The sequence below is a fragment of the Okeania sp. SIO2C2 genome, assembly GCF_010692625.1.
In the GTDB taxonomy this organism is placed as follows: Bacteria; Cyanobacteriota; Cyanobacteriia; order Cyanobacteriales; family Microcoleaceae; genus Okeania; species Okeania hirsuta.
In genome coordinates this window covers 1-55880 of record NZ_JAAHGM010000045.1, presented here as the reverse complement: position 1 = coordinate 55880, position 55880 = coordinate 1, and the positions used below count along the sequence as shown (strand labels likewise).

General features: G+C 33.8%; 47 protein-coding genes and 1 pseudogene. 31 read left to right on the top strand and 17 right to left on the bottom strand.

Features of this window, described 5'->3' with window-relative positions; all coding sequences use genetic code 11:
- Positions 1–875 precede the first annotated feature (875 nt).
- The 5 genes from F6K18_RS26490 (at position 876) to F6K18_RS26470 (ending at position 5502) form a co-directional block, all read left to right on the top strand.
- Positions 876–1001, top strand: a complete 126-nt coding sequence (locus F6K18_RS26490) for a hypothetical protein (protein WP_287525262.1) — start codon at positions 876–878, stop codon at positions 999–1001.
- Between the two features lie 627 nt (positions 1002–1628).
- Entirely contained in the window at positions 1629–1886 is a 258-nt protein-coding gene (locus tag F6K18_RS26485; RefSeq protein ID WP_124145454.1) for a 2TM domain-containing protein, read from the top strand.
- Positions 1887–1935: 49 nt separating this feature from the next.
- Positions 1936–2244, top strand: coding sequence for a DUF3181 family protein (locus tag F6K18_RS26480; RefSeq protein ID WP_124145455.1), 309 nt, complete (start codon positions 1936–1938; stop codon positions 2242–2244).
- A gap of 354 nt (positions 2245–2598) precedes the next feature.
- A complete protein-coding gene (locus F6K18_RS26475; protein WP_287525261.1) occupies positions 2599–2736 on the top strand; it encodes a hypothetical protein in 138 nt (45 codons plus the stop codon).
- A gap of 501 nt (positions 2737–3237) precedes the next feature.
- The gene (locus F6K18_RS26470) at positions 3238–5502 is read left to right on the top strand and encodes a glycosyltransferase (RefSeq protein WP_287525260.1); all 2265 of its coding nucleotides are present in this window, start codon (positions 3238–3240) and stop codon (positions 5500–5502) included.
- Positions 5503–5535: 33 nt separating this feature from the next.
- On the opposite strand, the gene F6K18_RS26465 is transcribed toward F6K18_RS26470, so the two are convergent.
- Positions 5536–6030, bottom strand: coding sequence for a type II secretion system protein (locus F6K18_RS26465; RefSeq protein ID WP_287525259.1), 495 nt, complete (start codon positions 6028–6030; stop codon positions 5536–5538).
- Between the two features lie 693 nt (positions 6031–6723).
- On the opposite strand from F6K18_RS26465, the gene F6K18_RS26460 reads away from it, so the two are divergent.
- Positions 6724–8379: a glycosyltransferase family 39 protein gene (locus F6K18_RS26460; protein ID WP_287525258.1), complete on the top strand. Its 1656-nt coding sequence runs from the start codon at positions 6724–6726 to the stop codon at positions 8377–8379.
- Between the two features lie 499 nt (positions 8380–8878).
- Here the strand turns inward: F6K18_RS26460 and F6K18_RS26455 are convergent, their stop codons facing one another.
- The gene (locus tag F6K18_RS26455) at positions 8879–10042 is read right to left on the bottom strand and encodes a pyridoxal phosphate-dependent aminotransferase (protein ID WP_287525257.1); all 1164 of its coding nucleotides are present in this window, start codon (positions 10040–10042) and stop codon (positions 8879–8881) included.
- 674 nt (positions 10043–10716) lie between these two features.
- Here F6K18_RS26455 and F6K18_RS36885 point away from each other — a divergent pair.
- Positions 10717–11007, top strand: coding sequence for a Uma2 family endonuclease (locus tag F6K18_RS36885; protein ID WP_353735179.1), 291 nt, complete (start codon positions 10717–10719; stop codon positions 11005–11007).
- 928 nt (positions 11008–11935) lie between these two features.
- On the opposite strand, the gene F6K18_RS26440 is transcribed toward F6K18_RS36885, so the two are convergent.
- Positions 11936–12841 (bottom strand): sulfotransferase domain-containing protein, encoded by a 906-nt coding sequence (locus tag F6K18_RS26440; protein ID WP_287525256.1) that lies wholly within the window; start codon positions 12839–12841, stop codon positions 11936–11938.
- 64 nt (positions 12842–12905) lie between these two features.
- Here F6K18_RS26440 and F6K18_RS26435 point away from each other — a divergent pair, with 64 nt between their 5' ends.
- The 3 genes from F6K18_RS26435 (at position 12906) to F6K18_RS26425 (ending at position 15671) form a co-directional block, all read left to right on the top strand.
- Positions 12906–14063, top strand: coding sequence for an MFS transporter (locus F6K18_RS26435; RefSeq protein WP_287525255.1), 1158 nt, complete (start codon positions 12906–12908; stop codon positions 14061–14063).
- A gap of 308 nt (positions 14064–14371) precedes the next feature.
- Positions 14372–15025: a transposase gene (locus tag F6K18_RS26430; protein WP_287525254.1), complete on the top strand. Its 654-nt coding sequence runs from the start codon at positions 14372–14374 to the stop codon at positions 15023–15025.
- Positions 15026–15038: 13 nt separating this feature from the next.
- Complete coding sequence (locus F6K18_RS26425) at positions 15039–15671, top strand: transposase (RefSeq protein ID WP_287525253.1); 633 nt, start codon at positions 15039–15041, stop codon at positions 15669–15671.
- A gap of 76 nt (positions 15672–15747) precedes the next feature.
- Here F6K18_RS26425 and F6K18_RS26420 read toward each other — a convergent pair whose 3' ends face one another.
- On the bottom strand, positions 15748–17343 hold the full coding sequence (locus tag F6K18_RS26420) for a DUF6492 family protein (protein WP_287525252.1): 1596 nt from the start codon (positions 17341–17343) through the stop codon (positions 15748–15750).
- Between the two features lie 1001 nt (positions 17344–18344).
- Here F6K18_RS26420 and F6K18_RS26415 point away from each other — a divergent pair.
- A complete protein-coding gene (locus F6K18_RS26415; protein ID WP_287525251.1) occupies positions 18345–19820 on the top strand; it encodes a DUF4403 family protein in 1476 nt (491 codons plus the stop codon).
- 1381 nt (positions 19821–21201) lie between these two features.
- Here F6K18_RS26415 and murJ read toward each other — a convergent pair.
- Positions 21202–22821 carry a murein biosynthesis integral membrane protein MurJ gene (gene murJ, locus F6K18_RS26410; RefSeq protein WP_287525250.1) on the bottom strand — a complete coding sequence of 540 codons (1620 nt, stop codon included), beginning with the start codon at positions 22819–22821 and terminating at the stop codon, positions 21202–21204.
- A 470-nt stretch (positions 22822–23291) separates the two neighbouring features.
- Between murJ and F6K18_RS26405 the strand changes: the two genes are divergently transcribed.
- Positions 23292–24575 (top strand): polysaccharide pyruvyl transferase family protein, encoded by a 1284-nt coding sequence (locus tag F6K18_RS26405; RefSeq protein WP_287525249.1) that lies wholly within the window; start codon positions 23292–23294, stop codon positions 24573–24575.
- A 278-nt stretch (positions 24576–24853) separates the two neighbouring features.
- Positions 24854–25936, top strand: coding sequence for a glycosyltransferase family 1 protein (locus F6K18_RS26400; protein ID WP_287525248.1), 1083 nt, complete (start codon positions 24854–24856; stop codon positions 25934–25936).
- A 508-nt stretch (positions 25937–26444) separates the two neighbouring features.
- Here F6K18_RS26400 and F6K18_RS26395 read toward each other — a convergent pair.
- A complete protein-coding gene (locus F6K18_RS26395) occupies positions 26445–27287 on the bottom strand; it encodes a sulfotransferase (protein WP_287525247.1) in 843 nt (280 codons plus the stop codon).
- Positions 27288–27454: 167 nt separating this feature from the next.
- Between F6K18_RS26395 and sfsA the strand changes: the two genes are divergently transcribed.
- Positions 27455–28186: a DNA/RNA nuclease SfsA gene (sfsA, locus tag F6K18_RS26390; protein ID WP_287525246.1), complete on the top strand. Its 732-nt coding sequence runs from the start codon at positions 27455–27457 to the stop codon at positions 28184–28186.
- A 15-nt stretch (positions 28187–28201) separates the two neighbouring features.
- Here sfsA and F6K18_RS26385 read toward each other — a convergent pair whose 3' ends face one another.
- Entirely contained in the window at positions 28202–28345 is a 144-nt protein-coding gene (locus F6K18_RS26385) for a hypothetical protein (RefSeq protein WP_287525245.1), read from the bottom strand.
- 20 nt (positions 28346–28365) lie between these two features.
- Between F6K18_RS26385 and F6K18_RS26380 the strand changes: the two genes are divergently transcribed.
- The 3 genes from F6K18_RS26380 to F6K18_RS26370 all read left to right on the top strand — a co-directional run bounded on the left by F6K18_RS26380 (position 28366) and on the right by F6K18_RS26370 (position 31069).
- Positions 28366–28584 (top strand): hypothetical protein, encoded by a 219-nt coding sequence (locus F6K18_RS26380; RefSeq protein ID WP_287525244.1) that lies wholly within the window; start codon positions 28366–28368, stop codon positions 28582–28584.
- A 56-nt stretch (positions 28585–28640) separates the two neighbouring features.
- Positions 28641–29195, top strand: a complete 555-nt coding sequence (locus tag F6K18_RS26375) for a YheC/YheD family protein (protein ID WP_353735180.1) — start codon at positions 28641–28643, stop codon at positions 29193–29195.
- A 1064-nt stretch (positions 29196–30259) separates the two neighbouring features.
- On the top strand, positions 30260–31069 hold the full coding sequence (locus tag F6K18_RS26370; RefSeq protein WP_287525243.1) for a DNA/RNA non-specific endonuclease: 810 nt from the start codon (positions 30260–30262) through the stop codon (positions 31067–31069).
- Positions 31070–31325: 256 nt separating this feature from the next.
- Here the strand turns inward: F6K18_RS26370 and F6K18_RS26365 are convergent, their stop codons facing one another.
- Positions 31326–31742, bottom strand: a complete 417-nt coding sequence (locus F6K18_RS26365) for a nuclease A inhibitor family protein (protein WP_287525242.1) — start codon at positions 31740–31742, stop codon at positions 31326–31328.
- 1125 nt (positions 31743–32867) lie between these two features.
- On the opposite strand from F6K18_RS26365, the gene F6K18_RS26360 reads away from it, so the two are divergent.
- On the top strand, positions 32868–34187 hold the full coding sequence (locus F6K18_RS26360) for a 3-isopropylmalate dehydratase large subunit (protein ID WP_287525241.1): 1320 nt from the start codon (positions 32868–32870) through the stop codon (positions 34185–34187).
- A gap of 743 nt (positions 34188–34930) precedes the next feature.
- A complete protein-coding gene (locus tag F6K18_RS26355; protein WP_287525240.1) occupies positions 34931–35098 on the top strand; it encodes a hypothetical protein in 168 nt (55 codons plus the stop codon).
- A 725-nt stretch (positions 35099–35823) separates the two neighbouring features.
- Here F6K18_RS26355 and F6K18_RS26350 read toward each other — a convergent pair.
- Positions 35824–36306, bottom strand: coding sequence for a CYTH domain-containing protein (locus tag F6K18_RS26350; protein WP_287525239.1), 483 nt, complete (start codon positions 36304–36306; stop codon positions 35824–35826).
- Positions 36307–36339: 33 nt separating this feature from the next.
- Between F6K18_RS26350 and F6K18_RS26345 the strand changes: the two genes are divergently transcribed.
- Positions 36340–36825, top strand: coding sequence for a gluconokinase (locus tag F6K18_RS26345; RefSeq protein WP_287525238.1), 486 nt, complete (start codon positions 36340–36342; stop codon positions 36823–36825).
- 509 nt (positions 36826–37334) lie between these two features.
- Here F6K18_RS26345 and F6K18_RS26340 read toward each other — a convergent pair.
- Both F6K18_RS26340 and F6K18_RS26335 read right to left on the bottom strand, forming a co-directional pair.
- Positions 37335–37856: a DUF937 domain-containing protein gene (locus F6K18_RS26340; RefSeq protein WP_287525237.1), complete on the bottom strand. Its 522-nt coding sequence runs from the start codon at positions 37854–37856 to the stop codon at positions 37335–37337.
- Between the two features lie 130 nt (positions 37857–37986).
- Positions 37987–38976: a carbohydrate kinase gene (locus F6K18_RS26335; RefSeq protein WP_287525236.1), complete on the bottom strand. Its 990-nt coding sequence runs from the start codon at positions 38974–38976 to the stop codon at positions 37987–37989.
- 237 nt (positions 38977–39213) lie between these two features.
- Here F6K18_RS26335 and F6K18_RS26330 point away from each other — a divergent pair, with 237 nt between their 5' ends.
- The 4 genes from F6K18_RS26330 to F6K18_RS26315 all read left to right on the top strand — a co-directional run bounded on the left by F6K18_RS26330 (position 39214) and on the right by F6K18_RS26315 (position 42782).
- Positions 39214–39519, top strand: a complete 306-nt coding sequence (locus tag F6K18_RS26330) for a response regulator transcription factor (protein WP_287525235.1) — start codon at positions 39214–39216, stop codon at positions 39517–39519.
- 8 nt (positions 39520–39527) lie between these two features.
- Positions 39528–39833, top strand: coding sequence for a hypothetical protein (locus F6K18_RS26325; protein WP_124154799.1), 306 nt, complete (start codon positions 39528–39530; stop codon positions 39831–39833).
- Positions 39834–40476: 643 nt separating this feature from the next.
- Positions 40477–40797: a hypothetical protein gene (locus F6K18_RS26320; protein ID WP_287525234.1), complete on the top strand. Its 321-nt coding sequence runs from the start codon at positions 40477–40479 to the stop codon at positions 40795–40797.
- Between the two features lie 524 nt (positions 40798–41321).
- The gene (locus F6K18_RS26315) at positions 41322–42782 is read left to right on the top strand and encodes a hypothetical protein (RefSeq protein WP_287525233.1); all 1461 of its coding nucleotides are present in this window, start codon (positions 41322–41324) and stop codon (positions 42780–42782) included.
- Between the two features lie 331 nt (positions 42783–43113).
- On the opposite strand, the gene F6K18_RS26310 is transcribed toward F6K18_RS26315, so the two are convergent.
- Positions 43114–43326, bottom strand: coding sequence for a hypothetical protein (locus F6K18_RS26310; protein WP_287525232.1), 213 nt, complete (start codon positions 43324–43326; stop codon positions 43114–43116).
- Positions 43327–43395: 69 nt separating this feature from the next.
- Between F6K18_RS26310 and F6K18_RS26305 the strand changes: the two genes are divergently transcribed.
- The 4 genes and pseudogenes from F6K18_RS26305 to uvrB all read left to right on the top strand — a co-directional run bounded on the left by F6K18_RS26305 (position 43396) and on the right by uvrB (position 48784).
- Positions 43396–43518, top strand: coding sequence for a hypothetical protein (locus F6K18_RS26305; protein WP_287525231.1), 123 nt, complete (start codon positions 43396–43398; stop codon positions 43516–43518).
- A gap of 412 nt (positions 43519–43930) precedes the next feature.
- Complete coding sequence (locus F6K18_RS26300; protein ID WP_287525230.1) at positions 43931–44776, top strand: hypothetical protein; 846 nt, start codon at positions 43931–43933, stop codon at positions 44774–44776.
- Between the two features lie 437 nt (positions 44777–45213).
- Positions 45214–45522, top strand: a pseudogene (locus tag F6K18_RS26295) (DEAD/DEAH box helicase family protein); the annotation flags it as partial.
- 1261 nt (positions 45523–46783) lie between these two features.
- Positions 46784–48784: an excinuclease ABC subunit UvrB gene (gene uvrB, locus F6K18_RS26290; RefSeq protein ID WP_287525264.1), complete on the top strand. Its 2001-nt coding sequence runs from the start codon at positions 46784–46786 to the stop codon at positions 48782–48784.
- Positions 48785–49175: 391 nt separating this feature from the next.
- Here uvrB and F6K18_RS36880 read toward each other — a convergent pair whose 3' ends face one another.
- Positions 49176–49457 carry a DUF1036 domain-containing protein gene (locus tag F6K18_RS36880; protein ID WP_353735178.1) on the bottom strand — a complete coding sequence of 94 codons (282 nt, stop codon included), beginning with the start codon at positions 49455–49457 and terminating at the stop codon, positions 49176–49178.
- A 390-nt stretch (positions 49458–49847) separates the two neighbouring features.
- Here F6K18_RS36880 and F6K18_RS26280 point away from each other — a divergent pair, with 390 nt between their 5' ends.
- The 3 genes from F6K18_RS26280 (at position 49848) to F6K18_RS26270 (ending at position 51781) form a co-directional block, all read left to right on the top strand.
- Entirely contained in the window at positions 49848–50963 is a 1116-nt protein-coding gene (locus tag F6K18_RS26280) for a CU044_2847 family protein (protein WP_353735177.1), read from the top strand.
- Positions 50964–51157: 194 nt separating this feature from the next.
- Positions 51158–51310 (top strand): hypothetical protein, encoded by a 153-nt coding sequence (locus F6K18_RS26275; RefSeq protein WP_192901087.1) that lies wholly within the window; start codon positions 51158–51160, stop codon positions 51308–51310.
- Between the two features lie 12 nt (positions 51311–51322).
- Positions 51323–51781, top strand: a complete 459-nt coding sequence (locus F6K18_RS26270; protein WP_287525229.1) for a hypothetical protein — start codon at positions 51323–51325, stop codon at positions 51779–51781.
- Positions 51782–52437: 656 nt separating this feature from the next.
- On the opposite strand, the gene hypB is transcribed toward F6K18_RS26270, so the two are convergent.
- The 4 genes from hypB to F6K18_RS26250 all read right to left on the bottom strand — a co-directional run bounded on the left by hypB (position 52438) and on the right by F6K18_RS26250 (position 55631).
- Positions 52438–53289: a hydrogenase nickel incorporation protein HypB gene (gene hypB / locus F6K18_RS26265; RefSeq protein ID WP_287279655.1), complete on the bottom strand. Its 852-nt coding sequence runs from the start codon at positions 53287–53289 to the stop codon at positions 52438–52440.
- Positions 53290–53701: 412 nt separating this feature from the next.
- Positions 53702–54517 (bottom strand): Rpn family recombination-promoting nuclease/putative transposase, encoded by an 816-nt coding sequence (locus F6K18_RS26260; RefSeq protein WP_287525263.1) that lies wholly within the window; start codon positions 54515–54517, stop codon positions 53702–53704.
- 154 nt (positions 54518–54671) lie between these two features.
- Positions 54672–54824, bottom strand: a complete 153-nt coding sequence (locus F6K18_RS26255) for a hypothetical protein (protein ID WP_287525228.1) — start codon at positions 54822–54824, stop codon at positions 54672–54674.
- Positions 54825–55007: 183 nt separating this feature from the next.
- The gene (locus F6K18_RS26250) at positions 55008–55631 is read right to left on the bottom strand and encodes a hypothetical protein (protein WP_287525227.1); all 624 of its coding nucleotides are present in this window, start codon (positions 55629–55631) and stop codon (positions 55008–55010) included.
- Between the last annotated feature and the right edge of the window lie 249 nt (positions 55632–55880).

The window sequence follows — 55880 nt, the reverse complement described above, 5'->3', positions numbered from 1 at the left end:
TGTTGATATTAAGGTAGGGATGTACCCATGACAAGGGACGTTTAAGAGAGGAGCCGTGTGAGGTGAAAGTCTCACGCACGGTTCTGAAGACGAGTCGGTTTGGTAACAAACTGGCTTAGTTTAACGAAAAGTCTATTTCTATTGAGTTGATTCGTCTGTTGAGTAAGAGTGGGGGTAAGTCTGGGGATTATCAATTGAGTTAGAAGTCATGCATCGAGTGCGTAATTATCAGATATCCGTTTTCTCCGGAAAGGCTACGCCAATAGTTGGGTCAATTCAGTTAGCCTTATAAGGTCGGAACTGCGGACTTCAGTTATCGGTACCTCCTGCAATAAGGAGGCAAAAAAATTCTGCATTTTCTTTTCTCTTGGTCAATTGGGTATGGCTAGGAAACCCGGAGAAGGTAGAGTCACTCCGTTTTTTCCTATGGGAATGTTAGGCTTTCCATATAAAGTCTGTTGGTGGGGGTAGGAGACAGGAGACAGGAGACAGGATACAGGAGACAGGAGAAATGGGGATGAGCGAGGAGGTAGTAGTAAAAATTGTCCCTTTATTTTTCTGCCATAATCATCCCAAAATACTAGCATGCATGAGCTTTTTAGACCGAAAAGCTTGCACTTTTTCAAGACAAAAAAAGGCAGCAAACCAATATCAGTCAATGCTTTGATATTTAATCAGCAAGCCCTAATTAGACATCTACTCCACCCATAGGGAGTAGGGAGTAGGCAGCTTTGCTGTAGGGGTAAAGAATTGATCATTTCTTTGGGATATAGATATTGATTTTTGATTCTTGGAGATGTCTATGAGCTGAAGGTAAAATTGAAAAACTGATGTTTTGCGCCCAAAGTTAATCTCAAAATCATTACCACTCAGCAGTGAATCGTTGGTATAACAAACAAGTATCAACTATCAAAGAAAATCAACCTTTGGAATTTTGGTCAAATAAACTAGCTACCATTACAGAAAAGCGTAACCGCCAAATTCGATTTGGGTATAAATAAAGCAGCCAGAATAGTAATTAATCATTGTTTAAAAAATCATATTGGTACTATTGTTTTTGGTTGGAATAAAGGTCAAAAAAATGAAATAGAATTAGGAAAAAAAATAATTCAGAATTTGTACCAATTCCTACTGCTAGACTGAAAGAAAGAATAGCTCAGTGTGTGATGAATATGGAATAATATTTATAGAAACACCAAGAGAGTTATACAAATATTGCTTCATTTTTAGATGGTGACTATCTACCTAATTATGGTGAGAAACCCGATGATTGGAAACCATCAGGAAAAAGAACAAAGCGTGGTTTGTATAGAACAGGTAATAATTGGTGTGTTAATGCAGACTATAATGAAGCTGCAAATATCATCAGAAAAGTAAGCAGAAAGCTAAGTTTAGACTTAAGCCGACTGTGTAGGGGCACCGCGGAAATTGTCCCCAGAGAGTGTATTTCAGCTAAGAAGAAACGCAGCAACAAGGATTTATCCTGTTGCGTGGTATCTGCTTAGAATCCCCTCGGCAAGAGCCAGGGGAGTAGTCAATATTCTTTAGCAAATAATCTCCAAATTGCTAGCTTACCTTTAGAATAATTAAAGAAACTGAACTGTAATTAAATAAATTTATAAAGTATTATGCCTCCTCGTTGGCCTCGTAAACCTGACCGTAATGACCCAGAATTCCGAAAGTTAGACGACCGAATGAATTTTGCTATTCATGTAGCTATTTTTGCTGCTAGTAATTCTGGTATGTGGTTTTTCCGTAATCTCACAGCAGCGACTTGGCCTTGGGCTATCTGGGTAACAGGTGTTTGGGTATCATTATTGTTAGTTCACGGGATTTATATTTTCGCACTGGCAGATTATTCATCTACTACTGAGGATTCTGTATAAAAGAATTTTAGTGATTCTGTAGGTAAAAAAATTAGGTTTTATTGTTGTTATGAGTAATGGTAGTACAACACAAATAATTGAAAGTTTAGCAGCAGAAATAGGGGATAAAGTTTATATTGATATTGCTGGTTGGCATCTCTATTTATCTGATGCAAAACTACATTTAACTTTGGCAGAAAAGTTTTATCCTATTCTGATTGAGGAAGTACCTTCTGAAGGTAAAGTTGTGGAAATACTGCAAAATATTCCTGTTAAGTTAGGTGCGGGTAGACAAGAAGTTTCTCTGATTAACTTGTTGCCAATGCCCTGTCAAAGTGAGCTGATAGAAGTTTTGGCAGAGTTTAGAGCTGATTTATAAATTCAATCAGGACTTACCAAATAATTAATTATTAATTAAATACCTTGGTTAAAAATCTCCCCTTTCCAGAGGAAAAAAGAAATTTTTTTCCTTTTAGTCAATCCTCTCCCTAAAAGGGAGTAGTAATATCAAATCCAGTTATACAGTAATCGCAAAATTACTTCTTCTGATAGAATTGTTAGACACGAAAATAAAGAAATAGGTTTTGGTAAATATCTCAAGGGTGGTAATGGAAAAGTCAACTTTGAAGGACATCAGATTGGAGGATGGTCTTGGATTGTTATACATGGTTCTTACTCTAATTCTGGGGTAGAACAGAAACATTTCCAAAAAGCATTAGAAGCAATCAATTTAGTGATTAGGTATTCTCCTGCTAACTATGAAACAATTATTCAATGGATTTTGGTAGGTTTTAACAGTTTTGTAGTGCTTCAGCAAGAATTCTTGAGGAAAATTAGGCAAGAATGCTTGGAATTAAATGATGAGTTATAAAATTTGGGGATAATAATTAGTAATTGGGTTGTCTATTAAAAATCAACTAAATAGACAACCCAATTCTGTATTGAATGAATTACTATCTAGTTTGATTAGAATAATTATAGGAATCAGGAATCAGACGTGAGAATTGAGGTGTTCTTTAAAAGTAGAGAATATAGCAGTTATCATATTCATATTTATTCATTTTTTTGTTTTTCTCTGTTCCCTGTTCGCAGTTAAGTGTTCCCTAAAAGTATCTAATATCTCACAACTTAAATAATATTGCTATAGTTGGTTGTCATTTCATGTAAATTTTGCTTAATTTTGAGCCTAGAGGAAATTGAGTCAGGAAGAATATTGTCTGCCCTAAGTTTAGGGTGAAGATGAAGTTTTTTAATTGTTTACAAAGTCACCAATTCTCAGGAAAATCTCAGGATCAATTATCATTAAACTAAGTTTAAGAAGATAATATTCTTTATATTATCTTGATTAAGTTTAAGTTAAAATAGGTGATTTATGGTGACAACTTTAAATATTGCCAAGAAATTTATAGGGAATCGTATAAATAGTCTGATTTTTGTTAAATTACGTTTGGCAAGACTCTTGGTAATAGGAGTAATAACACTATTAACAACTATTATAGTGGCTTGGTTTGCTGGAATTGCTCAAATAGACATATTTTTTACTCAAATTCATTACTTTCAAGAAAATCCACCCATGTGGGTAGAAGTACCAACAGATAATAGCAAATATTTAGTTTTGCCGACAATTTTACTATTTTTAATAGCTCAAGGAATTATGAAAATTTGCCCTACTCCGAAAAATTGGTCGCGAGTTTTGGTAGTGGGAATTTTATTGGGTTTAACTATTCGTTATTTATCCTGGCGATCGCTCTCTACTTTGAATCTAAATAACCCGATGAACGGTATATTTAGTCTTGCGTTATTAGGTCTAGAAATTGTGGCAATAACTGACGGTGTTCTAGGTTTATTGTTGATGTTTAAAGTAAAAAATCGTCACAAAGAAGCAGATTATTTTTCTCAGGAAATTTTAGATAAAACTTTTGCACCATCAGTAGACATTTTGATTCCTACTCATAATGAAGCAGAATTTATTTTAGAACGAACTGTTATTGGTTGCCAAGCTCTAGAATATGAAAATAAAAAAGTTTATTTACTAGATGATACTAATCGACAAAATGTCAAGAATTTAGCCGAAAATTTAGGCTGTGAATATATGGCTATGTATGAAAATTATCATGCCAAAGCTGGAAATCTTAACCACGGTATTAGCAAAACAAATGGTGAGATAATTGTTATTTTTGATGCTGACTTTATTCCTACAAAAAACTTTTTAACTCGGACTTTAGGGTTTTTCCAAAATGAAGAACTTGCCTTATTACAAACTCCTCAAACTTTTTATAATATCGACCCCATAACTAGAAATTTAGGCTTAGAAAATATCTTAAATCCAGAAGAAGAAGCATTTTTTCGACAAATTGAAGTGCTGAAAGATAGTGTAAATGGAGTTTTGTGTGCAGGAACTTCTTTTTTAGTCAGACGAAAAGCTCTAGAGTTAGTAGGAGGATTTGTGACAGAATCAATTTCTGAAGATTGTTTTACAGGAATTCTTTTATTAGCTCAAGGTTATAAATCAGTTTATTTAGAGGAAAAATTAAGTGCTGGTTTAGCTGCAGAAAACATTTCTTCTTTTGCTACTCAAAGATTAAGATGGGCAAGGGGAACTTTACAAGGATTTTTTATTAATTCTAATCCTTTGACAGTTCCTGGGTTAAGTATTGGTCAAAGATTATCTTTTTTACAAACATTTTTTAGTTGGTTTACTAGCATTAGTTATGTCGGTTTTTTCTTCATGCCAATAGCTTATATTTTTTTTGATGTGATTCCAATTAAAGCTTATGCTCCTGAATACTTATATTTCTTTTTGCCTTATTATTTGGCAAATTTCATAGTATTTTCTTGGCTAAATTATCATTCCAAACCATTACTTTTATCAGGTTTATATGAAACTATTTTAGCTTTACCTAAAGCAATAACAATAATTCAAACTTTACTAAGTCCGTTCTCCAAAGGATTTAAAGTTACACCAAAAGGAATTAAAAGCGATCGCTACTATTTTAATAAGAATTTGGCTTTGCCTTTGGTAATATTTTTAATTCTGAACAGTGTAGGTTTATTTTTTAATTTGTACAATAATTATATCAATCCAAGTTTGGAGGTGAGCGAACAGATAGAAAGTTTTAATTTAGGATTATTTTGGAGTGTGTATAATATATTGATGATTTCGGTAGCATTATTAGCATTAATAGATGTACCGAAGCAAGACATATATGAATGGTTTAATTTGCGAAGGGTAGTGAAATTAAAAATTGGCGATCGGATATTCTGGGGTACTACTAAACAAATATCAGAAGTGGGTGCTGAGATAGAGATTAATCAGAAAATTCCTGATGGTTTATTGGTAGAAGATTTGCCACTAAAGTTGAAAATTGTTCCAGAAGAAATTTATTTACAAGGTAATATAAAAAATATAGAAATGAGTGAAAATTTTCCTTGTATAAAAGTAAGGTTTGAGGAAGTAAATTTATCTGAAAAACGAAAATTAATAGAATTATTATTTTGTCGCCCTGGGCAATGGCAGCGACTAAAAGCACCAGGTGAGTTAGAGTCTTTATGGTTATTATTGCGAGTATTTTTGAAGCCAAGATTTATCTTTGAAAGAAAACCGAAACAGAAAGCAATGAAAGTTGCTCAGTTTTAACTTTAATATTGTTGTTTTTTTGAATCCACTAAATCAAAAATAAACAGGTTTTCCCTTTGTTGGAGTTGCTCCTTTCCTTGTTGGACACTGAGAAGGTTTGGAGCCTATTTTTTTGTTTCCTAAAAGCGTCTCAAGAACAACGTATTTTCTATAAGAAGGAGTGGCGTGGCGATGTGGAGCAGCTATTTTTATTGTGTATGGAATTTGTGTAGAAACTGCTCCTATATGATTATATGTTATGGTTAGATTACCTTTCTGCCCAAATATATCAATTTGTCTAGGTTTAATATAAAACTCATTAAGCAATGGTTTCCAGTTTCGTTTGTCATTATGATGATGTTTAGAAAACTGAGGAATACCATCTCGTGTCTTAAACTGAACAGTGATAGAAGTTTTTGCCGTCTTAGCTTCTGACTGTGCTTCTGAGAGTATTTTCATAACTTGATATGCTGCTATTTTGACTCGTTGCTTTTGAAGAAAACTCACCCAACTTGGTGCAACAATACCAGCTAATATAGAAACTATCAACACTACAATAATTAACTCGAAAATTGTGAATCATTTTTGATATTTCATGCCTCAACTCACCCTTGAAATAACAACTATTTTGCTACTAATAACTTTGTTTAATAATTAGATTTGTCTGCCATTATTTTTGTTTTTATGTGGAGAATTCAGCTTTTGCTATAATACAATCTATTTAAGATTTTAAAGTTACCGAATTAGGGTTAAAAATCTTCCTCACCCCTAGAGAAATTTACAACTAAAAGAGGATAAATATAGTTTAGCGATCGCCATTTTTATCCGACTTTTCTGCTATTGCTTTGGGAAAAACAGAATAACCTAAACGCCATCTAGTCATAGGATAAATTTTTGAATGTTCATCTAATAAAATTGTGCGTTATTTCATACTAGGAAAACTGTCAATGCTTTGAGATTTATTCAACAAGCTCTAATTATATTTCAATAATTCTATCTTTCTTTGTTCCGTATATGTAAGTATTCAGCTATTAGCTGTAAGCTCTAAGCTTTTGAAAAAATTAAATTTCATTCATTAGTTTTAATTCTCCTTGGAGATTAATTTATCCTACAGTCTGAGAGTGAGTTAATAACTCATAGCTGATAGCTAATAGCTAATAGCTGAAAGCTGAATGTTTACCTCTATATTTTTTTATATTTGCTTGAAAAAGCATCCATTATCTATCCCATTAAATCAAAAAAATGACTCTAAAAATTAACAAAAATTTCCTATTCCAACCCATCGTTATTTTACTAATTATTACCATAACTTTAGGAATAGGATTCCGCTTTCTCTACCTTGATAAAAAAGTCTATTGGCATGACGAAGTATATACTTCTTTAAGAGTTGCAGGTTTTAACCGGACTGATATTGACCGAGAATTATTTCAAAACCAAATTATTCCAGCTAAACAACTACAAAAATATCAACAAATTAAACCACAAAGCACTTTCATGGGAACTCTCAATTCTCTAACAATTGAAAATCCCCATCATCCACCTTTATATTATTTTATGGCTCGGTTATGGATGCAAAAATTTGGTGGTTCCCTCACTGCATCTCGTAGTTTACCAGCATTAATTAGTTTATTATCTTTGCCATTAATATATGTTCTAGCTTGGCAACTTTTTAATTCTCATTTAACTGCTTTCCTGGCAACTACATTTTTAGCTGTATCGCCTGTTGAAATTTTATTTGCTCAAACGGCAAGGCAATATAGTTTAGTTACTGTTTTGACTATTGGTAGCAGTATTTTATTATTGCGATCTTTAGATTCTCGAAGTTGGAAAAAATGGGGATTATATAGTTTTGTTTCTGCTCTTGGTTTATATACTCATTTGTTTTTTTCTTTAACTATTATCTCCCATGGAATATTTGTAATTAGCAATTGGTTTTTCTCAAATTATGTAGCCATAATTTCCTCTCAAAAACAATCTAATTTATCAAGATTTCAACTTTTCATACAAAAGTTACCTCTAGATTTTTTCATTGCCTCAATAGGAATAATAATTCTCTATCTTCCTTGGATAGTTGTAGTAATTAATAATCTGCAACGAGTGTATGATACAACAAGTTGGGCAACAGCATCGGTCAGCTTCGATTTTTTAGTAAAAAAGTGGATTTTGAGTTTTTCATGTATGTTTATTGACCTAGATTTTGGTTTTAATAATATCGGCACATATTTACTCAGATTGTTATTTTTAATTCTTATTGCTTGGGGAATTTATACGGTTTGTCGTTTTTGTAGTCTTTCCACAAAATTATTTATTCTGACTTCTATTTTTATACCTTTTATAATATTAGTAATACCAGATTTGGTCGGGGGTGGAGTACGCTCTGCTATCACCCGTTATTTAATTCCCTGTTTTCCGGCAATATATTTATCAGTTGCTTATTTATTAGGAAGGTATTTAGATAGGGAAAATTCTACTTTATTTAGAGAACAAAAATACTGGCGAATAGTTTTAGCAATATTGTTAACTGCTAGTATTGCATCCTGTACTGTCAGTGCTTTTTCTGATACTTGGTGGAATAAAACTGTGAGTTATTTTAATGGGGAGGTTGCCAAAAAAATTAACGCTAGCGACTCCCCAATATTATTGAGTGATGTGGGTGATGGTTATACAAATACGGGAGATTTAATTTCACTCAGTTATATATTAGATGATGACGTTCGACTATTATTATTGAATAATTCTCCAAATTTTGAAATAGTTGAGAATGAGTCAGAGATATTTGTATTTCGACCCTCTGAAAGACTGGGGGAAGCGCTGAAAGCAAAACAGTGGGAATTTGAGTCTGTTGTAGATGAGGAATTGTGGAAAGTTAAGAAGAGTTCATTAATGGATAATGGATAATTGATAATTGATAAATACCTCTTCCTTTTAGGAAGAGGATTGACTAAAAGGAAAAAAATTATTTTTTCCCCCTTGAAAGGGGAGGCTTTAATTATTTAAAAATTTAAAAATTTAATCATTTAATTATTAATTATTTAGTAAATAAGTCTATAGATCGATACCATAAAAGTTTTGGTCTTATCTGTTTGCGCAACATTCCGCAGGAAAGGAAAACTTATTATGCTATAGTTCATATTCATTTTAGATAGTTATATCTATACATTTCCCCCTTTTTTTTTACCAATATTTAGGGCTTCCTAATTAATTATCAAAGTATTTACAGATCAAGGCAAGTGTCTTTTTAGAGTCAAAAAAAGTACCAGGTAAAGAGTCGAAAACGCTCAAAAAGTTAGTATAAAAGGCAAGAGTAGGGCAAAAAAATTTATCCCCTACTTCTTAAAAATACTTTTTCAGCAAACCCTTTTTATCCCTTCTTTTTTCTTTCTTCTTCCTTATTAGGTTATAGTTTGGCGATCGCTATTTTCATCTGACTGATACCTTCTCGAATATTCTCAATGGAATTTGCGTAAGACAATCTTAAATATCCATCTCCAAATTTTCCATAGGCAGTTCCTGGTAATAAAGCAACTCCAGCTTCAGATAATAAATAATCTGCCAGTCTTTCACAACTTATCGGTAGTTGTTTCACATTGGGGAAAGCATAAAAAGCACCTGCGGGTTTTCCACAGTTAATACCTCCAATAGAATTTAAACCTTCGACAATCACATCACGTCGTTCTTTAAATTCTGCAAACATTTTTTTGACAAACTCCTGAGAATTTTTAATCGCTTCAATACCAGCTATTTGAGTAAATGAACAAGCACAGGAATTAGAATTTAACATCAACTGGTCTAACTTTTCAGCTATTGCTTTAGGAGAAACAGAATAACCTAAACGCCATCCAGTCATTGCATAAGTTTTTGAATGCCCATCTAATAAAATTGTGCGTTCTTTCATACCAGGAAAATTGATGATACTGGTAAATTTTGAATCGTAGATTAAGTGGGAGTAAATTTCATCAGAGAGGATATAAAAATTATGTTTAACTGCTAGTTCAGCTATAGCTTCTAAATATTCGGGAGTTAATACACTCCCAGTTGGATTATGAGGAGAATTGAGAATTAGTAATTTTGTCTTCTCAGAAATAGAATTAGCTAAATTGTCCATACTAAATTGAAAGTCTAATTCCTCCAACAAAGGTAATGGAATTGGTTTACCTCCCACTAAATTAATGACTGATTCATAAACAGGAAATCCAGGGTTCGGATAAATCACTTCATCTCCAGGATTTATTAATGCTAAAAGAGTGAAAAATATAACTGGTTTTGCCCCTGGCATTACTACTACTTCATCAGGATTAACTGATATATTTCTAGTTTGAGAAATATGTTCTGCTATTACTTCTCGTAACTCTAATAAACCTGCTGCTGGAGTATAAGTTGTATAACCATCATTCATAGCTTTAAAAGCAACTTCGCGAATATTTTGAGGAGTCTTAAAATCAGGTTGACCTATTTCTAAATGAATAATATTTCGACCTTGAGATTCTAACTGTTTTGCTTTAGTAAAAACTTCAATGGCAGCATCGCCACCTAAACCATTCATTCTAGTTGCCAAATTCATAATTAATATAGATGATATTCTGTGGATAATTTTACTACAATAATAGGAATAAATTATGACGACTATCAAAGTTTATGGGTAGAGTCGGCAAATATATAGCACTTCTATTTACGCTGTGTAGAAAATACCATATAAAAAAGTACTTATACAAGAGATTTCATAGAATATGAGTCAGAGATTCAAAGTTTTTTATCTAATGCCTAGATTTTTTACAAATGATTTAGGATTGCTATAATTTTACTTACTATTAATATAAGTAGGTGAGCATAAATAAACGCAATATTAGAAGGGAGATTTTTAGAACTCAATCGCTCTTAAGTCAAAGCTTTCGGTTAAACCCGACCCTACAATTTTTTAACGTTTAATTAGATACACCTACTTAACTGCTCAGGTTAATATACATTTGATTTTCTTATTTTATTATTTACCTGTTCTGTATTTTCTATTAAATAATATCATGTCCGGATAATTAGTTATAAAAAAACTTTCTCCTTCAACTCCAGTTGTTCTTCTTTCTTCCCTCTTCCCTCTTCCCTCCTGACTCCTGACTCCTGACTCCTCCCTAGTTATTTATTTATCACTGTTTAACCGGACATGATATAACTACATTTTTTCCTATTATGCTACTGTATAAATGATCAAATTAGTTATAGTTTAGCTTTTTCAATTTAACTATGATTGCTTCTCCCCAAAATTTTAGTATTACACTCAAAGAATATCTTCAAATGGAAGAAAAAAGTCAGATTAAACATGAATATATTGATGGGGAAATTTATGCAATGGCTGGAGCTAGTGATGCCCATATTACTATTGCTGGTAATTTATTTGCCCTACTCCTTAGTCATGTTAGAGGTGGTGGTTGTCGAGTTTATATTTATAATATTAAAGCTATAATTGAAACTAAGAATAAGAATAAATTCTATTATCCTGATGTGATGGTTACTTGCGACTCAAGAGACCAATAAACTGCTAATTATCAAAGTTTTCCTTGTTTAATTGTGGAAGTTATTTCTGATTCTACAAAGGCTTTTGATAGACTTTATAAAATTTGCTGATTATCAAATTTTATAAAGTCTATAATAGTATGTTTTAATTAATCCAAAATGCCAGAGAGTAGAATGTTTTTGAACTGGAGAAAATGGGTTGTGGATTTGGGATTTTTACACGGCATAAAAATCTTTATTTCAACTGAAAAATGTTGAATTTGAAGACAGTTTAGCAGACCTTTATGAAAATGTTTATTTTGAATTAGAGTCGGAAACTTAGGCAGAGATAATCCTGAAGCTAATTAACTTAATTAACTACTCATAAAATTAGGCGATAGCCACTAATTCAAAGCATTAAATTTTCTCTCTAAAAATAGTTTTATTTATTTAATTGTGGAAGTTATTTCTGATTCTACAGAGGCTTTTGATAGAGGTGGTAAATTTGCTGATTATCAAATTTTAGGAAGTCTATAAGAGTATGTTTTAATTAATCCAAAACGTCAGAGAGTAGAATGTTTTTGAACTGGGGAAGATGGGTTGTGGATTTGAGAATTTTATACAGAAGAAAAAACTAGGTTTGAACTAAAAATTGTTGATTTTGAAGGTATAGCAATGTGCGCTGGCATATTGACAAATTACAATAACTGTCCAATAGCTAGAAGTCTTATATTATCGGTTTTTATCCCCCCCTGTTGCCTTCCGGAGCTGTTGCCTGTTGCCTGCGCACAGCGCTATAATTTAGCCTACCTTTATGAAAATGTTTCTTGGGAATGATAGAAAGTTTATTTCTATATTTCATAAAGGCGAGGGTAACTCAGGGCAAAATTTTTCAGGATACTGAATGTCGTGAGCGATCGCTGACTTATTCTGCCAGATTAAATATATTTTTTCTAGTTCTATTTATTTACTAATCTTCTAGGGTAATTCCTAAAATAGATTCATCCCAATAATCTTTAAATTTAGAGTCTGACATTTTTTTTATATATAGGTTATTGAAACGTTTATTTTGTTCATCTGTAAAATAATTACGCCAGTCTCCTACTATTCCTTTTCTTAAATGTGGAGCTTCATTTTGATTAATTCTCATCCAATTACAATTAGCTTTGTCATTTTTTTTCATCTCATCTAATCTACTGCCAATTGCTACTTTATCTATAACTTGTTCTGAAATTTTAATTTCCAAAAAAGCTGCTAATTGAACCAGATAAGTTTTGATATTTTTGTGCAATTCTTCGTATGTAAGGTATAAGACTTGTTGACGAGATGATAAAAATTTTTCCCAATGCAAGTGAAAATCAAACCAACTTCCATAATGAACTTTACCTGATAAATATAATTCAAAAAACTCATCCCAATTTCCCTGATAAGATATACTCTTTTTTGCTCTTAAATGATGGTACATAGAAACAGCAACATCTTTAGGATTTCTGAGTATAAATATGTATTTTGTATTCGGCTGTCCTGTGGGTATTAAATGAGGCCAGCCATGAAAAGTTAAAGTTCGAGGAGATGGGAGAGATTCAAAATATTCGTAAGAATGTTCTCTAGTAGGATCTGGACATGGAGGTAAACAAAACTCTAGCCAGAGAAAAGCTTCTTTCATTGTTAAATTAGGTTGATTACCTTGATGATTTAAAAGTAAAAGAATCTGCTGTAGCCAAGTAGTGCCAGATTTTATATAACAAACAAAAAAAATATCTTCATTTCTGGTTTTGAAGCTAGTCAGCATGGTATTTACTTTTTCTTGGGTAACAAATTGAGGATATACTATGCCATCTACTATGCAATACCAAGAAGAATCTTCAGTTTTCATTTGAATGACCTTAATAAGTTAATTTTTCGATAGTAAAAAAAATGCTCAATTTTATAGCTTTAAGATGAAGAAAAAACAAATTTTAGCCCTTGGTTTACATCGACTTGCGGTAGCTATGGTAGCTAGAGGTTTATCTCCTCTATTACCAGTATATGCAATATATTTAGATGCTAATTCCCAATTAGTAGGTTACTATATGTCTTTTTTGCAAATTGCTTTAATTACTGGGAATTTTTTGGGTGGTTGGTTAGGAGATAAACTGGGAAATAAAAAAATATTGCTTATTGCTAGTACCGTAGTTAGTATTCCGGCTATCTGGTTAATAGGTCAAGTTAATAATATTTGGCAACTAGCTACATTGACAAGTATTGTTTGGTGTTTTTATCTCGGTATTGGTATTAATCTTAATATTACTCTAGTAGGTTTATTAAGCGTGCCAAAAGAAAGAGGAAAAGTATTTGGCATATTTTCTGTTGTAGCAGCTTTGGCTGGTTTATTGGCAGGTTTAACATTTGGTCCTATTGCCGATCTATGGGGTTATTCAACCATGTTTAAATTTGTTTGTTTGTTTTCCTGCTTTTTTGCTTTATCGGAATTATTTTTAGAGAATAAACCTCTCTCTAATACTCCTTTGCCAGAAACAATAACCGAACAGTCAACAAAAAAATGGTCGAAAGAATTTTTATTGATGTTGATAGCTACTCTAATGATGGGGTTAGTTTCTTTTGGTGGTAATTTAGGTATTTCTTTGGCTATGAACCAGCAAGGTTTTCTGTTGAGACATATTTCTTTTGTGGCGGGTTTCAGTGCTAGTATTTCTTTTTTATTCTCCCCTCTCAGTGGTTGGATGAGCGATAAATTTGGTCACAAACCAATATTAATTTCATGTTATTTAATAGGTGCATTGGGTATTTTTTCCCTTGCAAGTGCAGTATCTCTATGGCAATTTTATTTGGCTGCTTGTGGAATATCTTTCTTGTCTTATGTTGCTTTGGGTCCTAGTTCTGCTCTAGTCACAAATTTAGTTGCTCCAGATTTTTTGGGAAGAGCTATTTCTTTGTTTAGAACTGCACTCCGAGTTGGAGGAATTCTTGGGTTTACTTTTACTGGTAGTCTGATTGAAAAAATGGGAATAAGTTTAATATTTATTTTGGAAGGATTAATTTTAATAGTTGCAATTTGTTTGTTAATTCCTCAGCAATACTGGAGACAAAAATTCTAGTTCTTGTTATTCTAGGGGGACCTCTACAAATGTTTGATATTGAGACAATTAATGTGCCAATATTTCTCATAAGTAGAGAGACCAAAAAATGGGCGTTGCTGAATAAAAGTATGATTTTACCTAAATAACACAGGAGCATGAAAGCCATCGTCTTTTAAGCGATGGATGAAAGGCGAGGAGTCGGATTTTAATCCTTACGTATTTTATTTTACCGAAAAGCCACGTTGAAGGTAGTCGTTTGGACTAGACAACTTTAGTTGTTCTCTGTTAGTATGATCAACAATAACTTTTCGGTCTGCCCGTTTCCAATGTACTCTTGTCAGCAAGTTTTAGTAAATAAAAATTCTGAATTAATTGCTATCTTAACATTTATTTGTGAACAGTCTCACAAGCTCACTAACATGGGAATATATTATGCCAGGCAACTATATTTTAAGTCTCAAAAAGGCATTGGCAAGTATGACTTAGAAAAGGTATACAAAAAGAACAATCACTATAAAGTTTTACATTCCCAAGCAGCACAACAAATATTGAGAACTGTAGCGGAATCATTTAGGTCTTATTATGGTCTTATTATTGCCTACAGTGAAGGAAAAATCTCAGACAAACCAAGGATTCCTAACTATAGAAAAAAAGGGGGAATGGCTACAGTTAGTTACCCCAAGCAAGCATTAAAACTTAAAGATAATCAAATTAGAATACCACTAGGTAATACCTGTAAGCGCTGGTTTGGAGTAGATAGCTTTTTAATTCCAATGCCGAGTAATCTAGAATTTTTTACTCTCAAAGAACTGAGAATATTACCGAGAAACAGATGTTTTTATTGGGAATTTATCTATGCAAAAGAAATCATAGTTAAACCTCAATTAAATCAAGACTATGTATTAGGAATAGACCATGGTGTAAATAATTGGTTGACCTGTGTATCTAATGTAGGCACTAGCGCGGGTTGTAGATGGTAAACATCTCAAATCAATGAATCGTTGGTACAACAAACAAGTATCAATTATTAAAGAAAATCAGCCTCAAGGATTTTGGTCAAATAGACTAGCTGCCATTACAGAAAAGCGTAACCGCCAAATGCGTGACGGTATTAACAAAGCAGCTAGAATAGTCATTAATCATTGTTTAAAAAAATCTATTGGTACAATAGTTTTTGGTTGGAATAAAGGTCAGAAAAATGAAATCAAATTAGGAAAAAAAAGTAATTCAGAATTTGTACCAATTCCGACAGCTAGACTCAAAGAAAGAATAGCTCAGTTGTGCGATGAATATGGAATAATATTGATAGAAACTGAAGAAAGTTATACAAGTATTGCTTCGTTTTTAGATGGTGACTATCTACCTAATTATGGTGAAAAACCCAATGATTGGAAACCGTCAGGAAAAAGAATAGAGCGTGGTTTGTATAGAACAGGTAATAATTGGTGTGTTAATGCAGACTGTAATGGAGCTGCAAATATAATCACAAAAGTAAGCAGAAAGCTAGGGTTAAACTTAAGCCAACTGTGTAGGGGCACTTTGACTTGTCCCCAGAGAGTGTATCTTTGGTCAGCTCAGAAGAAACGGAGCAACACGGATTTATCCTGTTGCGTAGTATCTGCTTAGAATCCCCGTGACTTGAGTCCGGGGAGTAGTCAAAGGAGTAGGAATTAGGATCTAGAAAGGATTCTTTTTTCCTTCACTATTTTATTGCCACTAATGTCATGTCTAATTCTTGGACAAGATTATTGTATAGAGAACTTTGTTGGAGAAGATATTCTGTATCGTCAATCCGATCTTGTTCATGTTCATACCAAAGTTGACTAGGAATATAGCGAACTTCTATCAAATCAAAATTTACACCTAAATATATACCCAGTGGTGTAGTAGGATACCCTTTTTCCTGTCGCTCTTTGTTTAGTTTTTGGGAAAACATACTTAAACCATAGGGTGTAATTGGACGTACATGAGTAGGGTCGTGTAGGAGGTTATCGTGGCGATGGTGGGGAACTTTGATATTCACCTTTGCCCCTGGTTTACATATTCTGTATATTTCCTGAATAATTTTCAGATAGATTTCTGTCTGTTGTCCCAGATGTTCTAATACATGACTCATTTCAATTTCTGCCACGCTATTATCTTCCCACGGCCAAGGAAATGTTTCTAAATCTAATCTAATGTCAGGATCTCCAAACTTGTCTACATTGATATAACCATCTAGATGTCTCGCTCCGCAGCCTAAATTTAAGTATAGGTCAGATTGAAATTTGCGCGGGTTCCATTGAGAACGTTGCTCTTCGATATGGGTATTTTTTCTATCTTTCTTGAGATGTCGCGGACTACTTTCAAAAGATAAAGAGGAGGGAAGCGCATCTGGTTCGTATTTTTCTCGAATAAAAGATTCTATATCTATATATGAAGGAGAAAAGATAGCTGGGTTGGGTATTATTGATTGGTAACTATTAATTTCAGTGGAAAATATTCTCGACTGATAACTTCTCAGTGCAGCAGAAAATAGACCAGTACCATCATCAAAAAATCGCTCAGTTGTAGCTCCATAATTTTCGTATGGATAAAAAGCTAGGTCAGCAGGAGCTTTTGCTGCTACCCATGAAATGTAAGACCAATATTCACTAAAGGTTTCAAATTGATTAGCAGAGCGCATCATCAATAATAACCAGTTTTCGTCTGATTGAAAATAGCTTTTTATTTGGTTTTTAAATGATTTTAGATGTTCTTGTTTGAACCACATATGATGGGGAATAAATGTACCTTCATGGTCTGTAAGTGGCTCAACCCCAAGTACCGAGGTAATCCATTCAGCCCACTTTGATACAATATGAGGATTACCATATTGATTGTGTTGCAGAAGTGCAAATTTGTGTTGTGTAGTTTCTTGATGACTACTTATGAGTTGCCAAGTATTAACAGGAAGTAGGTCGCTATCCCAAACAACAAACCATTCGCTTAGGTTATCAATACCTTCATAAGCACCAAGTTTTAATAACTGCTGATAAAACCAACCAGGATTATAAAGTGATTTACCTAAATCAAGTTCTGAACAAATTGCTTCTTTTGTCAGACCATTATTTTGAAAAAAGTATTCTTCCTTGTGGGTATAGACTGGAGCAACTTGCCATTCCTTAACTTTCTGTTCTAATAATTGTGCCTCACTTTCTGGAGCTATTATGTGGATACTTCGAGGTTTGTAGTGGTAAGTAATTCCTTCTACAACAGCTTGGGTATTCCAACGCACTTTGTAAAGGGGGATGACAAAGTCGAATGTTTCTTTTGACATAATTTTAGACAATTTTCTCTACATACTTCAGATAAGTTGACTTGCTGAGTTTTTTGCACTCAGAATACTTTTGGTTCTTAGTCAATATTCAACCAGGAAGGATAATATTCTATTCAGAAAAATTCTGTTTTGTCAAATGTTAATCGTGAGCATTCAGGTTTTAGCTTTTGAACTTAATAACTTACTAAGATTAGCTGATGACCAATTTCATTCATATTTCATTTCTTGGAGACTACTTCCTTTTGCTAAGATAATGAGTTTATAACTCATAGCTTATAGTTGACTTGCTGAGTTTTTTGCACTCAGAATACTTTTGGTTCTTAGTCAATATTCAACCAGGAAGGATAATATTCTATTCAGAAAAATTCTGTTTTGTCAAATGTTAATTGTGAGCATTCAGGTTTTAGCTTTTGAACTTAATAACTTACTAAGATTAGCTGATGACCAATTTCATTCATATTTCATTTCTTGGAGACTACTTCCTTTTGCTAAGATAATGAGTTTATAACTCATAGCTTATAGCCGATCGAGCATTTCCTTTGTAAAAGGCTAGCTGATGGTTAAATCCTTACTGTTAATCTATTTTTATTTGTGATTTTATTGCCTACTCAAAGAATATAGTTACATGTAAGCATTCAGCTATTAGCAGTCAGCTAGCCTCCTGCGGAGGAACTGCGTTAACAGCAATAAAAATGAATGAAACAAGGGTTATTTTAACTTCTATTACATTTTTAACCAGATTATTATTGAAGTACAAGAACAACGAATTTGAGTTGTGAACCTATACAATTCTATAGCACGAAATGTAGATATGTCTTGGAAGCTGATAGCTGATAGCTGACGGCTGAATGCTTACAGTTACATTAAACAGGAAAGGAAAAGGGAGCCGGGAATGATAAAAATCATGCTCATATTTTCCCAATTTGTCAAACCCACGACTTATTACTTGAGTGAGAGGGAAAATAGAGTTTAAATATTTCAAGTTTATGCAAATAAAATCAATGAAAATATTCACTCTTCCACGAATAATAAAATTTTTAATTTTAATGATATTCGTACCAATTATAATTATTATTTTTTCTTCGAGAGCAGCTGTTAAAGAAATAAATATTAAACCTAAAATACCGGAGTTAGCATCACTGAATACATTAAAACCTGAACGTAGTGAAAGTATATTAAATCTACCTGCAAAAATTCCTTTGGTTAATATTCAGAAGGCATTAAATTTGAATATTCCTCCGACATTTGTGGGTACAGAAGCTGACCCTACAGATTTGCTCTCTAATGATAAGCTTACCTACGAAATTAATCGCAAAGACTTCAGTATTGGCACTCAAAATAATCGGATAACTTTTTCAGTACCAATATCAGGAACTGCAAGAATAAAAGGTAAAGTTAATTTAGGTTTTACTAAAATACCAGTTAGTGCGCGGACAAATATTGCAGGTGAAATTTTTGGCGATCTTTCTTTAGGAATAGATAATGAATGGAATATTCAACCGAATCTAAATGTATCGACTAATTTAACTAAAGCAGATGTACCAATAAAAAATGTTGGCACTATTAATATTCGTAGTCTTCTGAAAAAACAGGTGGATAAAGCTATTAATAAAGAGAAGCCTAAATTAATCGCAGAACTTGTTGAAAATTTAAACCTCAAAGCCGAAGTAACTAAACAATGGAATAATTTGCATTTGTCAGAAAAGGTAAATCAAGACCCTTCAATTTGGATTAAAACTGAACCACAAAGTGTTAGTTTTAAAGAGTTTGATTTGAGTGATGGTGAAAATGTTCAGTCTGGAATTGCTATTAAGATGTTTGTCGATACTTGTATATGTAAAGAAGCTCCTGTTATTAATTTGAAGCCGTTGCCTAATCTGACTTTTCAAGAGCAGATAATAGATAAGTTTTTAATTAATTTGCCCGTACAAGTTTCCCTTGATGAATTGAATAATACTCTTCAATCTAAAGTTAGTGGTAAATCTTTGTCTATTGATGAAAATCTGAAATTCATTGTTAATGAAATTAATTTGTCTGCATTAGGTGAAAAAGTTCTTGTTCAGGTTGATTTTAAGACTGATAAAGGAAATTTGCTTGAGGGAGCAAAAGGAATATTATATCTTTGGGGTAAGATTTTTTATGATCAAGAGTCTAATAATCTGAAAGTGGTTGAACTGGATTATGATGTTGATACAAAAAATGCTTTATTATCAACAGCAGATTCGCTTTTGAAACCTGTTTTGCTGAAGCAAATTGAAGAACGTCTTTCTTTTCCTTTAGATAAAGAATTGAATCGAGCTAAAGATGAAGCTAATGAGTATATCCAGAAGATAAAGTTGCCTTCGGAAATTGATGCAAATATTGAAGTTAAAACAATTGAGGTTGAAAAGGTTGTTGTGACAAATAACGATATTTATCTGGTTTTATTAGCTGATGGAAATATGTCTGCTCTTTTAAATTTAGAGGATAGGGAGTAGAGATTAGGGAATAGTGAGAATTACACAAAAAACCGATGCTACCGGACATGATATAATTCCCTTACCTAGACTGAAATTAAGGTATTTTTTCTGCCAGAAAATGTCTAAGTACCAATAGGAAAGAAAAAATACTTTATATCATTAATATGAGAACTGCTCTCAAAGTAAAAGTTTCAATATTAATTCCTTTGTCAAAAGTAATAAGTCAATACCTTTCGACTGAAAGTTTACCGCTGAATGCTTACTTCAAATTTCATCTCTATACGCTTTTGCATTTTCTTGAGCGCCTACGAACCGAAGGGGAGATGAGCAATTTTCTAATTATTGGGGATAGGGGAAATCTTCTTTGCATTTTCTGAAGCGCCTACGAACCGAAGGGGAGATGAGCAATTTTCTAATTATTGGGGATAGGGGAAATCTTCTTTGCATTTTCTGAAGCGCCTACGAACCGGAGGGGAGATGAGCAATTTTCTAATTATATGGGGATAGGGGAAATCTTCTTTGCATTTTCTGAAGCGCCTACGAACCGGAGGGGAGATGAGCAATTTTCTAATTATTGGGGATAGGGTAAATCTTCTTTACATTTTCTGAAGCGCCTACGAACCGAAGGGGAGATGAGCAATTTTCTAATTATATGGAGATAGGGGAAATCTTATTTACATTTTCTGAAGCGCCTACGAACCGGAGGGGAGATGAGCAATTTTCTAATTATTGGAGATAGGGGAAATCTTATTTACATTTTCTGAAGCACCTACGAACCGGAGGGGAGATGAGCAATTTTCTAATTATATGGAGATAGGGGAAATCTTATTTGCATTTTCTTGAGCGCCTACGAACCGGAGGGGAGATGAGCAATTTTCTAATTATATGGAGATAGGGGAAATCTTATTTGCATTTTCTTGAGCGCCTACGAACCGGAGGGGAGATGAGCAATTTTCTAATTATATGGAGATAGGGGAAATCTTATTTGCATTTTCTTGAGCGCCTACGAACCGGAGGGGAGATGAGCAATTTTCTAATTATATGGAGATAGGGGAAATCTTATTTGCATTTTCTGAAGCGCCTACGAACCGGAGGGGAGATGAGCAATTTTCTAATTATATGGAGATAGGGGAAATCTTATTTACATTTTCTGAAGCGCCTACGAACCGGAGGGGAGATGAGCAATTTTCTAATTATTGGAGATAGGGGAAATCTTCTTTGCATTTTCTGAAGCGCCTACGAACCGGAGGGGAGATGAGCAATTTTCTAATTATATGGAGATAGGGGAAATATTAGTTCAAAATACCTTTAGCTTTTGACTTTTGACTTACAGGTAATACTTGAACTAGCGATCGCTTTGTTAGTTGAGAAAAAAGATAAAAGCTACCAGGATGGCAAATCAAATTCCCAATTTCTGTCTAATTCGACCAACAAAAATATCTACTTCTGGCAAATTCATTTTCATTACTATCAAACCAAAGATACCTAACCCCGAAAAACTTGCTAAACCAAGTTCCAATAACTGCACAAAAAATCCCTCACTTCCCAACACTAACTGACAACCCCAAAGCACGCTCCAACAAACTAAACCTGTCGCCAAAGTTCCAACAATTAAAATTGCAAAAAGTCTCAACCATTCTCCCCAAGGTAAACCTCCGAGTTTCCTATCTAATAACCAGAGAAAAATTACCATTGAAATTAAATTTACTCCCACCGTTGCCAATACCAAACCAGGAGCGCCAAAAGCATTAATTAACAAATAATCTAACAGAGCATTCAGAAAAATATTAAACACACTCACTTTAAAAGGAGTTTCTCCATCTCCCAAAGCATAAAAAACTCTGACTAAAACATCCCTTCCTAAATAAACAAACATTCCTACTGCATAAGCCATCAATACAGAAGCGACAAATTTTGAGGCTGATAGATCGAAAGCATAACGTTCATAAACTACCCTCACAATCGGCAAAGCTAACATCACCATAATTGCACTTAAAGGCAACATTGTAATTCCTGTTAATACTAAAGCTTGCCGAATGCGATATTTTAAATCTTGCCAATTTTCCGGTGCAGCTAATCGAGAAAATATTGGTAAAAATGGAACTAAAATTACATTGGAAATAATTCCCAAAGGAGTCTGTACTAATAAACCAGAATAAGCTAATGAAGCAGCAGCTTGGGGAATATAAGAAGCAAAAAATAAATCTGTATAAACATTAATATGTAACATTCCAGAAGATAAGGTTGCGGGTATCATTACTTTGGTAATTTGTTGTACTCCTGGATGTCTAAAATTAAATCTTAATCGTAATTTTCCTAAACCTGCTCGCCACAATGCGGGAACTTGAATTAACCATTGTAATATTGCTCCGATGAGGGTACCCCAAGCTAAAATTAAGCCTCCTCTCATGGCATTTTCTGGTTGAATAATTTCTTCCCCTAATTGTAGGGCTAGGATAAAAATTCCTCCTATTAAAGCGACGCTAGAAAATAGTGGACTAATAGAGGGTAGCCAATACATATCCGCGGCATTAAGGGCACCAAAACCAATACCTATTAATCCTGCTAATAATGCCATTGGAGCCATAATTTGGAATTGTTGGATGGCAATTTCTCGAATTTCTAGACCTGTTGTTGTTTGGCTTAAACCTGGTGCTACTAGGTCAATTAATGGATGGGCAAAAATAATTAGACCAATTGTTACTAATAACAGGACTCCACCGACTAAGGTTGTGATGGTTTCTATTAGTGGAGCAGCTTCGGACTTATCACGCTTTGCTAAGACGCTTACTATGGCACTATGAAATGGTCCGTTTATTCCTCCTAATAGGACTAATAAAAAGCCAGGGATGACGTAGGCGTAATTATAGGCGTCTACTGCGGGACCTACTCCAAACGCGGCGGCGATCGCTTGTTGACGTACTAGGCCAAATATTTTACTTATTAATGTGGCTACTGCTACGATACCTGCTATTCCTGCTAGGGAACGAGAAGTTTTTTGTGATTCTGATTCAGACACGAGTACAATATAGTAATGTTGTTTAAATAAGTTTAATCAAGATTCAGTATTCAGGGGTAGGAAACCGGAGATTTGTTTTTTTGGGTTCTTTCTATTTAGGAGTTAACTTGATGATGAAAAAACAAGAGCAAATTATCAAAAAAGTGTATGATTCTTTAAATGATAGTCTCATCGGCTTATGGATTATTAAAAATATTAAGGGTTGGATATTACTTGTCAATTTTTATTCTGATTTTAAACGTTTATTCAGGTGGTAATCTCCAAGTAATAAAATCTGCACTCAAACAAATTTAATACCCTTTACCTGAATAATTTAAGATTGCACATTCTCCCTGAAAACCTCTCAAGGAAGTATTTATAATTGGGAATAATTAGACAAAATATACATAATTCACATAATTTATTAAACTATTTCTGAACCTTGTTCATACCTAAGATAATATTTAAGACAATTATTTTCGAGAGTTATTATGAGTGATTTATTGCTTACTATTTTTTTGCCAATATCTTCTTTATTAATTTCCACTTATGCTTTATTGCTGTGGATTATTCGTATATTTGGTTTTGTTCGCCGTCTTCCTAATTCTGCTATTATTCTACCACCTGCTGCTCCTGGTAGTCTAGGAGATGAAGCAATGGTTTGCGCTTCAATAGACTATCTAAGGAAACAAGGAATAGAAAATATTAGTCTTATAGAGCATACTAATAAGGAGACATATCCAGTTGATGTAATTGAGAATATACGTCTGAGAAACTTCTTTATATATCAAACCTGGTATAAATTTATTACCTCTTTTCTATATGCAGGTTGGAAAGTTAACCAATATGAAAGATTTTATGCTCTGGGTGCAGATGTGATGGATGGATATTATTCTAATTATTATACTTTTAAAACTGTCAAAATTGCAGAAATAGCCTCATTTATGGGTTGCTCAACAGGAATCTTAGGTTTCAGTTGTAATCGTCAACCAACAAATATTTCCAAACAATTACTCAGTGCATTACCATCAAGTGTTGGGCTGAATGCAAGAGATAAAATTTCATATCAAAGATTAATTGATTCAATTTATCACCCTGTTAATTTAGTAGCAGATTTAGGTTTTTTATTAAAACCTGCTGAACAGTCGGATAAACTAGCTAAAGTATTGGAATGGGTTAATACTCAGAAAAGTCAAAATAAGATTATTTTGGGAATAAATATTCATATCCTACTATTGAAAAATTTAGAGGGAATCACCGCCGATGATTTGGTTCAAGTTTTAGCTGAAACTATAACAAAATTACACCAAGATAATCAACAATTAAGTTTTATTTTTTTACCTCACGACCGCCGTAAAATCAATGAATTTAATGATGATATTTTATCAAAAAAAGTAATAGAAAATCTACCTCCTGAAGTTGCTTCATCCTGTTTTAAAATTCCTTTTCCCTGTTTGACTAGAGAAATTAAAGGAATAGTTAAACATATAGATTGTGTACTTACTGGCAGGATGCATTTAGGCATAGCTTGTTTAGGACAGGGTACACCAATTGCTTGTATTACTTATCAGGGAAAATTTGAAGGTCTTTACCAACATTTTAATCTTGAACCTTTATTTATTGAACCGAAAAAATTATTTGTCCCCAATCAAAATGACCTAGTAGAATTAGTCCATAAATTAATCGCTCAAAGACAAAGTTTACACGAACAAGTTATAAGTAAACTTGATGAAGTTAAAGAACTTTCCCAAGCAAATTTTACTTCCATTATCTGATTTTTTTGTAGCTGAAGGGAAATTTCAACTTAATTTGATATCAAGAAAAATGGAAGGTTAAAAAGATAAACTATACTCCCTAATGTATCTCTATATTTATAAACACAATCTGGCATTAGTTTGGGAGTATAGTCTCATTCCTAAATAATTGAGGTTATTTTATTTAAGTTTATTTCCGAAATTATAGCTAGTATAATTTGACGAAAATTTAATGTATCTCACATCTACTGTCAAATCCTAAATCAAAATTTATCCAATAGATAGCAGCGAATAAAATTATGAAATTAATGCACAATGGACTCAAAGATTTTTTGCTTCTAGAAGAATATATTGACTCTGGAAAAATTGGATTTCTTTCTTTAGAAACTTCTTTGCCTCAGTGGTTTATAAATTTGACTCAATCAATTAATAACTACTCAGTAGGTTTACAACTTCGTCGTCAGTATCGTCACCTTGCTATGGCTCTAAGATCCTTCAAATTTTCTGATGTTGATACTATTTTTATTTTCGAGGTTTATAATCAACATTTGTTATTTTTTATGCCTTTACTTGCCATCATGGCATTACGAGGAAAAGAAGTTTTAATCGGCTTACATGGCAATCAGCAATTTGCCATAACTAGCAAAATTAAATTTTTGGGGCTACTTTATTTAAAAGCTTATTTAAACCTATTTAAAAAACTCAAAGTTGTTACTTTTGAAGTAGATGATGATGTGCTTCCCGAAAAATTGAGATTACCAGATAAATCTAAATATATAATTCCTCATCCTATTATTAGTGAAGCTAAACCTAAATTTTTACCAGGAGAAAGATTACCTTCTAATGTTCCGATTAAAATTGGTGTTGTGGGAATGATTCGCTCAGAGAAACCAATTACTGAGATAATTGATAAATTACAAGAGTATGTTAAATCTTCAGAGTATCAATGTGAATTTGTAATTGGAACGCCTTTTGGTCAAAAACCAGATTATTTAGACCAACTAAATGTCACTCTTTATGACACTACTACACAAGAAGAATATATCCAGATTTTAACTGAAATAGATATTTTAGTAATTCATTATGAAAAAGACCGCTATTACTACCGAACCAGTGGAGTAATTAGTGATGCAGCTTCTTGTGGATGCTATATTATTGCTTCTGATTATCCTGTTATTAAACATCAAGTTAATTGGCCGGAAAAAATCGGTTCGACCTTTTCCGATTTTAATAAAATTAGTAATCTTATAGATGAGGGTATAATTCATATTCGAGAAAAAGGGCAAGATAATCACTGGTTATGGCGAGAAGGAAGAACTGCTAAAGCGATCGCTAAAGTTTTATTTCCTAATAATTATAAATTAGATACTAAGGTTGACTGAGGGAAGTTAGGTGCTACTAAAGCCAACTCTTACAGTTAATTATAGTCACAAGTAAATTAATTATACTATCATGTCCTATGTCAGCTTAATAGCACGATCAAACTCCGTTTTGCTGACGTGAAAAAAAAACTTTCTCCTGTCTTATCCTTCTTTAGCTTCTAATCTCAGGTATTTCAATTAATTTGAAAAAATATTATTTTTAAGACTAACTTGACCAATGTTTTATACCAGATATCAAAAGTCTTGCTACATCTCCTTGGGAGTAGGGAGTAGGGAGTAGGGTTCAAAGACATAACATATCTTAGATCAATGCCAAGAATCGTTACAAACATTACTGAACCATTATTATCGCTTAATAACTGAAGTCTTAATGAAGTATAGAATTATTTTTGGGAATTGGTATTAGTGAATAACAATTAACTCAATTCTATCTTGAAGATTGTAATCAGAAAAGGAACATATTTTTTGGGAAAAATATTGTTCCTGCATTAGCTGAATTTTCTTGAGATTAAACTTCATATCCAATTTGCTTGAGTTGATTTCCGGCAATTTGATTAAACTTATCTATTTGCTCTGAAGTTAATTCTTGTTTATATCTATTTATTCTGGAACTATTAATTGGTTTAGATAGTTGAGAAAATTCTGGTCTTTTGCTGTTAGTAATTGTATTTTGAGAATATTGATTTGGGTCTAATTGGCTAGGATGATAATCTTCTCCCAGAAAATTCATGGTTTGCTTAATTACTGTTTCTGGGTCTAAGGTTAATTCTTCATACTTAACATCTAAAATATTTGGATGATTTCCTTGGTTTAGCCTAGCATCTACACACTTTTTCCAATATTTAGCATATCTTTCAATGCTTTTTCCTTGAACTACGTTTACATGATTACGAGCTGAACAATAACAATCTCGACCATCCCGATACATATTGATAAACTGTGCATTAGGAAAATATTTTGCTAAAAAATCTATTCTCAATACATGGGGTGGTGTTTTTTCAATAAATCTTGTTCCGCCAACTTTTTTTAAAGTACATTCAGCCAATCTGTCAAAATAATCTACAATATCTTGCGATTGTTTCTGAATATCTTCTATTTCTGATTTAGTAATTTCAGAAAATGGTATACTAAATAATTCTTTATACATAAATATACCTGTTTCATAACCAGGACCGGTTAAATTTGGATGTACTCCTAGTATTAATTTCATGAGAGTAGTTCCAGTTCTAGGAGCGCCAAAAACAAATATATGTCTTTGATGAGATTTTGATTTAGGAAAACGCCAGATAACATTTTTAGGTAGGCGAGTAGGATTTTTTAGCAATTGACCAATTGTTTGTGTTAAAGTCATGTTAAACTTATAAAATATCATCAAAGTCTATAATTATTATTTTACTCAAGTCTAAGAAATATTGTCAATAACCTATTGGTTTTATTTTCAAAGTAATTTGACAGTTCGATTTTAATCAACTTTTTTTCAACTAATTTAAAAGTCACATCGTTTCTTGTCAAATAATTATGAATAATCCACCCAAATTCTCCTATAATTATCCTACTCTTGAGCCTGGGATTTTGATTAAACGTTATAAAAGATTTCTGGCAGATATAGAGTTAAAATCTGGGGAAATTATTACTGCTCACTGTGCAAATACAGGCCCGATGACTGGAGTTTCTAACCCTGGTAGTCCTGTGATGGTTTCTCATAGTAATAACCCTAAACGAAAGTTGGCTTATACTTGGGAATTAATTCAAGTAACAGATAATGAACCGACTTGGGTAGGAATTAATACGGCTTTACCTAATCGAATTATTAAGTTAGCTTTGGCAGAATACTTATTTCCTGAATTGGGAGATTATTGTGAAGTTAAACCAGAAGTTGTTTATGGAAAAGACAAAAAAAGTAGGGTAGATTTTAAGTTAATTAGCGATAGTCAAAATATTTATCTTGAGGTAAAAAATACGACTTGGGCAAATCAACGAATTGCTTTATTTCCAGATACAGTTACAGAAAGAGGGCAAAAGCATTTACGAGAATTAATTGAAGTAGTTAAAAAAGGGGAAAGAGCAGTATGTTTATTTTTTATAAATCGTGGAGATTGTTATCAGTTTGCACCTGGAGATGTTGCTGACCCTGATTATGCTGAACTCTTGAGAGAAGCTGTTAAAGAAGGGGTAGAAATTTTGCCCTGTAGATTTGAAACTACTCCCCAAGAAATTCGCTATTTAGGTATGGCGGAATTTATTAATTAGGGTGTTTTATATTGATTAATTAATTGATATTTTATTTTGTAGGTTTAATACCCCACCGTCAACGGGGTTGTTTAAAATTGTTTGGAGTTTGTAGACACGAAGTGGCGTGTCGAATACTATCCATAAGCAATTTTCTTTTCTGCCTTTTCCCTTCTTCAATTATTAACCAAAACATTTCAATGTTGATTAAAGCCTGTAATCATCTAGGCTATGAATATGAAATTATACATAAATCTGGAAACTTAGTAGTTCTCAAAAATCAAGGTAAATCTCATGTATTTGTGAATTGGGCAATACTACTAAACTCATCATCAGTTACTCATTTATTCTGTGACAAAGAATACTTTTATCAATATTTTAATCCTATATTAATATGCCGAAAACAAAGGGTTACTTAAATCCTAATTGTAATGAGTTATATTCTAGTTATGTGAAAGATTCTAATGTAGAATAAATAGCAAATAATATTGAGCAAAACTTTGACTATCCTGTTGTATTGAAAAAAAACAAAGGCTCAAAGGGAAGAAATGTATTTAAGTGTAATGATAGAAGTCAAGTCATAAACTCCCTTGATACAATTTATGATTTAAGCAATTACAAATACGATTATATTGCTATTAGTCAAGAATATATTCAGATTCAGAAAGAATTTAGAGCTTTGTTTCTAGAAGGTGATTTACATTGTGTATATGAGAAGAGTATTACTGGAGCAAAATTTGTCGGAAATTTAAGTAGACTACATTGGGAAGGAGCAAAAGCTAAGATTATATTGGATATAGATTTTTTAGAACAAATACAATATTTCTGTAAACCCATATTTCAAAATTGTGAATTAAAATATACGGGATTAGATATAGCTCTAGATACAAATAATAAACTCTGGTTAATTGAAGCGAACTCTGCACCAGGATTTGATTATTTAGTTAGAGACTGCGGGGAAGAATTAGCAATAGAATGGTACAGAAAAACACTACTATTAATATTCTCCCAATCACATTACTCCAAATAATAGTTTAGTAATTTTTAGCTACATTCAAAATTTAAGAGTTAATTTTTGAGATTTGCGACAAACCCTAGTTTTCCTAAATTGATACTTCCAAATTAGGCGTTGCTGAATCAAGGGATGAATCTTTTTTGAACAGGAAAATCTCATCCTTAATACTTCATACTTATTTTTTGCCCAAGCATACAATTCATCCCACAAATATGCAACGTCTCTCCTTCTATTCCTCTTTCTTCTTCTTTCTTCCCTCCTGACTCCTGACTCCTAAGTAATTAAGGTTAATATCATACACGCCCTTCAGCAACGCCCCAAATTAAGATACTATTGCTTTTGCCTCCTGGAGATATTTAAGATTAACAAAGTTATGAATTATTTTCTTTTATTACCAACCCTTGCCATAGTAAAATAATATTTTAATTGAAATATTTATCCGATCGCCTAATATCAAGTAATACCAAGCATGAAAAAAGAATGTTACGAATAATAGGGGCAATTAAAAGACTTTATCGGAGATTTACCTTGGACTAAAAAGATAAATTCCGACCTAATAAATGGTATAAAAACTATTAATTATGTACGTCGCCAATCCGACACCTCCCCTACCTAACTCCTCAAAAATAACCCATTTATTTGTAGCTAATATTTATCAAATTGGTATAACATTAATTAACAGCAATGTAGAGATTTTTCATACAATTCCTCTACGACCAAAAAATAGAGTCTCCACTTTCAAGGGGATAAAAAAGTAAACTTCAGTATTTCCAGCATCTGGCTTCAGTTGGTGATTTTTTTAATAGAATAGATTTGTCTGCTTACTTCTTAGCTATTGCTTTTTCTAGATTCATTACTTCCAGTTTTAATTAGACAATAATAATTTTAACTCTAAATAAGTCATATTTTTACTTTTAATAAGACTATGATAATCCAAAATAATTCACGACAATTTGATTGCTGCAGTTTTTTATATCCCCATATTATCTATTCCTTAAAAGTCTAGAATATCTCAAAACTCAAATTAAGATTGCTATTCTATACTTCAGAAAAAAACTTTTTATCGATCGACCAAACAAATGTTAATTTCATCAAAAAAACTTACTACTTTAATCATAATACTTGTACTTACACTTGCCAGTGGATGTTCTCTACTGTTAAAACCTTCTCCTAAAGTTCATATAACTCTAGGAAATCCAAGTAATGCCACAACTTCTATTGAAAATACAGATAATTATTTACTAGAAAAACCTCAATATGTATTGTCATATAACCGGGATAAAGGAACAGCAAATTGGGTAAGTTGGCAACTGAATAAATCTTGGTTAGGAAATGTAGAAAGACAGGATGATTTTCGCCCTGATGATAGTTTACCTGAAGACTGGTATCAGGTCAGACCTAGTGATTATCGAAATACTGGTTATGACCGAGGACATTTAATTCCTTCAGCAGACCGTACAGCTAATGAAGAAGATAATTCAGCCACATTTTTAATGACAAATATAATTCCCCAGAGTCCAGATAATAATCGTGAAACTTGGCGGGAATTAGAACAATATTCTCGGGAACTTGTACAACAAGGAAATGAACTTTATATTATTGCTGGAGGATACAGAAAAAAAGCAACTCTTGCCAAAGGTAAAGTAACTATTCCTAGCCGTACATGGAAAATTATAGTAGTGGTAAAACCTGGTTCTGGTTTGAGGGGAGTTGATAAAAATACTAGAGTAATTACAGTGGATATGCCTAATTCAAATCGGATTAGAAGTGACTGGAAAGCTTACCGAGTTTCAGTCGATAAAATTGAAGCAGCTACTGGTTATGATTTTCTTTCAAAAGTTCCTAAAGAAATTCAAGATGTAATTGAAAATAGAGTTGATCGGCAGTAGATAAGTTAAAATTAATAGGTTCAAAATTGACTTGAATAAGCTAGTAGGTTGTAGTTTGTAAATTAAAAAATTTGGTAGTCCTAAATATGTAAGGATATTGATTAATGAATCCTTTCCATTGTCAGGAGGTAAGCTGTAAAATTATTACTTTACCACTACCAAAATTTTCAAGTATATATTATATAGTTTCCAGATAAGTTGTTAAACTAAAGAAGGCAACAGGGAATAAACAAAAATGGTAAAAATATTTCCCTATTCAAGTTTCAATAGAAACTGTAGCTATACCTGCATAATCTCCTGTATTTGTCTTACCAACTATATAAACATCTTTTCTCACCTCACCCACCTTATAAACCTTTAAATCACTCAAATATTGTTTCATCATACTGACAAGTTTTTGATATTTCCTTACCACTTCATATTCTTCTGCGTTATGCCAATCTTTTTCTCTAATTACCAATCTAAAAAAAACTTCAAATTCTATTACTTTAACTGTAGTCTCTAAAGAATGTTTAGTAATTTTCAAAACAATTTCATTATTTAATGAAATTTCCTCTCCAAATTCCCAAATAAAAACTTCAAAAGGATAATCAGATTCACTCATCCATAGTAAATCTTTTACCAGTTCATCTAATTGCTCAAAAATTTCTAAATTAGTTAAAGTCATTTTCATTAATTGATAATGGATAATTGATAATTGCCTCTGGTTAAAACCGTTACGGAATTGAATATAAGGAAATATTATTTCTTTTTTTTCCCTTCAAAGGGTCGGCTTTAAACCAGAATTATTTAATTATTAATTATTCGGTAATTAATACTAAAATTACTAATAAATTTATAGACTATTGAGGTGAAATATCTAATCCTCGTTTACCTCCCCAACTTTCCACAATTTTATCATCATAATCATCAGCAACTTTCAATACTGTTAAAGCCAACTCTTACAGTTAATTATGGTCACAAGTAAAATTAACCGTACTATAATTTCCCATGTCATTTCAGTTATCAGTTATCAGTAAGCTTAATAGCACGATAAAACTCCGTTTTCCTGGCGTGAAAAAAAACTTATCCTGTCTTATTCTTACTTTAGCTTCCTTTCCCTTATGCTCAATTATTCAACTTGGCGTGATAAGTAATTAAGTACAATTAATTATATATTTTATGGTCAGGTTAAATAGATAGGCAAAATGATTTTCATATTTACTGCTCAAGTATACAAGTATATTTTTTTTCCTACTTCCAAGTCCTTAATTAAAAATGTTATGGCACTACACAAATTAGGTTAGGACATTCATCCATATCCTACAACAACTATCTTTTAATATGTTTTGATGATTAGGCGATCGCTAAAATAATTGATTTGACTGTTTTTGTATCATGTTTAGCTTTCAAAATCACAAAAATCAACCAATTTTGAAATCAGAAGTCAAGAGTAGAATGTTGTAAATTTTAAATTTTAAATTTTGATTTTTTGCTTACTTTCTAGAGTCTTTCTGACATTTTGACGCACTCTCAGAATGACCTCCTCGCCCTTGACCAAAAAGTAAGGTCAATAGTCTCCCCTTTTAAGGGGATGAAAAAGCGGTCGAGGGATGGCGTTAGCGGAGCGGGTCTGTAAGAACGGGTTTCCTCGCCATATCCAATCGACCAAGAGAAAATCAACTTCAGTATTTTCTTGCCTCCCTATTCCATGAGGTACTGATAACTGATAACTGAAATGACTTTGCCCGAAGCAATATGAGGTTGTCTAAAATACATTTGTAAACTAATTAAATTATCACCAGTAGAGGAAGCATTTATGGCAATGACTATGGTTGAAAAAATCCTGGCCAAAGCATCAGGAAAATCTACCGTTACCCCAGGAGAAAATATTTGGATTAACGTAGATGTTCTAATGACCCATGATGTGTGTGGTCCTGGTACTATTGGCATCTTTAAAAAAGAATTTGGCGAAAAAGCCCAAGTTTGGGACCGGGAAAAAATCGTTCTTATCCCAGACCACTATATTTTCACCGCCGACAAACGAGCTAACCGTAATGTAGATATCTTGCGAGACTTTGCCCAAGAACAAAACATCAAATACTTTTACGACATTATCGATCGCTCAGACTTCAAAGCTAACCCAGACTACAAAGGAGTTTGCCACGTTGCTCTCGCCCAAGAAGGGCACACCCGTCCAGGGGAAGTTTTATTTGGCACAGACTCCCATACTTGTAATGCAGGTGCTTTTGGACAATTTGCCACAGGTATAGGCAATACCGACGCTGCTTTTATTTTAGGAACTGGGAAACTGTTAGTAAAAGTTCCAGCAACTATGCGATTTGTCTTGAATGGAGAAATGCCGGACTATTTATTAGCAAAAGATTTAATACTGCAAATTATTGGAGATATTTCTGTTTCCGGTGCTACTTATAGAACAATGGAATTTGCAGGAGAGACGGTGAAACAGATGACAATGGAAGAACGAATGACCCTCTGCAATATGGTCATTGAAGCAGGCGGTAAAAATGGAGTTATCGCTGCCGATGAAACTACTTTTAAATATTTGCAAGGTCGAACAGATAAAACATTTGAGTCATTTCAGACAGATGAAAATGCGACATTTTATAGCGATCGCTCCTACGATGTGACAAAATTAGAACCAGTCGTAGCTAAACCTCATTCTCCAGATAATAAGGAACTTGCTCGTAACTGTAAAGATGTCAAAATTGACCGAGTTTATATTGGTTCTTGTACAGGTGGAAAAACTTCTGACTTTCTTAATGCAGCTAAACTTATTAAAGGTAATCAGGTGAAAGTTCCCACCTATTTAGTACCAGCAACCCAGAAAGTTTATGAGGATTTATTTAACTTAAAACATGATGGAAAAACCCTCTCAGAAATATTTTTAGATGCTGGTTGTATTGAACCTGCTGCTCCCTCTTGTGCTGCTTGTTTAGGCGGACCAAAAGATACATTCGGACGATTAAATGAACCAGAAATTTGTGTGTCTACAACTAATCGTAATTTCCCTGGTCGAATGGGGAATAAACAGGCACAAGTTTATTTAGCTTCTCCTTATACAGCAGCAGCTTCCGCACTGACTGGATATGTTACCGACCCACGAGAATTTATGTAAATTTGTTGCCAGTTTATCAATAAAAAATTTAGGAGTCAGGAGTCATAATTGAATTATGTATGTAGAAATAAATGAATATATTGTTTAAATTTTTCCAGTAAATCTAATATTGATTGATATTTGATTAGTGGAAATTTACCAACTACAGCATTAATTAATTTTGACTCCTGGCTACTTTCATATTGCTAAGATCACAAAAGTTTATGATACTTTAATCTCATAACTAAGGCGCTATAGTTAAAAAAATCATCAATCTACCATTTACATCAGAGCGATCGCTACACAAAAAAACCTATCTAAAATCTAATAACCCAGGCGCTATAGTTGAAAAATCATCAATCTACCATTTACATCAGAGCGATCGCTACACAAAAAAACCTATCTAAAATCTAATAACCCAGGCGCTATAGTTGAAAAATCATCAATCTACCATCTACATCAGAGCGAACCCCACAAAAAACCTATCTAAAATCTAATAACCCAGGCGCTATAGTTGAAAAATCATCAATCTACCATCTACATCAGAGCGAACCCCACAAAAAACTTATCTACAATCTAATAACCCAGGCGCTATAGTTGAAAAATCATCAATCTACCATTTACATCAGAGCGAACCCCACAAAAAACTTATCTACAATCTAATAACCCAGGCGCTATAGTTGAAAAAATCATTAATCTACCATTCATACTAGAGCGAACCCCACAAAAAACTTATCTACAATCTAATAACCCAGGCGCTATAGTTGAAAAATCATCAATCTACCATCTACATCAGAGCGATCGCTACACAGAAAATCTATCTAAAATCTAATAACCCAGGCGCTATAGTTGAAAAATCATCAATCTACCATCTACATCAGAGCGAACCCCACAAAAAACTTATCTACAATCTAATAACCCAGGCGCTATAGTTGAAAAATCATCAATCTACCATCTACATCAGAGCGATCACTACACAGAAAATCTATCTAAAATCTAATAACCCAGGCGCTATAGTTGAAAAAAATACCAACTTAGTAGTCTCTACCTCAGGGCAAACGCATCTAAATTCTGGAAACTTCTGCCGTTAAGCTTTAGAGGAGTAATAAGTATAAATATTCAAAAGTCTGGCATCTTTACCCTGTAATATCATGTCCGTTGGTATCGTTTGTGTATAAAGTTGGGGAAATATCTAGCGCCATATAAGGTTTTTCCTTCTCTTAAAGCTTCTTCCTTCTTCCTTCTTGCTTCTTCCTTACCTTGCTCTATACAATACCGATGCTACCGGACATGATATAAGAAATTCAAAATAAGATGCGTTTGCCCTGGTCTCTACCTAAAGAAAATAATATATAGCAACTGCCAAGTTGATGTTTGACAATTAGAGCATCTTGCTCGCGTCATAAATCATCATAATTAGAGTTTGCTGATTAACTATCAAAGCATTGACAGATAAAGATTTTATCCTTCTGAGATTCCCAAGGGGTGCGCTTATTTTAGTCTAAAACGTTCAAAAAGTTAGCATTTTAGGCAAATCAGGCACAGAAAAATTGAGGGACAAAACTTAGCTCCTACCTCCTGTAAATTCCCATTTCTCCTGTCTCCTGTCTCCTGTCTCCTGTCTCCTACCTCTACTAAAAGACTTATTCAGCAAACCCTAATTATTAATTATTGAAGACCAATTTTTCCAAGGATTTTTCGATAAATTAGAATTAGTATATCTCTTATCGTGAGATACTTCTTCTCCTATCCAATCTGGCAATTCAACTTCTTGATTTTCATTATAAAGTTCAACTTCAGCCACAATTAAACCTTGATTATCTCCAGCAAACTCATCAACTTCCCAAATAAAATTACCATGAGAAACCTTATATCTAACCTTTTCAATTAAGGGCGAATTACACAAAGTATTCAACATTTCTTGAGCATCTTCAACTGGAATAGAATACTCATATTCTGACCGTGAATTACCCACAGAAGGTCCTTTAATAGTTAAATAGCCTTGGTCCCCCGCAATTCTTGCCCTTAATGTTATACCATCTTCCGTAGACATATAACCTTGACGATAAACTTTTCCAACAGCTTGATTACGCCACCCGTTGCCTTTAACTAAAAACTTACGTTCTATTTCTATTGCCATTTTAATATTTAAGAACTTTTGAGAATTAATACAATGATTATTATCATAATGGGAGTTTCTGGTTCTGGTAAATCTACTATTGGAAAATTATTAGCAAAATCTCTAGGTTATGAATTTTATGACGCTGATTCTTTTCACTCCCAAGCTAATATAAAAAAAATGAGTAGTGGTAATCCTTTAAATGATGCAGACCGAATTCCTTGGTTAGTAGAAATGAGAAATGCAATTGAGCAATGGTTAGAGAATAATAAAAATATTATATTAGCCTGTTCTGCTCTGAAAAAAGCTTATCGTCATCTACTGATAAAAGACTCACAAAATATTAAACTTGTCTACTTAAAAGGGTCTTTTGATTTGTTTGCCCAAAGACTAAAGGAACGAGAAAATCATTTTATGAAAGTTGAAATGTTAAGAAGTCAATTTGACGATCTTGAAGAACCAGAAGAAGGGATAATAATAGATATAGATGCTGTAAAATCTCCCGAAGATATTATCAATTCTATTAGGAATAATTTGTAGAAATTTTTATTTATATAGGTAGTGAAGTCGGGGAAAGGCAGGGGGTAGAGGATAGGAAATTCAGGGATATAGAAAACTATCTAAAAAAAAGTATTTGGAGAGCAAAATTGTTTGAATATTTGCGTAACCATTCTACCTCCAAATATTTGTTTTTTTCTCCCTGATGGAAAAAGCTTTAAAGTCTTTTTGCAACTTATTTATCCCCAGCTCAAAAAGCTGATAGCTGAATGCTAAAAGCTAATAGCTAGTTAACTTGTCTATCTGTATCTACAGTCAACCCCGATCGAGATATTATTCTATGCAACTTAGAAATAAATTTGATAAAATTACTGCCTTGAATAGTTTAGTAAAAGTAGTAATATTATCTTTTCTTTCACAGATTTAATACCTTACCGTCAACAGGAGTCCTTAAAATTATTTGGGGTTTTAATCCCCATGCAATTTTTCCTTCTGCCTTCTGCCTTCTGCCTTCTTCCTTCTTCAATCACCTAAAACCTAACACTTTTCCTTTACTTCAAAAAACGACTTGCCATCCCCATCATATCTGAAATATCAACATCCCCATCTCCATCAGCATCCAAAAAGCTATTTAAAACATTATTAGATGCCTGATTAGGATTTTGAGTGTCATTACCCGTTTTCAATAAATTCAGAATTAGTGGCACTAAAGTAGGCAATAAATTCTGGATTTGTGAGAGGTCAAAACCTGTTTTTTCAGATATACTCTGAACAATTCCAGTAATTTGATTAGCTGAAAATAGAGATTCAACAGCTTGGGGATTAGGATCTGTACCTGCAAACTGATTGATAATTGCTTGAACTGCTCCATTACCAGACTCTTCTCGCTTCTGCTGTAAAGCTGAACGTACATAACCACTCAACATTGACATAGCAACTTGAGTTGCACCAGAATCTCCTCCGAGATTGCCGCTTAGTTGCTGCACTGTACCAAGAATACTACTCAATTGACTCGTACTAGCTTCTTGATTAGGGTTATTAATAGCACCAACAATTTGATCGAAAAGTCCCATTATTTTTAAACTGTGATAATTTATTTGACAACGAGCTTCAGAAAGGCCAATAACCTCTACTGAAACTGTGATAATTTATTTGACAACGAGCTTCAGAAAGGCCAATAACCTCTACTGAAGTCGTCTTTAATTATCTATCTTTGTTACCCAAATAGCTACTAAAAAATGCCTCAACTTCATCTACAGTAGGTTGAGCAGACATCGCTCCTTTTTTAGTAGCGCTTAAAGCACCCACCGCACTAGCATAAGTAACAATCTTTTTTGCTACCCCTGGTTGCTGTAGTTGACGGATACCATATTGACGCAACTGATGTACAAAACCTGCGACAAAGCTATCACCAGCACCAGTAGTATCCACCACATCTATTGAAAAAGCTGGTACTTTCCCTTCATTTTCTGACAAGTAGTAAGCACAACCTAAATCGCCAGCAGTTATCAATGTGCCTTCCACTGAATTTAATTGGTAAGTAATTGCAGCAGGTTCGGTAGATTCAAATAACCATTCAGCTTCTTCTATAGAGAGTTTGACAAAATCCACTCTTTTTAGTAAAGAATATATAAGCTCTTTAGCTTCATCTGGATTCGGCCAAAATGAAGGACGCCAGTTGACATCTACCATGATTTTGAGATGGTATTGGTCAGCCAATTCAAGAGCTTGGTAAATTGCTTGTCTAGTTTCAGGGTAAGCTAGTCCAAGGGTTCCTAATATTAAAAACTCACCATTTAAAAATAAAGATTCTGGCAAAAGTTCAGCTTGTAAATGGGTATCAGCAAATTCTGTTGTCTGGCGATCGCCAAAACCAACAAATTCACGTTCCCCTGTTGTAGAGTGTAAGACATAGACCTTTCGTGTTGGTGCGTCAGAATTTTGCTGGATACCAGTAGTATCTACTCCAACTTCTTGCAAAAATTTTACCAGTGTTTTGCCTTCTGTATCTTGACCTATTGCACTAATTAGAGCAGTAGGAGTCCCTAGTTTGACTAAACCACAAGCAACATTGGCCAGGGCACCACCAGGGTAGATTGTCCAAGATTGAACTTGATTTAGAGGTATTCCGGGTCTGTCGGCCAAACAATCAAATAAAATTTCACCGAGACAGAGAACATGAAGATGGGTCATATTGATTAGAGTATCTCAAGTTATATATAGGTAGGGAAATTCGGAATATTTTAGTGGTGATTAAAATCTAAGGTATATTTAAAATCAATAATTTTTTTTGAAAAAACATAATTAACTAATTTTATCCTCCCTCAGCTTTTTCATACTTTTCCCACTTATAGATTGTCATTAAGGTGAATTTTGTCAAGATGTCTCTAAAATTATAATTAGGCAGATATACATATATAGACAAAAGTTATGACTGGTTGCGAGTCTCAAACCAAAATATCCCTTTCAGAAAGGGAACTTCAAGTTGTGGAGCTAGTGGCAGATGGGTTGACTAATGAAAAAATCGCCGAGAAGCTAGAAATTAGTAAGCGAACGGTAGATAATCATATCAGTAATATTCTGAGTAAGACTTCAACCCATAATCGAGTAGAACTGGTTCGTTGGGCTTTGCAGTGGGGCAAAGTATGTTTAGATAGTATCAACTGTTGTAATTTACCAGATACAACGGAACAATTTGTAGATCATAGCTTAGAGGGCGATATATTGGGAAGGTAAATATCAAGATGCAGACTGCGAAACAAAAACAACAACGTTATCAAATTAGCTGTCAAGGACTACCACTAGCAGTATATCGAGAAGTAGCAGCTCATTTGCGTCAAGTCGGCAAAGTAGAAGTGGACTTATTTTTTCTTCCTGTCTCAGAACCATTTGACTATGAAAAAAGCCAAATAGGAAGTCTGTGCTTAGAGTATACAGAAGATGCTGAAGATGCTGTCCGTCAAAAAGTAGACCAAATATTGGCCTATTATCAATCTAAATTCGGGCCTTGGGAAGCCAATCAAATTGCAGGTAATGGTGAGGGAGATTAGTCATTGCTCAAATATCAAATATTAGGGACTAATGACTGTCCCCTCTCTCCATTTTTTTAGTAATTATTGTTCTAATATCTGGCATTAAAGTTACTCTATGAATATCAAACAAAAGTCTTAATTTTTACTAATAAACTCTATTTTCAACAATAACAAAAAGAGCTATAGCAATTTCCAAGAAGCGTGAGGTACAAAATTCCTGTGTTTTAGGGAGTAGGGAGTAGGGAATAGAAAAACAACTGTATCTCAGTAACTTGAGAAACGCTATATGTTAGTATGTAGTGATTATTTGTAGTAAATTAGTTATTATGTCTAAATCATAAATTACCTAATTTTATTATTTTTGGCTCTAGTAAATCAGGCTCTACTTCCCTTTGTAACTATCTTGTTCAGCATCCAGATATTTTTATTAGTAAAAAGAAAGAACCTAATTTTTTCTTGTATGATGAAGGTAGGATTATAACTAATCAAAAAGGAAAGATTACAGTTTATACTATAGATTGGTACAAGTATTGGTTTAGAAAAGCACAAGAGAAAGCTATTGGATAAGCTTCTGTATCTTACATAGCTAATGAACAAGCTCCTATTAGTAATTAAATCAAGATTACCTGATGTTAAATTAATTGCTTGATTACGCGTTCCTGTGTCTCGTGTCTATTCTGATTATTTATTTAATCAAAGAAACAATAAACACGAAGGTGAAAAATCTTTGTTAAAAGCAATAGAAGCTGACCAAAAGCAAGGATATCCCGAGCAATATTTTGAAAAAGGGTTGTACTACTATTACCTAAAAAAATATTTTGATATATTTGACCGTCAAAATACTAAACTTTTCTTATTTGAAGATTTTACCTCAGATCCTCTAAAGGTTGTCAAGGATATATTTACATTTTTAAATGTAGACAGTAGCTTTGTACCTCAAAGATGCTTCTTCAGGAATCCCAAAAAATCAGACTATTTATAATTTTATTTATAAAGATAATTTCCTTAGAAAAGCTTGACGTCCAATTATGAGAACTTTATTTCCTAACCGTGAAAAAAGAAGAGCATTGTGGACAAATCTAATAAGTCGAAATTTATCTCGGCCTCCTCTACCCTCAGAAATGAGAAAAGTCATATTCGAGATGTATAAACCTGATATCATAAAATTACAAAAACTAATAGACCGAGATTTGTCAAAATTGTTGTCTTAATTTAAGCAATTGTAAGTAATACTTTTACCAATTATTCATTAAGTAGAACATAGTAATTTTTGGGCACTATGTATCAAATTGTAAATTAGCTCAAAAGTTTATATTAATTGCTTTTAGGAGTTTTTTGATTAAAAATGCAACGTCTTTTTTTTGCCTGCTCTATTTATCTATTAGTAATTATTGAATACTATATTGCTCTTACACTAGCTTTGTTTAGAATTGACTGATATCGAGAGATAAGCAGAATTATTATAATTCTCAATTAATTAACTATTGAAACATCAGAGATGTTACTATGCCACCAATACCATCTTATTTAATCCCTCTAGTAATTGTTTTAGTAATTGTTCCATCTGTAGTTGCTATCTTATTAAGAATTGTACTTCATTTTGACTTAGTAAATCAAGGAAATAAAGTTAGAAGACTAATTAATCAGCAGTCAGTAAATAAGCCAAGATTTATCGAATATTTAGAGGGCAGATTTACAGATGCAAGTAGTAAACTAGAGCAAGTTAATACAGGAGCATTAATAGACCAAGTTTATAGTAGACAAAGATTATTTGGATTAATATCTTATGAACAAATAGAATATTTATGTCGAATTTTACCTAATCTACTGGTGTCTTTTGGATTATTAGGTACTTTTATCGGCATTACCATTAACTTGACTTCTTTAAGTCAAACAGTTAGTGATACTAATGCTACTGATGTTAGTAGTTTGCTCAGGGAATTACAAGTACCATTACAAGGCATGGGAATTGCCTTTACTAGCAGCTTAGTAGCAATATTATTTAGTGCAGTAGTTACATCAGTTAATTTCATTTTTAATACTAGCCTTGCCAAAACTAGATTAATCAGTTCAATAGAAGACTATTTAGATAACATTTACTTACAAACAATAGAAGGTCAAACTCAGCTTGATAAAGTAGTAAAAGCTGTTGCTTATTCTTTTGAAGGATTTTTAACAAGATTTGGTCAAACAGTCAGAGTAGGAGTAGAGTCAGCTCTGCAAGATAAAATTCAAGAAATTCATAATGCTAATACTACTACCAGTAAATTAGCAGAACAGACTTTTGTGCGATTAGGAGAAGCTGCTGCTACAGTGGCAAAAAGTTCTAAAGATTTTCAGATAGCAGGGGATAGATTTCTAGAAATAGCACAGATATTTGAACATAGTCAATTTCCGCAAAAGTTAGCTAATTCAACAGCACAATTAGCCAATATTCAAAGTAATTTTTCTCAATCAACTTCGACTCTAGCTACTGCTGTTCAAGCAATAGAAATAGTAGTAATTGAACTACAGGGATATAGTAAGAGACTAGCAAAATTTGGAGAACAAATTACCAGTAATAATCAAACTTCATTAAAACTATTAGAATCTCATCAAAGTAATCAAAAATCTTTAGCTGAGATGATTCGACAATTACAAGAAGCATCACAAGGTTTTCAATTAGCAGTGGGAACTCTGGATAGTTTACAAAGAAGAGTAGTATCTAAAGCAGATAATTTAGATGAAGTACAAATTCAACTAAAAACTTTAGCAAATGCCTTGAATAATTCTACAGATGGTATTAGTCAGAGCATTAAATCTTTAGGAGACCAAATAGGGAAAGGTATGAGTAATCAAGCTAATCTGAATAATTCCCATTTAAGCGTCATCGCCACAAATTTACAGGAATATATCAATCAAATGCAAGAAACTAAAAATGAAATTTATCGGTTGACACATACTATCGATAAATTAGCAAATAAATAGGTGTGACAGCTCGCTGCTTCAAACCTTCTCTTGGCAAGCTCAAGACTTTTAAGTACCCCTTTTTTTTACCGAATAATTAAGGTTTAAAGCCTCTCCTTTAAAGGAGAAACAAGAAAAAAATTTTCCTTTTATTCAATCCTCTTCCTTTTAGGGAGAGGTAATTATCAATTATCCATTATCAATTATCAATTATTGAAATAAGTTATCTACAAATAGAACTATTGCCAAAGTAAAAAATAAATCTTTTTTTATCATTTTCTTTGTGGGTTTAATACCCCACCGTCAACGGGGGTGTTCAAAATTACTTGGGGGAGCGAATCCCCATGTAATATTAAATCCGGATAATTAATATACCTAAGTCATTGCGACTGGAACGGAGTGGAAGGTTTGCGCAGCATTCCGTAAGGAAAGCAATCTCCGCGCACTCCTGAGATTGCTTCCTGTCGTCGCAATGACGAATGTTCAACCGGATTTTATATAATTTTCCTCCTGTCTCCTGTCTCCTGTCTCCTGTCTCCTTCTTCAACCCTTGTTTATTAAGCATCTCTATACATTAGACATCTCCAGAAAAGAGGCAACAGGCAATAGCTCATCTGGCAACAGGGAGCAATAATTGATAATTGGTGGTGGTGCATATAATGGTAAAGGAAGTGTGGGGAGATGGGGACCCACCCCTAACCCCTCCGGTGGAGGGGAATTTTGGGAGATGGGGGGATCGGGAGTGTGGGAAAAATAAAAAAATATATATCCTCACCAAAACCCATGCAGGACTACCTGATAATTTATGGATAAGAATTGATTTGATTTTTGATTTTTACCAGATGTCTATTTATGTTTTCTGCTATGTTTTCCCTGTTCTCTGTTCCCTGCTCCCTCACAGGAGTGCGCATTCCCTCTCTTGGTCGATGGTCGGACAGCGAGGAGACCCACTCTTGACAGAGTCGCTGCCTCTTTCCTCCTCCCGAGGAGCTTTCCTATGGTCATGCTGCGCAAACGCTAACACTTTACATGTTGCGGAGCAAAACGCCATCCCTCGACCGCTTGCGACTGTAGTCGTCGCGGGGTCGCACTGCTGTTCCCTGCTCCCGACTTTTGCCAGGAGTCTAATATATTTAATAATTTGATTATTAATAGGAATTAAAATAATTATGCGTCATCGTTCACGACTTATTGAAGATAATCGCGACCTAGAAATTTGGCCTGCATTTACAGACTTAATGTCTAACTCTTTTATGATATTAAGTTTATTATTGCTATTAGCTATTATTAAATCTCTGTTTATAGAGTCAATTTCTGATGCCAACGAAAATCGCGCCCTACAACTGCAACAAGAAATTACTAATTTACAAAATCAAATTCAACAAAAGACTGGTGAAGTAACAGGATTACAAGGACAAATTGGTAACTTACAAAATCAAGTAACAAAATTACAAGGATTAGTAACTACCTCTGAAAATGAACTAGAGCAAAAGTCAAATAGAGTCACACAACTAGAAACAGAAATTGAAAAATTGAAGTCTCCACCTGTGATAGTAATTAGAGATTCTAAGTCTCGAAGATTTGAATCAGGAAGTGCGGAAATATCGGGAGATTTAAAAAGTTTTATTGAGGGAGATTTAATCAAACAAATAGAGGATTTTGCTAAGGAATATAAAGGTTATGTTGTTGAAGTAATAGGTCATACTGATGGTCAAGTAAATCAGAGAAGTGGAAGTAATTTAGATACTCAGTTAGAACAAGTTGCTAAGGGTAATGAATCTGTTAATAGTTTAGTACCAGGTTCAAATGCAGATTTAGGTTTGATGCGTGCTTTATCTGTTGTACAAGAACTTCAAAAAAACCCTCGTTTGAAAGAATTGGGGTTAAAATTTCGAGCTTATTCTGCAGCACAATTATATAACCCTGGGGGAGATTTTGCGGGGGCAAATCGTAATCCAAATCAGAGCAGACGTCGGATAGAAGTTCGGTTTACTCCTAGTGCGGTTGAGAGGTAGGTTAAAGTTGAAAGCAAGATTTTTAGCACAGATGTAATTGTAGATTTATGAACACGGAACCAAAACCGATGTATGAATGGAGGGACATCAACTGGCGAAAATTGGATAAGTTTACCGAATATAGTGGCATTAATCCTAAGGACTCGTGCAAAAATAACCTGAACAGTTTTTTTGATAGAAGCTATATTTCACAATTTATCCCAGATAAAATTTGTACAACTTATTTTTACATGGCTCCTAAGTTTGAAATTAAAATATACAATTGAGAATAATAGAGTTGTTGGGAAATAAGAATTGAACAATGCTCAAAAGCTTATATAGTAAGCTTTTAAGGAGTTTAGGCCTCAAAAACGCTATAAACTTTGACTAATAAGGGTTTTAGCCATTTTTTTCGCTTAATTCCCAACAACTCTAATATAAATACTGCTAAAATTATTATGGCAAAATTTTGTTTGCAAGCTCCCTTTAAACCTACTGGTGACCAACCTGGAGCGATCGCTCAATTAACTGTTAATATTCAAGCTGGACATAAATTTCAAACATTACTAGGAGCTACAGGTACTGGTAAAACTTTTTCCATAGCTTCTGTGATAGAAAATGTTGGCAGACCGACATTAGTATTGGCTCATAATAAAACATTAGCTGCTCAATTATGTAATGAGTTAAGGGATTTTTTCCCTGATAATTCTGTGGAATATTTTATTAGTTATTACTACTATTATCAACCGGAAGCTTATCTACCAGTAGATTTGGTTCTTGTTCCAGCAAGTCATTAATCAGAGAATAGGCAAAATTTGGGGCCTAGCTATGGGTGATTCTGTATTTATCGATTAAATCCGGGTGTGGTCAAAAGTAGTTGATAGAGCAGAGGATAAATTTTGTCCAAACCTTGCGTTTTGTGGTTGGCTTTCTCAGCAACTTGGATCTAACGGCGTTCCGTTATAATTCCGCGTACTAACGCCGCAAAACAGTTCTACATACTAATATGTTGTCTGAAACATGTATTCCCACCATTATGCCGTTGTCATTACAAACATGTCTGCCATCTCGCTGCGTACCATAGTCTAAAAAGGGCTGACTGAGGACTAGTGTTGAATCTGTAAAATTTATTGGAGCGCACGCCAGTAAATTTTTGCTTACGTGCAGCCCCCGCATTCCATATCCACTGGGGCAGATGTGTATTCTCTTCCCATCCCTTTGGAATTGTTTCCGTGATATATCAAGCCCACTAACAACTATGTCGTCGAGAAATGTTTGATTAAACGAGGCCAAGGGGGGATTAAGACATACAAATTCATTTCGTCGAACATGTAAGCCCTGCATGTAGGCGGATTCTCCACATATATGCATCCCTCGGTACTGCGTACTTCTATCGAGAAAATCTCTTGGTTGTGCAAGGCTGTATTTGCCGCCAGACATCAACACTGGTAGCAAACAGATGCTTCCTATAACTATTTTGAGTGAATTCTTGATGCTTTTGCCAAATATGACTCCCTTTCTCCTGCCGTTGCAATGATTGAATTATATCCGCTAGCCTGTGCTGCTAGAGCGTCAGACGACATATCCCGTTGCGTTAGTAGCTTAAGTCTTCTCCTATCCCCAATATCAGTACTAGACAAAATCTCATCTTTTATCAAGCTCTATGGAAATTTTTGTAGTGACTTTATTATAAAATTGCCACAAAAATGTATTTATTCATCAGGACTTACGCAAATGTACTATCTTATAGATCTATAGAGTTCAAAATATTGCGAAATAGTTTTAACTCTATATGTAGAGTCTCTGCGTAAGTCCTATTCAGACAAAAAAATAGTGGAAAATTTCTCCCACGCCCAAAGTGCATAATTCTCAAAAACATATCCCTGTAAACTACCCTCCCCATACTCTACTTTTTCAGCTACAATTTAGGATTTTATTGTAGGAGTTTGGAGGCCAAACTCCAGCAAAAACTGGGACTTAGAAATCGAACCCCCACAGTTTTTTTGATTAAAATTATTTATTATGATTATGGAAAAATTTTGTTTGCAAGCTCCTTTTAAAGCTACTGGTGACCAACCTGGAGCGATCGCTCAATTAACTGTTAATATTCAAGCTAGGCATAATTTTCAAACATTACTAGGAGCTACAGGTACTGGTAAAACTTTTTCCATAGCTTCTGTGATAGAAAAAGCAGGCAGACCGACATTAGTTTTAGCTCATAATAAAACTTTAGCGGCTCAATTGTGTAATGAGTTGCGTGATTTTTTTCCCAATAATGCGGTTGAGTATTTTGTTAGTTATTACGATTATTATCAACCAGAAGCTTATATTCCTGTCACTGATACATATATAGAAAAAACTGCTTCTATTAATGATGAAATTGATATGTTGCGTCACTCGGCAACTCGGTCACTTTTTGAACGGCGAGATGTAATTGTTGTGGCTTCTATTAGTTGTATTTATGGTTTAGGAATGCCTGCTGAATATTTAAAAGCTGCGATTAAGTTACAAGTGGGAGAAGAAATTAATCAACGACAAATTTTAAGAGATTTAGCGACAGTTCAATATACTAGAAATGATTTAGATTTAGGTCGAGGAAAATTTAGAGTTAAGGGCGATGTTTTGGAAATCGGACCTGCTTATGAGGATAGAATTATTCGGGTAGAATTTTTTGGGGATGAAATAGATGCTATTCGTTATATTGACCCTGTAACTGGAAATATTCTCCAAAGTTTAGAGTCTTTAAATGTATATCCAGCGCGTCACTTTGTTACTCCTGAAGAAAGATTAGAAGCAGCTTGTGATGATATTGAAGCAGAATTAGAAGAGCAATTAGAGGAATTAGAAAAAGCAGGAAAATTGTTAGAAGCTCAACGTTTGGAACAGCGTACCAGATATGATTTAGAAATGTTGCGAGAGGTGGGATATTGTAATGGAGTAGAAAATTATTCTCGGCATTTAGCAGGTAGAAAAGCAGGGGAACCACCAGAATGTTTGATTGATTATTTTCCGAAAGATTGGTTATTAATTATTGATGAATCCCATGTGACTGTTCCGCAAATTCGAGGAATGTATAATGGTGACCAAGCTAGAAAAAAAGTTTTAATTGAACATGGGTTTCGTTTACCTAGTGCTGCAGATAATCGACCTTTGAAGTCTGAGGAATTTTGGCAAAAGGTTAATCAATGTATTTTGGTTTCTGCTACTCCTGGAGATTGGGAGATAGAAAAGTCTGAGGATAGAATTGTTGAGCAAATTATTCGTCCGACTGGTGTTGTTGACCCGGAAATTTTTGTGCGTCCGACTGAAGGTCAGGTTGACGATTTATTAGGAGAAATTAGGGAAAGGGTTAAGCTGGAAGAGAGGGTTTTAATTACTACTTTAACTAAGCGGATGGCTGAAGATTTGACTGAATATTTGCAGGAGCAAAATGTGAAGGTACGTTATTTGCATTCGGAGATTAATTCTATTCAGAGAATTGAGATTTTGCAGGGGTTGAGAGAGGGAGAATTTGATGTGTTAATTGGAGTGAATTTGTTAAGGGAAGGTTTGGATTTACCGGAGGTTTCTTTAGTAGCTATTTTAGATGCTGATAAAGAGGGATTTTTACGGGCGGAACGTTCATTAATTCAGACTATTGGTAGAGCAGCGCGTCATGTCCGGGGTCAGGCTATTTTATATGCGGATAATTTGACGGATAGTATGATTAAAGCTATAGATGAAACGGAGAGAAGGCGAGGAATTCAGTTGGCATATAATAGGATGAATAATATTACACCGAAGCCTATTGTAAAAAAACAAAGTAATGCAATTTTGGCATTTTTGGATGTGTCGCGCCGTTTAAATTATCAACAGTTGGAAGAGGTGTATGAACAGGTGGATGAGTTATCTTTAGAGGAGCTACCAGAGTGGATTAAAAAGTTAGAAACTCAGATGAAAGAAGCAGCAAAAAAATTAGAATTTGAAGAGGCAGCTAAATTGCGTGATCGCATTAAATATTTGCGGGATAAATTAGTTGGTAATTCTTGAAATTTATTCAAAAAACTGTTGTTTCATCCCCTAGTCTCCAAATTTCCCCAAGGTTGATCGATTAAACTGCAAGGGTTTTGAACCTAATAAATCCTATAATCGTGCACTTTTTTAGCCAAATAATCCTTGAAACCAGGATTTAGAAAGAGCTATTGTTGCTACGTCATCGACAAAAAATCAAGATCATAAATTTGGTTTGTCAAATAATATTATTTATTATGATAACTGGTGATGTATTAACACAAATAACTTATAAACGATGTAGCTCAAATATAATCACAGAATAAGATTTTATTTCAGATATATTGACTCAAAGTATTGAAAGAAAAGAATATGATTGAAAAAGAAGATATATGATGTTAAAAAGTTGATACAATATGCGTTTTTTTTCTCAATCAAAATTCCAAATATTTGTACCGGGTGAAACAGAAAATTTACTCATACTTACTCTTTTTTGATTGCTCCCGCTACAACTTACTTTATCACTTTCAGAAATTGTGAACTTGTCAACTGCATTTATACAAAAAGAGTATTTTCCGCTTCCCCATTCATGTTCGCACTGGTTGTAGTTCCTATAGACATAAACATTACCCTGATAGTTTTGATCGATGGTAATTTTACTACATTTTCCTGATTCAATACCATACCAACCTCTTGATAGAAAACCCTTCAATAGAAACTTCAGAACAATTTATTGAATGTTCTCAGAACAAAGAACGCAACATTAGATATCTCCAAAATAGAAAATAAGGCAAAATTATCAAAATCATTTATGTATGTGATCGCCAAAATGAATCCAACTTTAGAATAGACTTATAATCATCTACTCATAAACAACAAGAATTATTGGTATTACTACAGCCTTTTTTGCCTCTTTTTTGTTCCTAAATTCCGATATTCCCTAGCAAAACTTCTCTGCTTCATCTATTTTAGATTTATAAATGCGATATTCGCCTTTTCCTAAAAATTAAAATGCTTGTTTGATGAGTTATTCTAAATTCAGAAAACAAATTACTGTGATGTGCTTGAATAGAGTAGCAGTTAAATTCAGGAATCAACATACATGGCCACCAGACTAATTAAACTGGAAGATGGGATTTTGGTTGAAGCTGAAGTTCCAGATAATGAAGCAAAGCCGATTTCTACTAATGTTGTTAAAGATGTTAAATCTAGTTTTGCACAAGTTAAACCTATATTAGTTAGTATTAGTCGTCCTATTGCTGAAGCTTGGCAAGAAATTAATCAAGATATGGAAATTGAACAAGCTGAAGTGGAAGTAGGTTTTAATTTCGAGGGGGAAGGTAATCTTTATATTACGAAAGGAAAACCAGATGCAAATTTAAAGGTGAAGTTAGTGTTGAAACCAATTGCACCAAAACCATTTGATGTAATAACAGTAAATAGCAAAGGTGAAGAAATTAATCGTAGTTCCCATCAAGCAGTATTTTTTACTGAAGATTTGGGTAAAGGTGTAATGTTGGAAATGGTTTCTATTCCTGGGGGTAGTTTTGTTATGGGTTCCCCAGAAAATGAAGTAGAAACAGATAATTGTGAAACTCCCCAACATGAAGTTACTCTGCAACCTTTTTATATAAGTAAATACCCTATTACTCAAGACCAATATCAAGCTATTATGGGTAAAAATCCCTCTCACTTTAAAGGAGGAAAGCGCCCTGTAGAAACTGTAACATGGCACGATGCTACAAAATTTTGTCAAAAGTTATCCAAAAAAATTGGGAAAACCTACAAACTACCCAGTGAGAGTCAGTGGGAATATGCTTGTCGCGCTGGTACAACCACACCCTTTTATTTTGGGGAAACTATAACGACCGATTTAGTTAACTATAATGGTAACTATACTTATGGCGATACCCCTAAAGGTGAATATCGAGGGGAGACAACCGATGTGGGAACTTTTCCTCCTAATGCTTTTGGTTTATATGATATGCACGGGAATGTGTGGGAATGGTGTCAGGATATTAGACACGATAATTATGAAGGTGCCCCTAATGATGGTAGTGCTTGGGAAACTGGAGGAGATAGTAAGATACGAGTACTGCGTGGTGGGTATTGGGAAGATGAACCTGGGAATTGTCGGAGTGCCTTCCGTCTCTGGGGGGATGCCGACTTCTGCAACAATAACAGAGGTTTCCGTGTGGTTTATTTGCCTGGTGTATAGTTTCTTAGTTTCGGAGTCTAAGATTTTTTCCTTCTTAGGATTGAAAGTTACTCGCGCTCATCCTCAATCTATCAGGAAAGGATTTGTTTAGAGCAATTTTGTCAGCTACAACCCCTGTTGTTATTTGGACAAGAACTGATATTGAGCGTTGGGAAAAAGTAAATTTGATTGATGAGATATTAACTTTTTAACCATTGTGTTATTTATGTGAATCAATTAGACAAATTCGAGAAAAAGCTGATGCTCAAACCGAGGAGCATTTAGGTTTTCATTTAGCTATTCTTTGGGAAAATCCCTATCGTTTAACTCCTGATATAATGGTTGAATTAATTACACCTGGGCAATAAAACAGTTATCATTTGAGGAGTCAGGAGGACCGAGTCAGGAGGGAAGAAAGAAGCAAGAAGAAAGAAGAAGAGGAGGAAAAGGAGAAAGAAGAAAGAAGAAAGAAGAAAGAAGAAAGAAGAAAGAAGAAGAGGAGGAAAAGGAGAAAGAAGAAAGAAGAAAGAAGAAAGAAGAAAGAAGAAGAGGAGGAAAAGGAGAAAGAAGAAAGAAGAAAGAAGAAAGAAGAAGAGGAGGAAAAGGAGAAAGTTTTTTTGATCACGCTCTTATCCGGGGTGCATCTCATATTTGCAAAAATACTTTTTTCCTATATATTCCCTATTCCCTATTCCCTGTTACCTGTTGCCTTTCGGAGCTATTGCCTAAAAGCGATAAATTTTTGGCTTTATTCTTGCATTGAGATGCACCCCTTATCCGGACATGATATTACTGGAAATTTTCCCGAGGTAACAAAAAAGCAGATGCAGTTATTATAGTTCGGGTTTTCTCTAGAAAATTGGGCGTTGCTGAAATGTAATGGTAAGTAGCTGAAGGTAAAATTGAAAAACTTATGTTTTGCGTTAATACTTAATCTAAAAATCATTACCACTCAGCAACGCCGAAAATTGAATCTTAATTTTCCGTTAATTATTCTCACTAATAATGGCCCTACTACAAACAAAAAACCCCAACGTTATAGTTATTGAATTGATGTTTTATTCATCTGTTGTACAAGAGTTTTGAGATGGAGTGAGAAGAGCGATCGCCTCCTTCTAGGAATAGACAAATCAAAAAACCCCAACGTTATAGTTATTTGATTATCGAGTTAAAAGAGCGATCGCCTCCTTCCAGGAATAGACAAATCAAAAAACCCTAACGTTATAGTTATGTGATTGATGTTTTATTCATCTATTGTACAAGAGTTCTGAGATTGATTGAGAAAGTCGAAACAGCTTAACCCAATTATGGGTGTTATTTTAGCGTAATACCTTGTTAATATTTATAGACAAATGGATGAAATAGTTATCTTTTTTAAGTACAATTTTATAAAATTTACACCAAAAGCCTGAGAGGAGCAAGAAATACAGCGATTCATAACTCTGGCGAGCGAGTCTTCGTCTTCTTTCTCCTCTGTTTCCTTTCCTTATTTTCTCTAAGAAATAATTTGATTTTTCAACCACTCATACCAATCATTTAAACCTTCCCCACTTGTGGCAGAAACCTGGAAAATCTTAATATTAGGATTTACCTGTTTTGCATATTCAATACAACGATTAACGTCAAATTGTACATAAGGTAATAAATCAATTTTCGTCAAAATCATTACCTGACTTTCTCGAAACATATAGGGATATTTAATCGGTTTATCTTCTCCTTCGGTAACTGATAGAATTGCTACCTTACAATTTTCTCCTAAATCAAATAGAGCAGGGCAAACTAAATTCCCCACATTTTCAATCATCAAAATTGAATCTAAAGGAGGGTTTAATTCTGTATAACCTTTTTCTACCATTGCCGCTTCCAAGTGACAGCCTTTACCAGTATTAATTTGCACTACTTTACAACCAGTTTGGCGAATTTTTTCTGCATCATTAATAGTTTCTTGGTCTCCTTCTATAACACTAAAAGTCAATTCAGATTTTAAATCATTAATAGTTCGAGTTAATAAAGTTGTTTTGCCAGAACCAGGAGAACTAACTAAATTTAAAGCCAGAATATTTCGACCTTTAAACCAGCCTCGGTTTTGGGCAGCTATCAGGTCATTTTTCTGTAAAATTTTCTGTTCTAAACTAATAGTAGTTTGGTGCATTTTAGCATGAACTTCTGCCGTTTCCTGATGATTATGTTCAGGAGTATAATTATCAGAATGAGTATGAGTAATAATAGTTCCATCTGGGAGAGTATGAGTATGGGAATGATGCTTATCTACTGTCATTTTTTCTCCTGTTTGAGAATTAGTAATAGTAATTTCATTATTACCGGAACAACCACAAGTTACACACATAATTTTTCTTTCTCCATTTCTTTGATTTTTTGTTTTTGAGATTTGATTATAAGTAGGTCATTTCAGTTATCAGTTATCAGTTATCAGTACCTCCGACTTAACTCGGAGGCTTGAAATACTGAGTTATACCAAATCCGCATAGAATAAAAGGTGTATACATATAGTTAACACCTTTTATTCTATGCGGATTTGATATTAAACATTTTTTTCATCCTCTTAAAAGGGGAGGCTTTGGACCTCATTTTTTGGTAAGTGGGAAAATTTACAAGTACGTCATTGCGACTGTAACAAAGTGGAAGGTTTGCGGAGCATTCCGGAACGGATAGCAATCTCAAGGGTTGAGACTGCACCAAAATTTGGTTATATAGTGAAGTTTATTCGCGTCTACCTACTTAATTAAATTAAAAAAAATTTAATCTCTATGTTCAGTCAATTTTGCTAATCTTCTAACTTCCTCTAAAGGCAAATCTAAATATTCAGCAATAGTCTCTAAAGTTAAACCTAAACGAATCATCTTAGATACAGATTTTAAGTGGGCTTTTTCTTTGCCTTCAGCTTCGCCTTTAGCTTCACCTTTAGCTTCACCTTCAGCTAAAGCTTCTTGATAAACTTTAGTTTTTTTCAATTCACTTAAACCTAACATTGCTTCAATCTCCTTTCTGGTTTTTTGGGGTAACTTATAAACAATAATTGTTTCCATCAGGTGAATTAAATCTTGTTGAATTTTTGGCTCAATAATTTCCTCTTTGGTTTGAGAAATTAAAGATTTAGCCAAATTAATCGCTTGAGTTTCTGGCTCAATTACCAGTTTAACAACTCCAACCCCTAACGAACTACTTACAGTTTTTTCCAATTCATCTAAATAAATCCGTTGGACTTGATTTGAGGCTAAAATATTGCCAAAGTGCTGATTTTGTTCCCTTTCGATATTACGACTGGGATAAATAACAACTACTTGCCAAGGATTGGGGGGTTGATATTGTCGTAAAAAGAGAAATAATTCGGCAAATAGACGATAATAGAGATTATCATCAGGTTGAAATTGGACTTCAACAAGGTAAAAAGGTTTATTAGGGTTTTTGTCAGTTGGTAGGAATAAACCATCTAAACGAAAAGATAATTGTTTGACTTCACGGGAGGTAAATTCATAAGTTTGAGTATTGGTATTGGGGTGGTTAATTAGTTCAAAGAAAATTCTCGGAAAGTTGAGAAAGATTTGATAGAAAATACTGTCTGTTTTTACAATATTTATAGTTTAGTAGCAATAGAAATACTTTACTATATAGTTAATGTTTATTTTGTTATTTGTCAGTCATTTGAGCAAAATGTTCCATTAACATTCGGTGGATTAAGATGTAGCCACCACCTACTTTTTGGATAAACTATGAAGCTTCTGCCTCAATCCAACCTTTGACCATTTCAATAGGAATCCCAATAGGACCAAATAATACTTTCAATGCTTCGATTCCTCCTTCCCTGAAAGCGTTAATTAGTCTGTCTTTGAATGTAGGATTCTGCTTGATTTCTTGTTGCAAAGTTACAGCTAAAGCACTCTGTTTTTCAATTTCTGTTGCATTTGGATAACTTTGTTCGAGTTGTTGTAAAAGCTGTTGAATTTGTGCTGCTGCATCTGCTAGGTTTTGCTTTTGTTTGGCAGGATAATTATTAATTATTCCGCCTACATGGTTGGCATAAATTGGTCCGCTTATTCGGTTACCTTAAGATTTGTCAATGCTGATAAATCCTCCAGTAAAACTCCCACTGAATTCATTTTTAGTATATTTCTTGGGGGCATCAGCCATAAATGTATCTCCTTTATTTTGATAAGTTTGTGTATAAAAACTAGGACGCTGTAACGCCGTTACTATCATATTCTCTAAATTATAAATTCTATTATCTTTTTCGGCTAAAAGCGCCTTTACTTCTGTCTCAGCTAAAGCTTTTATTTCGTTATAGGTCTGGAAATATTCAGCACTCAACTGAGAAAGGTTAGCCCCAAGAGCAGTTGCCAGACGCAGTAGAAGATTCTCTCGTCCGCGTTTCTCCATCGCTAAAATTTCTAACTCCGCATCTGGATGATTTTCGGCTAACTGTTTTAGTGAAATGGCAATAGCACGAGGATCGACTCCTTGGTTGTGGTAAAGGTCGAGGGTATCAACTATTGGCTGGATAAAATCGGCAAAGTCTCCATTCTCAAATTCTTCTTGCCAGTTATCGGGTTTCCGGCGAGGGTTGGGGTCGTCTTTTGTGGGTAAGCGCATGAAGATGTAACGACATCTGACTCCATGTAATTTTGTATGTCTAGTAACACCCCAATCTTCTATAGTAATGGACTGTTTCATCTAAAATGGTGCAATAGAATAGTCAGCTAAAAGTGACTATTGGACTCACAAGCGATCGTTAAAAACAGACAACCAAAAACAGGCGATCGTTAAAAATAGATAGCCAAAAACAGGCGATAGCAAAAAACAGACAACCAAAAACAGGCGATCGTTAAAAATAGATAGCCAAAAACAGGCGATAGCAAAAAACAGACAACCAAAAACAGGCGATCGTTAAAAATAGATAGCCAAAAACAAGCGATAGCAAAA

What these genes read in the sequence shown, in the direction of transcription:
- F6K18_RS26350 (WP_287525239.1), bottom strand. Translation starts at nt 36,306, where the DNA reads ATGGCAATAGAAATAGAACGTAAGTTTTTAGTTAAAGGCAACGGGTGG.
- F6K18_RS26310 (WP_287525232.1), bottom strand. Translation starts at nt 43,326, where the DNA reads ATGCTTAATAAACAAGGGTTGAAGAAGGAGACAGGAGACAGGAGACAG.
- F6K18_RS26370 (WP_287525243.1), top strand. Translation starts at nt 30,260, where the DNA reads ATGTTAATTTCATCAAAAAAACTTACTACTTTAATCATAATACTTGTA.
- F6K18_RS26420 (WP_287525252.1), bottom strand. Translation starts at nt 17,343, where the DNA reads ATGTCAAAAGAAACATTCGACTTTGTCATCCCCCTTTACAAAGTGCGT.
- F6K18_RS26345 (WP_287525238.1), top strand. Translation starts at nt 36,340, where the DNA reads ATGATTATTATCATAATGGGAGTTTCTGGTTCTGGTAAATCTACTATT.
- F6K18_RS26330 (WP_287525235.1), top strand. Translation starts at nt 39,214, where the DNA reads ATGACTGGTTGCGAGTCTCAAACCAAAATATCCCTTTCAGAAAGGGAA.
- F6K18_RS26300 (WP_287525230.1), top strand. Translation starts at nt 43,931, where the DNA reads ATGCGTCATCGTTCACGACTTATTGAAGATAATCGCGACCTAGAAATT.
- F6K18_RS26460 (WP_287525258.1), top strand. Translation starts at nt 6,724, where the DNA reads ATGACTCTAAAAATTAACAAAAATTTCCTATTCCAACCCATCGTTATT.
- F6K18_RS26485 (WP_124145454.1), top strand. Translation starts at nt 1,629, where the DNA reads ATGCCTCCTCGTTGGCCTCGTAAACCTGACCGTAATGACCCAGAATTC.
- hypB (WP_287279655.1), bottom strand. Translation starts at nt 53,289, where the DNA reads ATGTGTGTAACTTGTGGTTGTTCCGGTAATAATGAAATTACTATTACT.
- F6K18_RS26415 (WP_287525251.1), top strand. Translation starts at nt 18,345, where the DNA reads ATGAAAATATTCACTCTTCCACGAATAATAAAATTTTTAATTTTAATG.
- F6K18_RS26440 (WP_287525256.1), bottom strand. Translation starts at nt 12,841, where the DNA reads ATGAAAACTGAAGATTCTTCTTGGTATTGCATAGTAGATGGCATAGTA.
- sfsA (WP_287525246.1), top strand. Translation starts at nt 27,455, where the DNA reads ATGAATAATCCACCCAAATTCTCCTATAATTATCCTACTCTTGAGCCT.
- F6K18_RS26405 (WP_287525249.1), top strand. Translation starts at nt 23,292, where the DNA reads ATGAGTGATTTATTGCTTACTATTTTTTTGCCAATATCTTCTTTATTA.
- F6K18_RS26380 (WP_287525244.1), top strand. Translation starts at nt 28,366, where the DNA reads ATGTTGATTAAAGCCTGTAATCATCTAGGCTATGAATATGAAATTATA.
- F6K18_RS26250 (WP_287525227.1), bottom strand. Translation starts at nt 55,631, where the DNA reads ATGAAACAGTCCATTACTATAGAAGATTGGGGTGTTACTAGACATACA.
- F6K18_RS26455 (WP_287525257.1), bottom strand. Translation starts at nt 10,042, where the DNA reads ATGAATTTGGCAACTAGAATGAATGGTTTAGGTGGCGATGCTGCCATT.
- F6K18_RS26315 (WP_287525233.1), top strand. Translation starts at nt 41,322, where the DNA reads ATGCCACCAATACCATCTTATTTAATCCCTCTAGTAATTGTTTTAGTA.
- F6K18_RS26480 (WP_124145455.1), top strand. Translation starts at nt 1,936, where the DNA reads ATGAGTAATGGTAGTACAACACAAATAATTGAAAGTTTAGCAGCAGAA.
- F6K18_RS26400 (WP_287525248.1), top strand. Translation starts at nt 24,854, where the DNA reads ATGAAATTAATGCACAATGGACTCAAAGATTTTTTGCTTCTAGAAGAA.
- F6K18_RS26335 (WP_287525236.1), bottom strand. Translation starts at nt 38,976, where the DNA reads ATGACCCATCTTCATGTTCTCTGTCTCGGTGAAATTTTATTTGATTGT.
- F6K18_RS26470 (WP_287525260.1), top strand. Translation starts at nt 3,238, where the DNA reads ATGGTGACAACTTTAAATATTGCCAAGAAATTTATAGGGAATCGTATA.
- F6K18_RS26425 (WP_287525253.1), top strand. Translation starts at nt 15,039, where the DNA reads ATGAATCGTTGGTACAACAAACAAGTATCAATTATTAAAGAAAATCAG.
- F6K18_RS26280 (WP_353735177.1), top strand. Translation starts at nt 49,848, where the DNA reads ATGGCCACCAGACTAATTAAACTGGAAGATGGGATTTTGGTTGAAGCT.
- uvrB (WP_287525264.1), top strand. Translation starts at nt 46,784, where the DNA reads ATGGAAAAATTTTGTTTGCAAGCTCCTTTTAAAGCTACTGGTGACCAA.
- F6K18_RS36885 (WP_353735179.1), top strand. Translation starts at nt 10,717, where the DNA reads ATGATTGCTTCTCCCCAAAATTTTAGTATTACACTCAAAGAATATCTT.
- F6K18_RS26365 (WP_287525242.1), bottom strand. Translation starts at nt 31,742, where the DNA reads ATGAAAATGACTTTAACTAATTTAGAAATTTTTGAGCAATTAGATGAA.
- F6K18_RS26360 (WP_287525241.1), top strand. Translation starts at nt 32,868, where the DNA reads ATGGCAATGACTATGGTTGAAAAAATCCTGGCCAAAGCATCAGGAAAA.
- F6K18_RS26395 (WP_287525247.1), bottom strand. Translation starts at nt 27,287, where the DNA reads ATGACTTTAACACAAACAATTGGTCAATTGCTAAAAAATCCTACTCGC.
- F6K18_RS26325 (WP_124154799.1), top strand. Translation starts at nt 39,528, where the DNA reads ATGCAGACTGCGAAACAAAAACAACAACGTTATCAAATTAGCTGTCAA.
- F6K18_RS26340 (WP_287525237.1), bottom strand. Translation starts at nt 37,856, where the DNA reads ATGGGACTTTTCGATCAAATTGTTGGTGCTATTAATAACCCTAATCAA.
- F6K18_RS26430 (WP_287525254.1), top strand. Translation starts at nt 14,372, where the DNA reads ATGTACTCTTGTCAGCAAGTTTTAGTAAATAAAAATTCTGAATTAATT.
- F6K18_RS26435 (WP_287525255.1), top strand. Translation starts at nt 12,906, where the DNA reads ATGAAGAAAAAACAAATTTTAGCCCTTGGTTTACATCGACTTGCGGTA.